A 42,885-nucleotide genomic window follows, 5' to 3' on the forward strand; every position below is an offset into this window, starting at 1 on the left:
TTATTGAGTATATTAATTATTATAATAATGACAGAATAAAACTTAATCTAAAAGCAATGAGCCCCATACAATATCGAGCTCATTATTATAAAACTTAGTTATTAATTTGTCTAAACTTTTGGGTGCACTCTAGTTTTACTTCAACCCTTTTTTAAAATCTTAGAAACTTAGTATCTCAGAACCTTGGCATCTTTAATTAATGCTATTCAACATCTCCGCAATCTCATCTAATCTTGGAGTTAAGATAATTTCGATTCTACGGTTTTTTGCTTTTCCATCTGGAGTTGCATTGCTTGCCAAAGGAGAAAACTCGCTTCTTCCTGCTGCCGTTAATTTTTGTTTATTGATTTTTGGGTTTTCGGTTAAAATCGCTACGATTGCCGTTGCTCTTTTAGTCGATAAATCCCAATTGTTTGCGATTGGCCCCGAACCTGCGTACGGATCATCATCTGTATGTCCTTCAATTAAAACAGAAAGATCTGGATTGTCGCCTAAAACTTTTCCAAGTTCGACAACCGCTTTTCTACCTTCTGTTCCAACAGCCCAACTTCCTGAATTGAAAAGTAATTTGTTTTCCATAGAAACATACACTTTTCCGTTTTTATGTTCTACTGTCAAACCTTTACCTTCAAAACCAGTTAATGCTTTAGATAAAGTTTCTTTTAATTTACGCATTGCTTCTTCTTTCGCCGCAATCATATCTTCCAATTCTTTTAGACGATTTGCTGTTTTGTCCAAACGAGCTTGTTCGTCTGCAAGAGCTTTACCTTTTGCTTCTAACTGCGCCAACAATTCGCGGTTTTTAGCCATGTTTTTCTCTAGTGCATCATTGCTGTTTTTCTCCAATGCATTATACGAATCTTGTAAAACTTTATATTTATTTTGAGCCGCAGCTAAATCTGCTTTTTGTTTTGCCAAATCATCATTAGCAGTTGCTAAATCTTTAACCAGTTTATCACGATCGGTTTCCAATTGATTCTTTGCTTTCTTCAAATTTTCATTTTCATCAGCAATAGAACGATTTTCTTTTTTCAAATCTGAATATTTTGTTTCTAGATCATTGTAAATTTTCTTAGAAACACACGACGTTGTGGACAAAGCTAATGCTAGTAATCCGATGGAGGCTTTTTTAATCATCTTTAATCAGTTTTTATTTTAGGCATTTAATAATTTAATTTCAAAATTCAATTCCAATTGCAATATCAATTTTAAAATTTAAATCTTTTTCAGCAAGAACAATACCAAAAATTAATCAATCTCAACTAAAATCGGACAATGGTCTGAATGCATAGCGTCTGGAAGTATAACCGCTCTTTTTAATCTGTTTTCCAGCGCATTGCTCACCAAATTATAATCGATACGCCAGCCTTTGTTATTCCCTCTTGCTCCTGCACGATAACTCCACCAAGAATAATGATGTGGTTCTTTATTGAAATGACGGAAACTATCTATAAATCCAGATTTCATAAAAGTATCTAACCAGGCACGTTCTGCTGGAAGAAATCCAGAAACTGTTTTGTTACGAACTGGATCGTGAATATCAATTGCTTCGTGACAAATATTATAATCACCACAAATAATAAGGTTCGGAACCGTAAGTTTCAATTCGTTGACATAATTCTGAAAATCATCCATAAACATAAACTTATGATCTAATCTTTCAATGTTTGTTCCAGATGGAAGATACAAGCTCATTACAGAAACATCGTCAAAATCTGCACGAAGGTTTCTGCCTTCAAAATCCATATGATGAATTCCTGTTCCATAAACAATATTATTCGGCTTTGTTTTAGAAAGAATAGCTACTCCGCTATATCCTTTTTTGGTTGCAGGATAGTAGTATTGAAACGGATAGCCAGCAGCTGTTATATCATCTACCGGAATTTGATCTTGCGTAGCTTTTATTTCCTGGAGGCATATTACATCAGGATTTGCTTGTTGCAGCCAATCGATAAACCCTTTGTTTATTGCAGCTCGAATTCCGTTTACATTATAAGAAATAATTTTCATCAGTGATTTTTTTAAGGATTTCAAATGTAATAAAAAAGTGCAAAGTTTGTCTTGGAAACAACGAAAAGTAGACTTTTTTGTTATCTTTGTTCGCTGTTCTAATAAATTAAAAGTAGTACATGGGGTTAGTTACCGCGAAAGAAGTTGCAAAGGCAATAAATGTTGAAAAGTACGGAGTTTTCGGTACCTTTTCTGGCTGGATTCTTATGAAGGTTCTTAAGATCTCGACCCTTAATAAAATTTACGATCGTAATAAACATTTGGAAGACCTTGACTTTTTGAATGGAATTTTGGATGAAATGGAAATTAAATTCGAAATCCCAGAAGAAGATTTGAAGCGTCTACCAAAAGACGGTGCGTATATTACCATTTCAAATCATCCGCTTGGAGGAATTGACGGAATTTTACTTTTGAAATTAATGCTTGAAAGAGAGCCGAATTTCAAAATCATTGCCAATTTCTTATTACACAGAATTGTTCCGATGAAAAAATACATTATGCCGGTTAATCCTTTTGAAAACCATAAGGATGCAAAATCGAGTGTAATTGGTATTAAAGAAACTTTACGCCATTTAAGCGACGGAAAACCTTTGGGTATTTTTCCTGCCGGTGAAGTTTCTACCTATAAAGATGGCAAATTAGTAGTGGATAAACCTTGGGAAGAAGGCGCTCTTAAACTAATTAGAAAAGCAAAAGTTCCTGTAGTTCCGATTTATTTTCATGCCAAAAACAGTAAATTATTCTACTGGCTTTCTAAAATTGACGATACTTTACGTACTGCAAAATTACCTTCTGAATTGCTTACGCAAAAAGATCGTGTAATTAAAGTTCGTATCGGGAAACCAATTTCTGTAAGTGAACAAAACGAAATTGAATCTTTTGAAGAATACTCAGAATTCTTGAGAAAGAAAACCTATATGCTGGCTAATCCGTTTGAGAAAGACACCAAACTGATTGATACAGCAAGTCTTAAAATACCAAAAGCACCTAAAAAAATTGTAACAGCCGCAAGCGAATCAAAATTGATTGATGAAGTTCAGTCTTTAAGAGATAGCGACAGCCGATTTTTACAAAGTAAAAACTACGAAGTTTTCTTTGCAAGCGCCAAAGAAATCCCGAACATTTTACATGAAATAGGGCGTCTTCGTGAAATTACTTTCCGTGAAGTTGGAGAAGGAACAAATGAATCTATTGACTTAGACGAATACGACCAATATTATCACCATATGTTTTTATGGGATGATGAAACCAAGAAAATCGCTGGAGCATATCGTATGGGATTAGGTTCTGAAATTTATCCAAAATACGGAATTGAAGGTTTCTACTTAACGGATCTTTTCAGATTCGAGCCGGAACTTCATGATATGATGCACAAATCGATCGAAATGGGTCGTGCATTTATCGTAAAAGATTATCAGCAAAAACCAATGCCTTTGTTCTTATTGTGGAAAGGTATTATTCATACCACTTTGCGCCATCCAGAACACAAATATTTAGTTGGTGGGGTAAGTATCAGTAATCAGTTTTCAGATTTCTCTAAATCGTTAATGATTGAGTTTATGAAATCTAACTATTACGATCCGTATATTGCGCAATACATTCACCCGAAAAAAGCGTATAAGGTAAAACTAAAAGACGCCGATAAAGATTTTATCTTCGACGAAGCAGAATCTGATTTGAATAAGTTTGATAAGATTATTGACGAACTAGAACCAGGAAACTTACGTTTGCCCGTTTTAATTAAGAAATACATCAAGCAAAACGCAAGAGTTGTAGCTTTTAACGTTGACCCATTATTTAATAACGCTATTGACGGTTTAATGTACATTAGAATCGCAGATATTCCAGAAAGCACCATGAAACCTGTTATCGAAGAGTTTCAGATTGAATTGGAAAAGAAATTGTCTGAGAAGGAAGATTAATCTTTTTTTGATATTTAAAAATCCCATTTGCAATGCAAATGGGATTTTTTAGTTACAACTTTTATTTAAAACTATACTGACGATTATTCTTTTCCAATCTCATCAAGTTCTTCTAATTGATTTTTTGGATCAGCACCATATTGATTTGGTCCTTTTTCGCCTTCTGTGCAAACCAATACTAAGTTGTAAAATGGAATAAGAATAAACCAACCACTTTTACCAACATCATGCATTCTTCTAACAGCAACTGCAATTGAAGGGACAAGAATAGCCAAATTATAAATATTTGCAACAATCAACAGTTTTTCTGAGATCAATGCTGCTAAAATACCAATTACAACTCCAGTTATGATGTTTATCAAAAAAAACATCCAATATTCTTTTCTTCTTGCTCTTCCATCAAAATTTGCGTAGTTCTGCATAACTACTTTTTTGTACACTTCTAACATAATATAAATCTTTTAAATTCCCTACTCTTAAGGATTTTCAGTTACTCCATTACCCGTTTCTATCAGAGTGCAATACTACTCACTTTGAAAATCGTCAACAGCCACTAAAAGTTTTTATTATATCAGAAAAAGACGTTTTAAACATAAAAAACATCCACTATCGAAATAAAAAAAATCCCATTTGCAATGCAAATGGGATTTTTTAGTTACAACTTTTATTTAAAACTATATTGAAGATTATTCTTTTCCAATCTCATCAAGTTCTTCTAATTGATTTTTAGGATCTGCTCCATATTGATTCATTCCAGCTGTTCCTTCTTTGCAAAATAAATAAAGGTTATAAAATGGTATTAGAATATGCCAGCCACTCTTATCCACATCATGCATTCGTCTAATAGCAACACCTATTGTAGGCAAAAGTATCAACAAGTTAAAAATTAACTCTGATATTCCCGCCTCTGCTCCATAAGTCCAATTAAAACTTTTATCAACAATCTTAAATGGAATTGAAATAATAACATTTGCCAGGACAAACATCCAATATTCTTTTCTTCTAGCTCTCCCATTAAAATTTGCGTAGTTATTTAAAACTATGTTTTTGTACATTTCTAACATAATAAAATCTTTTAAATTCCTTACTCTTCTGGATTTTCAGTTACTCCATTATTCATTTCTATCAGAGTGCAATATTACTCACTTTAAAAATCGTCGAGAGCCTTTAAAAGTTTTTAAAATATCAGGAAAAGACATTTTTAGACATAAAAAATCCCATTCATTTCTGAATGGGATTTTAGATAATATCTTTTTCCTCTTAGAACCAGCCTTTTTTACCAACTTGGTACGTTTGGTAAAACTCTTCATCTGATTTTGTCAAGTAGATAATTCCTTCAATAAATCCAATTATACTACCTATACCGCAAGTAACTACGCTAATTACGATTTGGATAATTCCCTCTTGAGTATAACCTAAGACAAATTTATGAATCCCTAAAGATCCAAAAAGAATACCCATAAGTCCTGCTAATACTTTTTTATTCTCTTGTCTAGGTTGAGATGGTGTATTCCAGCTTTCTGGTTTTGTAGTTTCCATTTTTATAGTATTTAGTTAATTATTAATTCCGATTTCATCAATTTCTTCCATGGTACTTTTAGGATCTGGACCATAATAGTTTTCTCCGTGTTCTCCTTCTGTTGCTAACAAGACAAGAAACCAGATAGGACCAACCAACGGAATGAAAGAAATTAAAACATTCCAACCGCTTTTACCCAAATCATGCATTCTTCTAACTGTTACAGCCAAAGATGGGATTAAAGCAATAAGAGAATACAAAGCGATTAATCCTATTGCAACTGGAAAACCTAAAAATCCTCCGCCAATTATGGATACTATTATAGCTAAAGCAATAAACACGAAAAAGATTACAGCGGTTGCTAAACGAAAATACCAATATTCACTTCTTCTAGCTCTTCCGCTAAAATTCGAATAGTTCTGGAACATGGCAATTTTATACCATTCAATCATACTTAGGATAATTTGTTTTTGGGCCTACTCTTGGGATTTTCGGTTTTCTCCGAACTTCAAAAAACGAATCTATTTAGACTCATTCTTTTAAATTCGGAAACAATATTATTAAAAATTAACAAATAAAACTAATCTTGCCAAATAAAATTTACAGGAAAAAACTCGTTATTAAAACCTAAAGGCTGTGGGCTATTATTTACCGTAAACAGCTTTAATTTTATCTACAATTACCTGAGCCAAACGTTCGTGACTTTCAAAAGTCCAACCTGCAATATGAGGCGTTAGCAATACATTTTTTGCCTCCATAAGATATTGAAGTGCTTCTGGCGTATTATTTTCTTGGAATAAAGTTTCAAACGAAAGCTTTTCGTATTCCAAAACATCCAAACCAGCACCTAGAACTTTTTTAGACTTCATGGCTTCAACCAAATCAGCTGTAACAATATTTTTACCGCGCGAAGTATTAATGATCCAAAAAGGCTTTTTAAACGCATTTATAAAGTCGCTATTCACCATTTTATCTGTTTCTGGTGTCCAAGGAAGGTGAAGGCTTAAAACGTCTATTTTTTCACGTAATTCTTCCAACGAAACTTGTTTGGCATTTTCATCGCCAACATTGTCCAAAATATCATAACAGAGAACTTCTGTATCAAAACCTCTCAGCTTTTTAGCAAAAGCTTTTCCCATATTTCCGTAACCAATAATTCCGACCGTTTTTAAATTCAGTTCATGGCCGCGATTGCTTTCACGATTCCAATGTCCGGCTTTTACTTCTGCATCAGCTTGGTTGAGATTATTAAATAAAGATAAAATTACGCCAAGCGAATGTTCTGCAACAGCGTTGCGGTTTCCTTCTGGAGCGGCAATAAGATGAATTCCTTTTGAAGAAGCATACTCACAGTCAATACTTTCCAGACCTGCGCCTACTCTCGCAATAAATTGCAACTTTGTTGCAGCGTCTAAAAAAGTCTGATCAATCTTGAAACGGCTGCGAATTACGATTCCGTTATAGTCTTGAATTTTCGCTTCAATTTCTTCTTTTGAAGATTTGAAATCGGCGTGATTTTCGAAACCTGCTTTTTCCAATTGATTCCACAGAATTGGATTATTGCTGTCGATATGAAGAATTTTTATACTCATTTTTTCTGAATTTTATAAAAAACAAAAATACGGTTAATTTGATCTCGTCAAGTCACAAAGCCCCAAAGTTTTTCCTATTACAATAAACTTTGAACCTCTGAATCTTTGCGCCTTTGCTCCTAAACTTTTTATTAGCCAGATTTTTTTTTAACTTTGAAAGAATAAGGATTTTGCAATCTATCATATCAATCTTCAGAAAATCTTCCCAATGAAATTAACCAAGACTTTTAAAGCCTTTTTTGAAAACGAAAAATCGGGAGGAATTATCTTGCTCGTGGTCACGATTTTATCTCTTTTTCTCGCTAACTCTTCGATTCAAATTCCGTACGTTTCTTTTTGGGAAAAAGAAATTGCAGGACATTCTGTAACCGATTGGATCAATGACGGATTGATGACCATCTTCTTTCTTTTGATCGGTTTGGAACTGGAACGCGAGATTTATCATGGTGAATTATCCAATATTAAGAATGCTTCATTGCCCATAATGGCTGCTTTTGGCGGAATGCTGGTTCCTGCCGCAATATTTCTGGTTTTAAATTACGGAACAACAACTCAAAACGGAGCCGGAATTCCAATGGCGACTGATATTGCTTTTGCAATCGGGATTTTATCGCTTCTAGGAAACAAAGTTCCTGCTTCTCTAAAAGTATTTTTAACAGCTTTGGCTGTAATAGATGATTTGGGTGCCATTATCGTGATTGCGATTTTTTACACCACTTCCATTTCATTTTTAAACCTCGGAATTGCACTTGGAATTTGGTGCCTTCTTTTCGTTTTAAACCGAATGAAAATTCACAATCTCATTCCGTATCTCATTGGCGGAGTCATAATGTGGTATTTTATGCTTAATTCTGGAGTTCATGCCACAATAACGGGTGTAATTTTAGCATTTGTTATTCCGTTTGGAGATGGTGGCGAAAAAACGTCTTCCTACAGGTTACAGCATTTTTTACACCAGCCTGTTGCTTTTTTCATTTTACCTTTGTTTGCAATTGCCAATACTGCTTTACCAATTACCGAAAACTGGCACGAAGGCTTAAATCACGCCAACACTTACGGAATCATTCTCGGACTAGTAGTCGGAAAACCACTTGGAATTTTACTTTTCTCTTCTGTTGGTGTAACGGCAGGTTTATGCACTTTGCCGAAAAATTTAAAATGGGCGCATATCTTAGGTGCAGGAATGCTCGGCGGAATTGGTTTTACAATGTCGATTTTCATTACCGTTCTTGCTTTTAAAAATCCTGAAATTATTGTTTTTTCTAAAATAGCTATTTTGATTGCCTCTGTATTGTCAGGAATTTTAGGGTTTGTATATTTGCGAAATATTCTTACAAAAAAATAAAAAGCATCAATTATGGACTTAGCAAATAAAATTACAACTGCGATTTTAGTTATCGCTATAATTTCGTCCTGCAATAAAAAACTTGAACCTGCCGCAGAGATTACCACTATCAATGATACTATTGCTCTTTCTAAAAATAGTAAAGATGTAATTGAAGGAATCTACGAAACAAAACATGAAGAAGATGGTTCAAATGATTGCAAAATCACTCTGGAAATAACCAAAAACAAAACTGGTTATTCATACTTTTAAAAACAAAAACAAGACAATTGAAAGGCATAGCTAATTTTACCGCAGAAGATTCCGGAGATCAATATTTAATTTTGGAAGGAATTAAATGGGATGAATATGAGGGAGATATTAGCAATGATGAAGAAACTGATTCAATTTCTGATTCAAAAAAACAAAAAAAGAAATTGGAAATTCCTGTTGGGATCGACGCCTCTTACGTTAAAGACACTTTGACCATTGAAAATTATGGAAATGCGATGAATTCTTATACGAAGCTTTCTGAATGCGGGGAAAAATATATTCAGCTGATAAAATCAAATTCCAAAAAATAAAAATCCCAGGTTACTTATCATATTGTCATTCTGAGGAACGAAGAATCACACTAGAAACTCCGCAATCAAAATCGGCAATCTTTGTCGAGTTACTCGTGTGATTCTTCGTTCCTCAGAATGACAAAACTGGGAGTTTACTTCGTAAAACTAAAAATCCCAAACCCCAACAAGAATTGGAATTTGGAATTTAAAACTATTTGGAATTTCTTTAAAACCTAACCTTTGATCTGTTTCAAAGAAGTCTTAATTCCTTTAATTAATGATGAACTGAAACCATTATGCTCCATTTCATTTAAACCTACAATTGTACAGCCTTGTGGGGTCGTTACACGGTCGATTAATTGTTCTGGGTGTACTCGTTCTTCTAAAAGCATTTTTGCTGCTCCTTTTACCGTTTGCGCAGCAATTGCTAAAGCAGTATTAGAATCAAAACCAATTTCGATTCCTGCTTGCATAGACGCACGAATATAGCGCAACGCGTACGCAGTTCCACAAGCACCTAAAACGGTCGCAGCATCCATCAATTTTTCGTCGATTACTGGAGCCGTTCCTAAATCCTGAAATAAATCAACAATTGGCGAAGCATTTACTGCATATTTTTCTGGGAAAGAAATACAAGTTGCCGACTCTCCAAACTGTGCTGCAATATTTGGCATAATGCGTACAACTGGATATTCGTAGTTTGTTTTGGTTTGAAGCACATCCAAAGACAATCCGCTTACTGCTGAAGCAATTGTTTTGTTTTGAATAACGGGCAAAATTTCGGCCAAAACAGTATCTACCTGATACGGTTTTATAGTTAGAATTACAACATCGGCTTCTTGGATGTTGTGTTTATTATCGTTAGAAACAGCAATTCCATATTCAGATAAATATTGAATGCTTGCTATGTTTCTTCTTGTGACAGTAACTTGGTTGTTTTTCGAGAATTTAGCAATTCCCAAGGCAATAGAAACCCCAAGGTTTCCTCCTCCAATAATGTGTACTTTCATTCTGGTTGGCTTTAATTATTTGTAGCTGATAAACAGCGTTTTTTCCGCCTGTAAATTACGTAGATTTTGGAGATCTTAAATCACTGTAATCTACTAATTTGTGGCAAAAATCTAAAATCCAAGAATTAAGTTTGCTACTCCAAAGTAGAGCATAATTCCGAATACGTCGTTGGTCGTTGTGATAAACGGACCAGTCGCAATTGCGGGATCAATTTTATTTTTATTTAAGAAAAGAGGGACCAAAGTTCCTAAAGTCGCCGCAAACAAAATCACAACAATCATCGAAATCGAAATTGCAAATCCTACTAAATACTGTTGGTACATAATAGAATGATAGCATAACAAAAGAAACGAAATGATACTTCCCGAAATCATAGAAACGGTAATTTCTTTAGTAAAATAAGCACGGCTGAAATCTTTAAGCGTTCCGTTTGCCAAACCTTGCACCACGATTGCCGAAGCCTGAACTCCGATATTTCCAGCAGTTGCAGAAAGTAAAGGAACAAAAATGATTAATGTAGAATATTTTTGAAACGTTGCTTCATTGCCTTTTAAAACAAAAGACGCTACAATTTCGATCACCATTCCGATCAAAAGCCAAGGCAGACGCGCTTTGGTCAATTCGTAAACGCTGTCATTCGATTCAACGTCTTGGGTAATACCGGCAGCTAACTGGTAATCTTTATCGGCTTCTTCTTTGATTACGTCTACGATATCGTCAATGGTAATTCTTCCTACCAAACGGCCTAATTCGTCAACAACTGGAATTGCTTCTAAATCGTATTTCTGCATGATACGAGCGACCTCTACGTCTTCTGTATCAACATTTACAAAATTTAATTTTCGGATATAGACTTCACCAATCTGAGTTTTGGTAGAAGAAGTCAGTAAATCTTTAAGAGACAATCTTCCTTTTAAACGGTTTTCATCGTCCACTACGTAAATAGAATGTACTCGAGATACATTTTCAGCCTGAATTCTCATTTCTTTAACGCAGGTCAAAACGTTCCAGTTTTCATTCACTTTTACAAGCTCTTTACCCATCAAACCACCTGCAGTGTTTTCGTCGTAACGCAAAAGATCAACAATATCTTTGGCGTGTTCAACGTCTAATATTTCAGAGATTACTTCTGCTTTGATTTCCTGCGAAAGCTCTGCGATAATATCGGCAGCGTCATTGGTTTCAAGCTCGTCAAGCTCTTCTGCGATTTCCTTTGGTGAAAGTCGGCTTAAGATATTTTCACGCAAATCCTCTTCCAATTCCAGAAGAATCTCTGCTGTTTTATCACTATCTAAAACCTTAAAGATATAGGTTGCCTCGTCGAAATCTAATTCGTCTAAAATTTCGGCAATATCAGCGTGGTGCAGATCATTAAGTAAAACTTCTAATTCACTGTCGTTTTTCTTATTGATCAGCTCCTCTAGCTGGTGTATAAATTCTTTACTAACTTTGAACTCCATCGGTTTCTATTTTTAGAGTTAGTTCAATAAATTCATCGACGCTAAGCTGCTCCGGACGTTTATCAAAGATAGTGTCTTCTCGCAAATGGTCTGATAAATTTAATGTTTTCAAACTGTTACGTAATGTTTTTCGTCTCTGCTGAAAAGCGGTTTTTACAACTGTAAAAAATAACTTTTCGCTGCAAGGAAGACTGTAATCTTCCTTTCGGGTCATTCTCATCACACCCGATTTCACCTTGGGCGGAGGAATAAAAACGTTTTCATCAACCGTAAACAGATACTCTGTAGTATAGAAAGCCTGGGCTAAAACGGATAGTATTCCGTAGGTTTTCGAGCCTTTCTTTTCGCAGATGCGCTCGGCTACTTCTTTCTGGAACATTCCTGAAAATTCAGGAATCTGATGTTTAAGATCTAATGTCCTAAAAACAATCTGAGAAGAAATATTGTACGGAAAGTTTCCAATTATGGCAAACTGTTTGTCTTGGTAAACTTCATTTATATTATACTTCAGGAAATCCTGAGAAATAATCTTGTCTTTTAATTTTGGATAATGTGCATCCAAGTACGCTACAGATTCGGTATCGATTTCTATAACATGTGTAGTAATTGGCTTTTCAAGCAAATACTTAGTAAGCACACCCATTCCTGGTCCTATTTCTAAAACCTCATCGTACCCTTTCAGACTTAAAGTGTCTGCAATAGCTTTTGCTACGCTTTCGTCTTTAAGAAAGTGCTGTCCTAAATGTTTTTTGGCTTTTACTTTTTCCATTTCATTTCTTGTTTGCCACGAGGGCGCAAAAGTATTCTTTTTTTTGCCACAAAGGCTCAAAGACACAAAGATTTAATTTCTTTTGACTGAATACTAATTACTAAAAAGTATCCTTTCTTTTGCCACAAAGGCTCAAAGACACAAAGATTTAATTTCTTTTGACTGAATACTAATTACTAAAAAGTATTCTTTCTTTTGCCACAAAGGCTCAAAGACACAAAGATTTAATTTCTTTTGACTGAATACTAATTACTGAAAAGTATTCTTTCTTTTGCCACAAAGGCTAAAAGACACAAAGATTTAATTTCTTTTGACTGAACACTAATTACTAAAAACTGAACACTAAATATTAGTGTTCCGAAATAACTTCCAATTCTGTTCTAAAAGAAAGCATTTTATCTGCAAATAAACCTAAAGCCTCTCTATGAAACTCTGGTTCGTCTTCGATATAAAACTTCTCTAGCGTTTCCTTGCTGTCTGTTATGTATTGTACAGAATACGTAATTCCGCCCATTTCTTCTTCAACCAGAACTTTTACAATTCTTGCTGATGAAAATTTATTCGTAGCCAGAATTTCTGGTATGTGTTTTTCTTGCATCCATTTTAACCATTGGTCATGAACGCTTTCGTGTATGTTTGTTGTAACGTTGTAAATAATCATTTTTTCTAAGGTTCTGAGATGCTAAGATTCTAAGGTTCTGAGTTTTTCCTCTTGCCTCTTAAATCTTTTCAAATCATCATTTTACTAATTTTTATTCTTGGAATTTGGAATTTAAAATATTGAAATTTATAAATTCTTATCCCCTCTTAACTCGCGGTATTTTTTTCTGGCATCGACAAAGTAAATACTGTCTTGATGATTAAAAATTACCTTTTCATATAAAGGCTTTGCCTTTTCTGGATCTTTTAGTTCGTCGTTGTAAATTTCGGCTGAGAAAAACAGCGCTTCATCAACATAAATTCCGTCGCTGTGATTGTCAATGATTTGCTGGTATTGGCTTAAAGCCGAAGCAAAATCTTTCTGGCTTTCGTAAACTTTTCCTAAACGCAATAATGTTACGGCTTCTATTTCCTGTCCTTTGTAGGTTTTTAAAATATTCTGAAACTGTGCAATTGATTCTTGCTTTTTATTCTGATAAATTAAAAAATCACCTTTTGCAAATTGTTTCAGCGCCACTTGAGTTGAATCTGCCGCGGTATTATCATTAATTAAAAGAAAATATTCTAATGCATCATTGGCAATTAACTGCGTATTGGCTGCTTTTAATTCTTTAAATTGTTTATTCGCCCATTCGAAATCGCCTTTGTAATAACTCGTTTTTGCGGCTTTCAAACTCGCTTCGTGCGCCATTACATCATTCTTTAAATCCAATTGAATCTGCGAATAGTAAATAAGCGCCTGATTGTACTTTTCTTCTAAAAGCAGAATATCTGCCAGCTCCATTTTGGCATCGGCTTTTTGATATTCATTTAAATTTAATTCTAAAGCTTTTTTAACAACTGCCTTTCCTTCTTCTGTCTTTTTCAAATTAAATGCCAGAAAATGGGCTTGAATGATTTGCAAAGATAAGGTAAAAGGACTGATTTCGTAAGTTGCCAATAATTCCTGTAATTCTTGATTGATGGCTGGATAATCTTTTTCCTGTGCTTTATCGATCTTGATTTGCATTAAATAGGCATTACACTGAATCAGTAAATCACGATCTTTTGTGTTTTGGAGAATAAAATTCAGAATTTCCTCCGCCGTATCCGTGTCTCCTTCATTCATTGCAAACTGACTCAAATTGACAATACTCATCAACGATTCTGGCTCACGTTTGTAAATGGCTTTTTCCTGAATAAAGGCTTTTCCGAATTCTTTTTGCTGCACATAAAACCAGCTCAAATAATGATTCCAAAAAACATCCTGATCTTTCTGGGTTTTCAAGATTAAGGCTTTTCGCATTGCATCTTTAAAAGCCGTATTATCGGTTTCGCCATTCATAAATCGCGACAGTTGCGTCTGAATCAAATTGGTGTTTTGCGGATTTGTAAAAGATTCTGTCAATAACAAATCAATCATTAAATCGGTTTTACCTAACTGTCCGTACAACATTCCAATTTGAAAATTGAAATTGAAGTTTGGCTGAATCTGCATTGCAGTCTGATACGCTTTTAAAGCATATTCTAATAATACTTTTTTCTCAAACGAACTCGCAACTCCATAAACATCGTTTGGATTGACCTTTATTTTCTCGATCGCCTGTTCGTAGTAATTTTTAGCTTTTGAATCGTTTTTTTGCAACTGGAAATTATATCCTAATTCAACCAAAAACACTCCTTGTTTGTAACGATTGTAACGCTCTTGAATAGCTTTTTCGGCATTGGCAAACTGCTGTAATTGCTGATAGCAATCTACAGTTCGTAAAAAATACTGCGTATTGGATGGCGCGCTTCTTAAAAGCTCTTCATAACTGATTTTAGCTTTATCAAAATCACCTTTGTCATAATAATACTGAGCCAGCTGCTCGTTTTGACCAAACGCCAAACCAGAACATAATAAAACGATTCCGATCAATATGTTTCTCATACTGCCTTTTTATTTAGTTTTTCAGTCGCAGTTGCAGTTTTCAGTCATACCTCAACTGCAAACTGGAACTTTTTTAGTTTTTAGGTAACTGTAAACTGTCACTGTATACTGAGACTTTCTTAGTTTTCCAAAAAATCAATCCTAAACCAATTAAAATAAACGGGACACTTAAAATCTGTCCCATATTAATCAGCATATTGTTCTCAAAAGCTTCTTGATTTTCCTTGAAAAATTCAATTATAAAACGAGCTGTGAATAATAAAGTTAAGAAAGTTCCAAAGATTAATCCTTGTGCATTTCTAATTTTTTCTGATTTGTACATATAAAACAGAATTCCAAAAATCAACAAATAAGCAAAAGCTTCATATAATTGTGTTGGATGTCTCGGGATTAAATCGTCTCTTTCAAAAACAACTCCCCAATTTCCGCTAGTTGGTTTTCCGTAGATTTCAGAATTCATAAAATTTCCCATTCTGATAAAAGTACCCGTTACAGGAACAGCAACTGCCATTTTATCTAAAAGTCCTAAAAACTGAACTTTATATTTTCGGCAGTACAAAATCATTGCCGTTATAACCCCAATTGATCCTCCGTGACTTGCCAAACCTTGGTAACCTACAAATTGATAAACTCCTTTTATTTTCTGAATCGGTAAAAGAATTTCTATCGGATGTTTCAAGAAATACTCTGGTTCGTAAAAGAAACAATGTCCAAGTCTAGCACCTAAAACGGTTCCGACAATTACATAAATCAATAAAGTATCGAGATTATCTAGCGAAAGATTTTCTTTCTTATAAATATTTCTAACAATGTAGAAACCTAAAAGAATTCCGCAGGCAAAAAGAGCTCCGTAATATTTTAAAGGAAAACTATCTGTAATCCAGAAAATAACAGGATCTACGTTCCAGTTTAAAATTCCATTCATCATGCTCCGTTTTTTTAATTTCTATAAATTAAGAAAACCTAACAGGTTTTAAAACCTGTTAGGTTTGTATCTTAAAAACTATCTTTTTTTAGTTTATAATATCAAATCCGCAATAAGGACGTAAAACTTCTGGGATTACGATTCCTTCTGGAGTTTGGTAATTTTCTATAATTCCGGCCAAAACTCTAGGAAGCGCTAATGAACTTCCGTTAAGTGTATGCGCCAGCTGATTTTTTCCGTCTTTGTCTTTAAAACGTAATTTCAAGCGATTTGCCTGAAAAGTTTCAAAGTTAGAAACAGAACTGATTTCTAACCAGCGGTCTTGTGCTGTAGAAAACACTTCAAAATCGTAAGTCAAAGCAGATGTGAATCCCATATCTCCTCCGCAAAGACGTAAAACTCTGTAAGGCAATTTTAATTCTTTTAAAATGTCTTTTACATGTTCTACCATTCCATCTAAAGCCGCGTAAGAATTATCAGGATGTTCAACGCGTACGATTTCAACTTTATCAAATTGGTGCAAACGATTTAATCCGCGAACGTGTGCTCCGTAAGAACCTGCTTCACGACGGAAACATGGCGTATACGCTGTATGTAAAACTGGCAATTCGCTTTCGTTTAAAATAACATCGCGAAATAAATTCGTAACGGGAACCTCAGCCGTTGGAATCAAATATAAATCATCGATTGTAGAATGATACATTTGCCCTTCTTTGTCTGGCAATTGTCCCGTTCCAAAACCTGAAGCTTCGTTTACCAAATGCGGCACCTGAACTTCATTGTATCCTGCAGCTGTATTTTTGTCTAAAAAGTAATTGATTAAAGCACGCTGTAAACGAGCTCCTTTTCCTTTATAAACAGGAAATCCTGCTCCAGTAATTTTTACACCCAATTCAAAATCGATGATATCGTATTTCTTTACCAATTCCCAGTGAGGCTGCGCGCCTTCATGCAAAACTGGAATATCTCCTTCTTGAAAAACATTCAAATTGTCATCTGGAGTTTTTCCTTCAGGAACAATATCTGCCGGAAGGTTGGGCAATGTGTATAATTTATTGGTTAACTCAACAGCCAAAGCTTCTGCTTTTTCGCTCAGTTCTTTACTTTTTTCTTTTAGTGAAACTGTTTTTTCTTTTAAGATTGCGGCTTTCGCTTTCTCTCCAGCTTTCATCAATTCACCAATATCTTTGGACAATTTATTAGATTCTGATAAAGTATTGTCTAATTCCACCTGTGCAGCACGACGATTTTCGTCTAATTGAACCACTTCTTCAACAACGCTTTTAGCATCGATATTTCGTTTTGCTAAAGCCTTGATTACTTTCTCTTGATTTTCTCTAATAAATGCAATTTGTAACATAGCTTGATTTTTATAACTATTGTATTTTTTATAACGGAAGCAAATTTAAGGAAATGTTTGTTAACAATAGGTCAAAGTTTTGCAGTAAAACCGAAATCTCCTATAAACAGCAAAAGCACTATAAAAGTGCCCTTGATGTTATTTCGCTTTTTTTGAATTTTACTCCAGAAAACGATGCCTGTCGTCTCTATGAAAAGCGTATTCTCTTCCGTTATACTTAATCTTCTCTAATTCTTTTTTAATTTTCAGATCACTTTTTTCTTCAATTCCGTTTTCAGCATCACTTTCGAACGCTTCTTCATAAGAAAAGTTTTTGGTTATAATCAAATCAAAATAACCATTCGTTTTATGATCCGAAAAGCTCATGCCGGTTTCTAGAGTTTCTACTTGAAAAGTCCCGCTCCCGTTAGAATCGCCATTCGTTAATCGAATTGGATATTCGTATAAGACCTTTTTAATTTCATTGTCAGCCAAAGTAACCAATGTGAATTTTTTCTCCGAATACAAAACAATTCTACTGCTTGCACTCGCTTCTGTATAAAAGGCAATTGCTGGAGTATTTTCGTTTAAAAAAACAAGTTCTTTCAAAATATGCGATTTTGAAAACTGAATGGCTTCATTATCATAATAACCTAGATTCTCATCAAATTCTTCGGCAATTATGCTTCCGTCTTCCCGATTCACAAATAAGTATTTACGCTGAAAATAATTCCCCATTTCTTTTTCATCTGGAGATTTCAATACTTTTTTATCGTGCGCAACAGTTGTCAGGACAAAAAAAGTGGTTTGATTATCAAAATTGATGGAACTCGATTCGGCAATTTTAATATCTGAATATTTGATTTTTAAGTTTGATGCCACTACGGAGAGCAGCTTCAGATTCATTTCTTTAGAATCTTCGATCTCATCCAGATTTTTAAAAATGAGTTTTTTTATTGGTTTTTTATTAAGACCAAGATGTGCTTGTGTTTCCGAAAGCAGTTCCTGATACTCAACCTCGGCATCGTTTGGAACCTTTTCATTTTTCCCGCAAGAAAACAAAAACATCAAAACGGTGCTTAAAAGAATCGTTTTTTTCATAGGCTTAGGTTTGTTAGAAATTTTAGGGCATTTCAAATATATAATTTTCTTACAAACCACCGCAAAAAAAATAAAAACTTAATCTCTCTTAATTTCGTGTCCTATAAACTCTTCTAGTGTTGCAAACATTTCTTCTACCGAAAGCACTTCTGTATCGGGATGCGATTTTAAGAATGCAGCATTCAATTCGGCCAAATTTTCATCCAATTCAAAATAAGCATTATTGTTTAGCAAATCTTTGAAAGCATTTGGAGTATCGTATTTCTCTTTTAGAAATTTCCCTAATTTGATAGTGCTCTGCAAACGCAGCTTACGGCATTGCTCTTTAAACAATTCCAAATGTTTTTCAGCTCCAATTAAAGCTAAACCTTCTTCAATTAATTCGTTCAATTCTTTATTCCATCCAGAATCATACACGAACTTCGAGAAATTTCCCTCTGTATATTTTGAAGCATAAAAATCTAAATAATAACTCATTAAAGCATCTTCGTGAATTAAATCGTCGTCTATTTTTTCTTCGCGCATTAAATTGATTACTGAAATATTTGAATTGACAACGTCTTGCGGATTTTCACTATTCGCTGCAGTTTCTGAAATTATGATTTTACCGAATTCCATTTGAGTTTTTGTTTAAAAGATTGTGATGCAAAGTTGAGAGAAATAATAATATAAATTACATTTTTTTGCATGTTTCCTAGCTCATTGAGCTTTAATTTCGTCATTCCTAAAAAGAAAAACTGTATTTTAGCATTATCTGAAACTCTTCTGCCAATTAAAAACTTCCAAATAAATACATCTCAAAAATGTATCATTTAGACCACTCCATAGATTTGAAATGAAAAAGATAATACCGACTCTTATTAGTTCTTTTGAAAATAATGACAGCACTAATTTTGAAAAAACATTTACTTATATGGAAGAAGTTGAAAAAATACTGCCTCAGTCCAAAATTTGTTTCGATCTTTTAAAAAAATTGAATTTTCAAACTACAGATTCAGAATCAGACTCTTTAATAACAGCCTTACATAAAATACAATATCCATCAAACCCCACCGATCATTTTTATTTCTTTTTTCCAATAGTAAGCCATATTCTTTACTATAAACCTTTATATGAAAAAGAAATTTTAAAATATTTAATAGGTTCAAACTTTGCAAACGGCACATCTGAAGTCGAAGAAATGATAGGCATTATTAATGGCGCCATGAAGTATAAACTAAACGAAAATCAAAACTACCTCAGCAAAGAAAGCCAAGATTGGATTACCAACGAATTGCCAAAATTGAAAAATGAAGTACAACGCGAAATAGATATTTGCTGGAAAGAACTTGACGAATAAAATTTATGGCGATAAACTACAATTTAGAAAAAGAATTCCTCAAAAAGGTCGAAAACAACAATAGCAGAACAGTCTTAACTGCAAATCAAATTGAAGATCTTCTTTCAGAATTTCCAAAACTACCCGAAGATTATATTGCTTATTTAAAAGAAATTGGTTCTGGAAGTTTTAGAGATTGTCAATTTAACATCACCTCTTCATTATTTAATTTAGAAGATTTAGGTTTGGAGGATCACTACGAATTGAAATCAAACATTTGGTTTTTCGGAGATAATTTTTCTGGCGATTTTGCTGGTTTTGACTTGGATCGAAATGATGGCAAAGTCGTTGAATTTTGGCATGAAAGCGGAGAACTTTATTATACAAATAAGTCGTTTCAAACTTATATAAGAGAACAAATGCTAATTGATGAAAATAATGTTAAATAAAATAAAACTTTTTGCATCACATTTATTTGTTATTGAGCACAATCTTTCTTCAAAATTAGCGTTATCTTTATCTAATAAAAGATGCAGATAAAACTAAACACCTTTTACGCAACTATTTGAACAAAAATGCATCTGTTTATATAGAGAAGGCTTAATACAAAAAGTCTTTGCAACCAAAACCAAAACCATGAAAAGGATTATCCTAATATTTAGCATATTGCTAGCTTTAACGAGTTGCGAGAACGATGATTTACCAAATTCTGACGTGCAATATTCGTTAATTGCTAAAGGAGATTCTTTTCCAAATGATGAAAGTCTTGCACCAATACATTTGATTATTAAAGACCAAAAAGCTTGGGATAAATTAATTGCAGAAATGAATGTTTCTACCAATTTGTCTAAAGATTTTAAAGAAATTAATATTGATTTTAGCAAATATCAAGTTATTGCTGTTATAGATAAAACTCAAAACACAGAAGGACATTCGATCGATATTGTTGAAATTACCGAAAATCGAAATACCATAATTGTAAAAGTAGAAAGGCTAAAAAGCGGCAATAGCACTTTAAAACTATCAAGACCTTACGACATTATCAAAACAGATAAAACAGACAAAAAGGTTATTTTTGAGCAATAATCTTTAATTCTCAGAACTTTTAAAGTCTTTTATGGATACTCCAAAAATAAAAGAAAATCAATTTGCTGTTGGACAAGCAGAATATACTACTGGAATAATATTAAAGAAAAACAATCAATATTATAACTCAGGAGAAGACATTCTTGAAGTTTACTCCATATTTGAAAATTTAGAATTAGCGAAAGCATTTACAGAAGAAGGTATTTCTAAAAATTCAAACATCGAATTTTTTATTCGCAATCATAAATCTGAGACAGTATACGTTGTCGATCAAAAAGGAGAAAGAAAATAAACGCTTCAAATTCAGACTAAATTCCCTTATTCTCTACCAGTAAATCTTTCAATTCATTGGTTTTTAAATAAGCTGCAAAACGTCCAGATAGCAATAACATTTCTTTTTCTTTTGGAGTTGTTTTTAGTTTGGTTTCAACATGCGAAGCATATTCATAAAGCATTAAAAGTTTACCTGCATCAAAATCTTTAAATTTTTCCTTTTCCAAGCTAGAAAGAATAGGTTCGCCGTATTTATCTTTCTTAAAACTATCTAAACCAAATTTTGCAATCAATTCTGCTTTAAAACTATCATGAAGTTTCAGCCAATTTCCGGCGTCATCGTCGGTTTCTTTCAATTGTGCAACTAAATCTTCGTAAGCTTGATCTTTTTTTAAGGTTAGTAAATAATCACGTAAAGTCGTAAAACCAATAACTTGATAATTTGAAGTTGGAATTTTATATTTTTCCAGCACATTTTCGACATCTTTCTCAAAAGTCATGTATCTGGTTTGAACCGTATATAAAGAAGCTGTTTCCAACAAAGAAAGCAATCCTATTTTACCATCGTTTATAAAAGGCGCTTTCTTTCCTTGCCCTAAACAATCGATAAAAAGTGCTTTTTTGTTTTTATCTTTTACTTTAGAATCATTATGAAGCAGTTCTATCAAAGTTTCGTAACCCATATTATCTGAAGCGCCGCCATCAATCACACATAAAATTTTATCTTGATTTTTGATTCCGAATTTCGTTTTAGGAAGAACTCCTGGAAAAGCCGAACTAGCCGTAATCGCATAAGTCAGCGGAAAATCGTATCCATTATTAATATGATTTTCGTCAAGCGAAAGCGAAGCTTTATTTGGAGCCAAAGACAAATTGATTTTTAAGGCTCGAATAATATGTGGCATAAACGGAAACCGTTCTCCATTGTTGTAAGCCGTTCCGTTAGCCACCATAATAGGCAACTGCGGATTGAGTTTGCTGTCTTTCGGAATAAAGAAATCCGACAAAAGCATTTGAGTCTTGAACTTATTCTGATTTTCTGGATTGGCACTATCGTATTGCAAAACCTCCAGATCAAGACGCTGCGCCATCGAGACTTTTTCTCCTTTTTCGTTTCTGCCATTATTTAAAAGAGAAAAAATACTAGCCGATTTATTGACATCCGATTTGAAAGCATCGGCTTTTGAAAAATAAAATTCGTTGAAGGAGCAATTATCATATTGCAATCTATTTTTCAGAATTGTCAAGTAATATCCCGCCGAATAACATCCGCCAGAAACAGTTGAGAAATAATCGATTTCATTTAGAAAATTACGACTCGAATTGTCTTCTTGAATTTCTTCGAGACCCAAAAGAATACCCATGCTAAAAAACTGTGCTCTCGATCCGCCGCCAGAAATAGCAACTCCCAAAGCAATATTTGGATTTTGGATTCGGTTGTCGCGATCTTGAACCGATTTGTATTCGTTTAAATTGACTGCAGGAATAGAATTATAGTTAATCTCAGAAAAAAGATTAATCTTATTTTGAGCCATCCCTTCATTTATTAGAAAAAGAAAAAAGAATCCTATCGAAAGCTTTTTAAACATTATAAAACGACAACATTGTTTTGAAGGTTTAAAATTAACTGAATTAATTCAAAATGAAATCTTTGCCTAGTATTTTTTAACTTTTCTGTCTTTATTTTTTTGCTTTCAAAAGCCAACTTTTAACCAAAAAATAATGCTAAAATAACCATGAAAAACAAAACGTGTCTATGAAATACGAGAATAAACCGTAATTTTATTCCATTAAGAATCGTTTTAGATTCAAAATAGGAAAGTATGAGCGGAAGAAAAGCATTAGAATATTACGTTTTAGACGTATTCTCAAACGAAAGCTACAAGGGAAATCCACTTTCGGTTGTTTTTACAGATGGAAATTTAAAATTAGAAACTTATCAAGATATTTCTAGAGAATTTCGCTATTCTGAAACCTCATTTGTCTATTATTCTACAAGAGAAAAAGCACTTGTAGTTCGTTCGTTTACACCAACCGGAATTGAAATCGACGGCGCAGGTCACAATTTATTGGGCGCAGTCTGCGGAGCTCTTCTAAAAGGAATACCCATTTTTGAGGAGCAAAATGAAAGTGAACCGTTTGTAATTATGAACCATTCGGTAATTCCAGTATCAGTAAGTTTTGATTTGGATAATTTTTCACCAGTTGTTCAAATGCATCAAAAATCGGCAGTTATAAAAAGCGAAATTCCAACTTATAGAATTGCGGTGGCACTGGGCTTAAAGATTGAAGATTTGGATGTAAATTCTTTTGTTCCAACAATAGTTAAAACAGAAGTTGCGCATACAATGGTTCCTATAAAAAACAGCCAGATATTGAACAGTTTTGTTCCAGACAACCAGCTTTTAATTCAGATCTCAAAAGAATATAATTTTGAAGGTTTTTATTGTTTCGCTCCTGCAGAGGAAGGTCAGGAACATATAGTCGAAACAAGGTTTTTTAATCCGATAATCGGAATAAATGAAGACCCAGCAACAGGAACAGCTGCTGGCCCTTTAATTGGTTTTTTAACGCAAAAAAAATTTACTAAACCAGATAAAGAGTATAAAATTCTTCAAGGGGTTAAATTAAAGCAGCCCTCAATGATTGAAGTCATGAATCGTGACGAAGATATTTTGGTGGGCGGTTCTTCGATTATTACTATGAAAGGGGAATTATATGTTTAATAAACAAACAGTAATGAAAAAAACTGCATTCTTACTCTTTCTAATTCTGTTAGGTTGTAATAACTCTAACTATGAGTCATTAAGCCCAGAAAAAGTAGATACAGAAAGCCTTCTAAAAAAAATTAATCCAAATAAAGCTTATGATTATTGGGAAGTAAACTTTTGCTTATCTATTACACCTAAAACTATTTTTCATAAAGGAGATAAAAAATTAAAAAATCGATATAATTACACCCCAGTTTATGGTGGTTTTTTTCAAGGCTGCCAACCAGTTTCTTGTTCCTATACTGTGGCTTATTTAGAAAATGCCAAATGGAATTATGTTTATAATGAAAGAGAATTGGCTTCTTTTATAAATAAAATTGATAATCCAGAAGAAGCTTTTCTAATTGCTAAAATCCATGATTTTAATATTGATCCATATAACCCAAAAGGAAATGGTTACCTCAAAACAAAAAATGGTTATGATTTAAAAGTCATGAAATATATCAACTGTCCCGAATCTAAAGAATCATTTATCGTTTCTGTTGATTCAATGGGACAATTAAAGAGAATAGAAAGTCAAGGTTTTTATTTAAAAACTAAAAACTGCATCGTTTATTAAATCAAACAAAAAAACCGCATCTGGCAGAATGCGGTTTAACTATTTAAAACTAGATAATTCTTCTTAGTTCGTTTTCATTGGTGGCAAATCAAACGCAACAGAATCGTGTTCGAAATTGTTTCTGTGTCCTCCATCGCAGAATGGTTTGTTTGCAGATAATCCGCAACGGCAAAGACCTAGTGCAGATCTTCCTTGTAAACCGTAAAGTGCTCCTTCTGGATCCATGATTTCAAAATCACCTTCGATTTTGATTGATCCGTTTTTATTGATGATTAATTTAGTCTTGCTCATAAGTTTGTTTTTTTCGAGTGCAAAGATTGCGAAATATATTCTCATTTATAAGCGGGAAACGTAGTTTAAACTGGTTCTATTTTATTGGGGGAATTTGCCACGAAGACACTAAGGCACAAAGTTTTTTTTAAAGAATCGAAGTTTCTTAACTAAGTATCTGTGCTAATCTGCCAAAATCTGCGTGAAGCAATAAAACTTAGCGCCTTAGTGTCTTAGTGGCAAAAAACTAAAACGTATTGTTGCACGCAGATTTTAATAGATTCTTAATAAAAATCTTAGCGTCTTTGTGCCTTAGCGGCAAAAAAACCTACAGCGTCTTGTAAACAAAATTCTTAAACTTCACACTTCCTTTTCCAATAGAACAAAGACCGATTCTTAATCCCAAAAATCCGCTTAATACATTATGATTGTATCCTGAAACCTCAACTGAATTCTCGATTTTCTTCCAGTCTTTTCCGTCCAAACTGTAAAACATATCGACTGTATTTTTGATATTCTTTAAACGAAGAAAGACTTTTCTGTTGTGTGTATTTTTTTCTGTTGGAAACTGCCAACCTCTCAAGTTTGCCAAAATATTGTTCTGATCGGCTAATATTCCAGAGTAATATTTATTATCGTAAAAAAGCGTTAATCCGCCTGTTGCATTGCCTTCAATTTCCATTTCAACTTCAGCCGTATACGAATGTCCACCTGGAACCACTACTAGAGGAGAACTGTTTCCTACTCCGTCGCCTTTTCCTTCAATAGTCAAAGTATTATTGGCAACTTTAAATCTTGAAGCTTCTACTCCACTATAAAATTTCCATTGTGGTTTAAGAGCCGAACCTCCAAAATTGTCACTCAGAGAAAATTCAGGAAGCGTTTTTCCTTCTGGTTTTGCAATTGGTTTATCGGTCTGAATGTTATCTGGAATTTTATACCAGCCGTCTTTTGTCCATTCAACAGGTTGCAATAAAGTCTGACGCCCTAAGTTGTAATAATCCTTTTCGTAACCATGAAAAATCATCCACCATTTTCCGTTTGCATCTTCAAAAACGGTGCTGTGTCCTTTTGACCACCAAGTTTCAGAACTGCTATTGGTTCTCACAATCGGATTATGAGGCGAGTTTTCCCAAGGTCCAAGTGGCGATTTTGATCTTGCCGAAATAACCATATGACTTGTCGCTGGGCCAGCTGTTCCGCCCTCGGCAACCGTTAAATAATAATATTCTCCACGCTTGAATAATTTTGGCCCTTCCATACAAAAACATTCAATACTCCATTCGCGCGGAATTTTCCATCCGTCGTAAACATGTTTTAACTCGCTTGTTACCGAAAGTCCGTCTTTGGATAAAGCCACATAACCTCCGTTACTGAAATATAAATATCTATTCCCTTTATCATCTGTTACGTGTCCCGGATCAATATTTCCGATTTTCAAATCGACAGGTTCGCTCCAAGGTCCATTTATAGAATCGGCTGAAACTACGAAGTTGGTATTATTCGCAGGAAAATAGATATAATATTTATTGTTGTACTTGATTAAGTCTGGTGCCCAAACTGCGCCAACATATTTGTGAAGCGCATTTGTAACCGGTTCCCAATTCATTAAATCGGTAGAATGCCAAATTAAAAGTCCTGGATAATAATCGAATGAAGAATGAACGACATAATAATCTTTTCCGTCGCGCAACAAACTCGGATCGGGATAATCACCCGCAAAAATTGGATTAGAATATTGGTTTTGTTTTAGATTTTTTTCTGGTTGTGATTGAGAATAGCCGTAAAAGGAAAACAGCACTAAAAAGGTTAGATATATTTTATTCATGTTTTGATATTTTTTTCAAATATAGTCAAAAAGACTATAAGATAGAATTAGCCACAGATTGAAAGGATTAAAAAGATTTTCTCTCAGCATTCTGTCAGACTGAGCGAAGTCGAAGTCCTTGTAAAGTACTTTATTTATTGGAGTCAAATAATCTAGCAAAGTCGCAAGGTCGCAAAGTTTTTTACTCTAGTTTGTCATTTCGAGGAACGAGAAATCTCCACAAGAAGCTCGACAAAGATTGGTTCTTCTAGGAACGGAGTTACTCGCGGAGATTTCTCGTTCCTCGAAATGACAAACTGCATGGTTAATACTTAACTTAAAAAGAAAAACTTTGCGCCTCTGCGACTTTGCGAGAACTAAATTCAAAAAAATCTTAGCGAATCTCTGTGCTTTTTCTTTGCGAATCTCCGTGTAATATTAAAATCTCAAATCTATTGCTTATTTTTGCACTCAATAAAATTGAATTATGATACAAGATCCAAAGAGATATACGATCACAGCAGCATTACCTTATACTAATGGACCAATCCACATTGGTCACTTGGCGGGAGTTTATGTGCCTGCAGATATATATTCGAGATATTTAAGATTGCAAGGAAAAGATGTAGCATTTATTTGCGGAAGCGATGAACATGGAGTTGCAATCTCTATGAAAGCCAAAAAAGAAGGAATTACACCACAGCAGGTTATTGATAAATATGATGGAATCATCCGTAAATCATTTGAAGATTTCGGCATTTCATTCAACAATTATTCAAGAACTTCGGCAAAAATTCATCACGATACAGCTTCGGAATTCTTTAGAACATTGTATGATAAAGGCGATTTTATTGAAGAAGTTACAGAACAATTGTACGATGCAAAAGCAAATCAGTTTTTAGCAGATCGTTTTGTTGTGGGAACTTGTCCAAAATGTGGTAATGATGGAGCTTACGGAGATCAGTGCGAAAATTGCGGATCTACTTTAAACGCTACGGATTTAATTAATCCAAAATCGACTATTACTGGAGAAACTCCTATTCTTAAAGAAACAAAACACTGGTTTTTACCTTTAGACAGATATTCTGATTTCTTAACAGAATGGATTTTAGTCGGACATAAAAACGATTGGAAAACGAATGTTTACGGACAAGTAAAATCTTGGATCGACGCAGGATTAGAACCTCGTGCAGTAACGCGTGACTTAGACTGGGGAATTGATGTTCCTGTTGAAGGTGCCGAAGGCAAAAAACTATATGTTTGGTTTGACGCGCCAATTGGTTACATTTCTTCTACAAAAGAATGGGCAGCGCGCGAAGGAAAAGATTGGGAACCGTATTGGAAAGATGAAGAAACGAAATTGGTTCACTTTATCGGAAAAGACAATATTGTTTTTCACTGTATCATTTTCCCAGCGATGTTAAAAGCTGAAGGAAGCTATATTTTACCAGACAACGTTCCAGCAAATGAGTTCTTGAATTTGGAAGGAAACAAACTTTCGACTTCTAAAAACTGGGCTGTTTGGTTGCACGAATACTTAGAAGAGTTTCCAGATAAGCAAGATGTTTTACGTTACGCTTTAACATCAAACGCTCCTGAAACAAAAGATAACGACTTTACTTGGAAAGATTTCCAAGCTAGAAATAACAATGAATTAGTTGCCGTTTTCGGAAACTTCGTGAATCGTGTTGTAGTTTTAACTAATAAATATTACGATGGTTTTATTCCAACTCCAAACGAATTCTCAGAAGTTGACGAACAAACTTTAAACGAATTAAAAGCGTATCCAGCTGTAATTGCAAGTTCGGTGGAACGTTACAGATTCCGTGAAGCTTTAGGCGAATTGATGAATGTGGCGCGTTTAGGAAATAAATACCTAGCAGACGAAGAGCCTTGGAAAGTAATGAAAGACAATCCAGAGCGTGTGAAAACTCAAATGTATGTGGCATTGCAAATTGCTGCTGCTTTAAGCGTTTTAGCTGAACCGTTTTTACCTTTTACGGCTGCGAAACTTTCTAAAATCTTGAATTTGGCTGACCTTAAAGAGCATTTTGCAGGTTTCAGTAAATTCTTGAAAGAGAAAGATCGCGATGCAAAAGACATTTTTATTGATAAAACTTTAGGTTGGAATGATATTTCTGAAAACTCAGATTTAATTCCGGCAGGCCATAAAATTGGCGAGGCAGAATTGCTTTTCGCTAAAATTGAAGACGAAGAAATACAAAAACAAGTAGATAAATTGGAAGCGACAAAAACCGCAAATATTGCTGAAAACAAACAAGCAGAACCACAAAAAGATTTAATTCAGTTTGATGATTTTGCGAAAATGGATATCCGTATCGGAACTATTTTAGAGGCTGAAAAAATGCCAAAAGCAAACAAACTTCTAGTTCTAAAAGTAGATACAGGAATTGATGTTCGTACGATTGTTTCAGGAATTGCTGAAAGTTTTTCCCCAGAAGAAATCATCGGAAAACGTGTTTCTGTATTAGCAAATCTTGCTCCAAGAGCTTTACGCGGTGTTGAAAGTCAAGGAATGATCTTGATGACAACAAACGCTGAAGGAAAATTGGTTTTTGTAAATCCAGATGCTGATGCACCGAATGGAGCGACAGTAAATTAAAAAAGTTTATTTCGAATAACAATAAAAGGAAAGTTATCCGCCTAAAATATCTGGCAGATAACTTTCTTTGTTATGGCTATCAACTAAACGGATTGATGACGCGGATTAAACGGATTTACTTCGTAAAAACACGGATTAAAACGGATTTTTAATGATTAAAATTTTAGACCGATTAATGAAAAATCCGTCGTAATCCGTGTCTTCGCGTTAGCGAATCAGTATCATCCGTGTACTTTTTTTTAAAAGTAGCGCAACTAATGGGTAGTTATATTCTTTATTTACAATTGCATTCGATAAATAATTATAAATTTGAATACATAATAAAGTAATATCATGGATTTGAATTTTATAGATACATCTCAAAATCTCTCTGATTTATCTGAAAAAGACCTTTATAAAATTTCTGATGATCAAGAAATAGCAATTGAAAAAAGTCGAAAAGAGATCGAAGATGGAGATTTTCATATTAGTGAAAAAGTAATTTCTGAAATGAGAAATTCATTAAAAAAGAAATAATTTTCTTACTTATTTGCTTTTTAGTTATATATGACTAAATACTGAAGACTTTCAATAAAACTTATTAAAAGTTAACAATAAGCGAACCCTTGCCATGGTGAAGGAACAGGAAACTGCCCTAAATCTATCTTCGGATATTTAGTCACACCTAAAGCGGGGGTTCGTGCGTTTAATATTTTCGAGATGACTAAAGAAAATCAAAAACCGACACATCAAGATGTAATGCCATCGATGGCAAAATTCCTTTCAGACTTATGGTTTGAAGGAGATTTTAGAGAACAGCCCCATTATTTGTCTGAAATTTTCAAGCGAATTCTTGAAACAGAATTGGGAGATGACAAAGAGCTAAGATCAAAAATGATGGAATGCATCAAAACCAGTGAAATGCTTGCCGAAACTCTTGAACCGTTTTCGGATAAACAAATTCAGAAAGCCTGCAGTAAATTTTTAGCTGCTTAAAACAACAAAAAAGCGTGAATCAATTATTAATTTTAATCGATTCGCGCTTTTTCCTTTCAAAATAGTCGCTTTCTAAGTTATCTTTGAAAAATAATACAAGAATAAAATACATCTAATGAAACTCACAAAACCAAGATTAGCCCTAATCTGCGGTATACTCTGCATATCTATTTTCCCGATATTGGTAAAATTGCGTTTAACACCAGGATTAATTTCGGCTTTTTACCGAATGTTCTTTGCTGTTGTTCTGTTACTGCCTTATGTACTTTTTAGCGGAAACTTTAAACTTCCAAAACTAAAATTCGCACTTTTGGCAATACTTTGCGGTGTTTTATTTTCGTCTGATGTTGCCGTTTGGAATATCGCTATTCAGGAATCAAGCGCGACTCAGGCTTCGCTTCTTACGAATTTATCTCCTGTTTGGGTTGGAATTGGTTCTTTCTTTTTTCTGAAAGCAAAACCTGCAACAAATTTCTGGATTGGAACATTGGTCGCTTTATTCGGAATGGTCACTTTGGTCGGTTTTGAGTTTTTTATCGATTTAAACTTCGATAAAGCATTTCTATTTGCCGTTTTATCTGGCATTCTATATTCCATTTATCTTTTGGTTAGCAAAAATGTCCTTTCAGAGGTCGATGTTCTTTCGTTTATGACGATTAGTTTAATAGCTTCAAGTATTTATTTGGGAATTTTATGTTATTCATTAAACGAACCTTTTACAGGATTTACAGATATGGGCTGGTTTGTTTTGGTGCTTAAAGCTGTAATTTGCCAATTGTGTGCTTGGCTTTCGATTAGTTATGCCACGCAACACATGCGCGCGACAAGAGTTTCGTTAAGTTTATTGAGTCAAGCTGTAATTACCTCAATTTTAGCTTGGTTGTTTTTGGAAGAACAAATAACTTTACAAATGGTTTTGGGCGGAATCATTCTGCTTTTCGGAATCCGAATTACGTTTTACGATAAAACGATTTCTTTGAAAGGGCTTTTTTCTAAAAATTGATATTATAGTTTCACGCAGATTCGGCAGATTGAGCAGATTTTAAAAATCATTTTAACCTCAATGATCTGTGGCGAAAAACCTGAAACCTGAAACAAACAGAACTTGAAACAAAAAACTCTATGTTACATAAAACTAAAATACCAAACTTAAAAGTAATCGCTTTTGATGCCGATGATACTTTGTTTGTAAACGAACCTTATTTCGAGGAAACCGAACATAAATTTTGCGCTTTAATGGAAGATTATCTTTCACATCAAGGCATTTCGCAGGAATTATTCAAAATAGAAATTGCCAATCTGCCTTTGTACGGATATGGAATTAAAGGATACATTCTTTCGATGATTGAAGCTGCGATGAATATTTCGAACAATACCATTCCCGTTGAAGTCATTGAAAAAATCATTCAATACGGAAAAGAATTACTGGAAAAACCAATCGAATTGCTGGACGGAATTGAAGAAACTCTTGAAACTTTAAAAGGAAAATACAAATTGGTCGTTGCTACAAAAGGCGATCTAAAAGATCAGCACAGCAAATTGCATCGTTCTGGTTTGGGGCATTATTTTCATCATATCGAAGTAATGTCAGACAAACAAGAAATTGATTATCAGAAACTTTTAGGCCGTTTAGATATTGAACCACACGAATTTTTGATGATTGGTAATTCATTAAAATCAGATGTTCTTCCTGTTTTAGGAATTGGCGGTTATGCTGTTCATATTCCGTTTCACACTACTTGGGAACACGAAAAAATTAATCATACTATAGAACACGAGCATTTTAGTTCATTTGAAACTATTGCAGAAGTGGTTCCGAATTTATTATAATGAAAACACTTTTAGATCTAGAAAATTGGAATAGAAAAGAGCATTTTGCCCATTTTAAACAAATGGAAGAACCCTTTTTTGGAGTCACTGTAGAAATTGACTGCACCAAAGCGTATCAAACCGCAAAAAGTATAAACGCTTCTTTCTTTATTTTCTATTTGCATAAAACTTTGGCTGCAGTAAACGCCATTGAGAATTTTAGATATCGAATTTCAGAAGACAAAATATACATAAACGACCAAATTGATGCATCGGCAACAATTGGTCGCGAAGATGGTACTTTCGGATTTTCTTTAATTGAATATCACCCAGATTTTAAAACATTCGAACAAATTGCATTAACTGAAATCGAACGCATTCAAAACACCACTGGACTTTTCACAAGATCTTTTGATGATGACAACTTGATTCATTTTTCGGCAATTCCGTGGTTGAATTTTAGTTCCATAACCCATGCACGCAGTTTTACGTATCCAGACAGCTGTCCAAAAATTTCTTTTGGCAAAATGATGGTTTCCGAAACTGGAAAAAGAACCATGTCAATGGCCGTTTATGTGCATCATGGTTTAATGGACGGAATGCACGTTGGTCAGTTTGTAGATCTTTTTCAAGAGCTTATGAATCAGTAAAATAATCGGAATGATTTTTGCGCCCAAAAACATATGAAACGAATTTTCCTTTTTTTGTTTTTAATCTCTAGTTCTGTTTTGTTAAGTCAAACAGTGCTGACTTCTTATGCAATAGATTTAAAAAACAAAATCCGAGAATCTGATATCATGACTGGCGAGAATACTGTTACTCATGATGTCTTCCTTTTTGCTGCCAGTGCAGATAGCCTTTCGATATTAAAATACAATAGTGCTTTATTTCTTAGAGATAAATTTGTTACAAATCGTCAGTATACTCAAAACAGATCTTTAATGGGTTACAGTTTTAGCGAAGATGGAAATCCTACTTTATATTGGTTTTCGAAAGAAGACAAATCAATTATTTTAATTAAATATTATCTGGAAAACAAAACCTCTAGAGCATTAAAATTTCAGATTCCGCTTGAAGAGAATTCGCTAATAACAAATTATCAGAGAGACAACAACTTCTATTTGTTGATGAAAGATCGAACAAAAGAGGCTTTGATTGCTTTTATTTTTAAAAACGGAATGGCCGAACAAAAGTTTTTAGATTTTAGCGCTTTCAAATTTATAGATCAGAAAAACCAGCCTAAAACATTTCATCAAATTTTGTTTGAAAATCCAATAGAACTGATGGGATCTGGCGAATACAATCCGTTGTATAAGGTTACTGCCAAAAGTAAAATTTATACCCTTCCTAATCGCTTGATTCTAACTTTAGATCAAAACTTTAGAAAAACGCAATTGTTTGATATTGATTTAGAAAATCTAGAAATAAAAGAAAAGACATTTTTAAAACCTGTTGGAGATAAAAATCCAAAAACGTCTAATTCTTATTATCACGAGAATAAATTATATCAAATTAATCTTAATGCCGACGAGCTTTTGCTTGACATCAAAGATTATGGATCTGGTGAATCGATAAAGTCTTTTGCGGTTTCAAAAAAAGACACCATTCGTTTTAGTAATTCCCCATTACTAATGCAAATTGAAGATCGTGAGCCCAGAAAATTAAAGAATACAGCAAAATTTTTAAAAGCTTTATCTTCTCTTGACGCCGGAGTTTCGGTTTATAAAAACGACAAAAATCTGTTTATCACACTAGGAGGAAGCGGAAGAGATTTCAATACAGTATCTATTAATGGCTTTAATTTTAGTGATCCTTTTGGAGATTTTCCATCAAACAATTATTACAATGTTGAGACCAATTATTCTGTTTTTTTTGAAAGTATATGGACCAAAAAACTAGAACCAACACAAGAAACACACGAACCTTTTGCTACAGATAAAATCTTCTACTTTTTAGATTCCCATAGAGAAGCAGTTCTTCCTAATTCTGTTAAACTAAGTAATTACACCATTTTAACTTATTATGATATTGTTGCGAAACAGCTTGTTCTTCGCAAATTTACTGACGGATTTAATTAAACCCATTCGCTGATAAAACCTATTTGCTTTTATTTTCCTTATTTTTTATCGCTTAGATTTTTGCCAATTACCCTATTTTAATACTTTTTTGGCTTTTAGGGAAAGTTTTTACTTACAATTTGTTGTTGTTTTGGACAATATTTAAAATTAAGAAACAATGAAAAAAATTGTAATGACTCTTGCATTTGCCCTGGCTTTAACAGGAGTACATGCGCAAACAGAAAACAATAGCAGCTATAATAAGTGGTCTGTAGAACTAGCTGGCGGACTAACTAAACCTCAACGCTCATTTTCAGCAGGTTACTCAACAAGTACTCCAAGTCCTTGGGTTGGTGAATTAGGGGTTCGTTATATGTTCAACAACAAATTTGGTTTAAAGGCCGATTTTGGATACAACAGTTTTACTTCAAAAAGCAACTCTATCGATTTTGATTCAAAAAACTACAGAGTAGATTTACAGGCTGTTGCTAACTTAGGCCGTATCATGAATTTTGAAACATGGACAAACACTGTTGGTTTATTAGGACATGCTGGTTTCGGTTATGGTCAGTTAAGAAGTGATAACTTTAAAGGAGCAGATGAAGTAGGTAACTTTATTGCCGGTGTAACTGGACAAATAAAATTATCAAACAGAGTTGCTTTAACGGGTGATTTCTCTACTATTTTGAATGCATCACAAGATCATACCTTTGACGGAGCTTATGTAGCTCAAAACAGAGGTTTCTCAGGATTGATTTTTAATGGTACAATTGGTTTAAATGTGTACTTAGGGAAAAATGCAAAACATGCAGACTGGACTGTAACTTCAAGTGAAGGTAACAATGTGGATATTTCTGGTTTAGAAAGCAAAGTAGCAGATCTTGAAGCACAAATCAAAAAAATACCTGCTCAAAAAGAAGTAGTTGTTGAAAAACAAATAAACACTCCTCAGGCAACTGATAATGAATTAATCAGAAGAATGATTAATGACAAATATTACAGTGTTTACTTTGATTTCAATAAAACAACTCCAATCGAGAACTCAACAGCTGCGATTGACGTTGTGTTAAATTACTTAAGAAAAAACCCTTCTGCATCTCTAGACCTTGTTGGTTATGCTGACCAAGTTGGAAAAGCTGAGTATAATGAAAAATTATCTTACACTAGAGCTACTAACGTAAAAACAATTTTCGAAAAAGCTGGAATCGCTTCTTCTCGTTTAAATGTTGTTGCAAATGGTGCAGATACATCAATTCAAAAAGATTCTGACGAAGCTAGAAGATTAGCTAGACGAGTTACTTTTATTGTAAAATAATTTCTTTTTAATACTTGATTCGAAAGTCCTTAAGATTTTTCTTAGGGGCTTTTTTTATGCTACATAATGAAAGCCTAACTAGTAACTACTATTTTGCTGAAATTAACCTAAGAGTCTAATGTTTTGGAGCTTTAGAAAAATGCAATGGAAAATTTTGCTTAATTTTACAAAAAAGACACTTATTATGTTAGCAAAAAATATTGAATCGGCTTTAAACAAGCAAATCCGCATAGAAGCAGAATCTTCGCAAACTTATCTTTCTATGGCTTGTTGGGCTGAAGTGCAAGGATTAGAGGGAATCGCTCAATTTATGTACACACAGTCAGATGAAGAGCGCGCACATATGCTTAAACTAGTTAAGTATGTAAACGAACGCGGAGGACACGCTCAGGTAACAGATCTTAAAGCACCAAAAACAACTTATACTACTTTCAAAGAAATGTTTGAGGAGCTTTACAATCACGAACTTTTTGTTTCGCAATCTATCAACGAATTAGTGCACATTACTTTTGAAGAAAGAGATTATGCTACGCACAATTTCTTGCAATGGTACGTTTCTGAACAAATTGAAGAAGAAGCTACAGCTAAATCTATCTTAGATAAAATCAACTTAATTGGTGATGATAAAGGTGGACTTTATTTGTTTGATCGTGATATTCAGCAATTAACAGTTACGAGTTCAATCGCTATCAATCCTAAATAAAAAAGTTAAAGTTTATTTAGAACATTTAAAAATAACTTTTTTGGTTTATATTTGTCTCTGTTTTTAAAATTCAGAGGAAAAAGTGAGCAAGAAAGAAAAAGACAAGGACAAAAAAAAGGATAAAAAGAAAAAGAAAAACAAAGATATCCTTGATAAAATTAAGAAGATTGAAAACTGTAAATCTTCTTGCTGTGAGAAATATAAAAAGAGCGAAAAGAAACGCTGCTCACGCTGTCCTATGTTTGACTTATTCAAAAAAACTGCTTAATACAATATAGAAAAACCCATCAGATTTCTCTGGTGGGTTTTTTAGTTTTAAATTGCAGTCACTTTCGATTTTTAAATTCAATTATGGAAAACACTGTTACAATTCCCAAATCTAGTCTTGACTTTTTAGTTGAACTGAAAAAGAACAACAATAAACCTTGGTTTGAAGAGCATAAACCACAATATTTAATAGAGCTCAATCATATTGAAAATTTTGCAGACGCTTTACTGAAGGAACTTTCCAAAACTGATGTTTTAGAAAATGCTTCGGGCAAGAAAAGTGTTTACAGAATTTATCGAGACATTCGTTTTTCTAAAGATAAAACTCCTTTTAAACATTATTGGGGAGGAAGTTACACACGAGCAACTGCAGCCAGACGTGGCGGTTATTATTTTCATCTGGAAAAAGGAAACAGCTTTTTTGCTGGTGGTTTCTGGGGACCAAATGCTGCAGATTTAAAACGAATAAGAACTGAATTTGCTCATGATCCCGAAACCTTTCAAGAAATATTGAATTCAGATTCTTTCAAAAGCAATTTCGGCACTTTGCAAGGGGAACAGCTCAAAACAAAGCCAAAAGGTTTTGATGTTGATCATCCGGCTATTGATTTGCTTCGTTTCAAACAATTTTTGGTCATTAAGTGTTTTACCGATGAAGAAGTATTGAGTCCACAGTTTTTAGAACTGGCCTTGGATGCTTTCAAAAACATGAGATCTTTTTTTGATTATATGAGCGAAGTTCTTACAACTGATGCTAATGGTGTATCAATTTTATAAAAACAATTTCCAGTAAAATATTAAACCCGACAGGTTTTAAAACCTGTCGGGTTTAACGAATCATTTTCTGCGCATAAAAAATCATTCCGTAGGAATGTCTCATCGGTAGAATTCGATTTGAATTGCCGTGTTACGTTCCGTAGGAACGTTTGATTGATTACATGGATATATTATTTCGCAAAACAGGTGTCCCTACAGGACACTACACAAACAAAATCATTTTTTTTCTACCGACGAGATATTCCTAACGGAATATTTTAAATTTATAGCGAACCCAAGAGGTTTCAAAACCTGTCGGGTTTAACAATTTCGCAAAAGCGTTATTTACTTAGAAGTAAAATTTCATTTACTACAACCTCGGTTATATAACGTTTCTCTCCGTTTTTGTCATCATAACTTCTGTGTGTCAATTTTCCTTCAACAGCGATTTCTTTACCTTTTACGACATACTTTTCTATAAGTTCTGCAGTTTTTCCCCAAGCAGTTATGCGATGCCACTCTGTTTGTTCTACTTTCTCGCCTTTATCATTTCTATAAATCTCATTTGTTGCGATCGTAAGGTGTGCTAGTTTTCTACCGCTTTCTAATGTTTTAATTTCTGGATCGTTCCCTACATTCCCAATTAACTGTACTTTGTTTCTAATTGCACTCATGGCGTATAAATATTTTAATGTTACTATTAAATTGAATCGTTTATCAAATTCAACATGGCAAAGATGCGAAAGCCAAGACGAGACAGTCGGTTATTAACTATTTACTATCGACTGTAACTATTTGTAAGCGTTTGTAAATGGAAATTGTTTTTTGTATATTTGAGATAAATCTTACGATATGCAGGCAAAAATTAAAAAAGTAGAGTTACGAAATCTTGAAATAGAAGACTATAAACAATTAAAGAAATCGATGATCGAATCGTATCCAGAAATGGCCGATTCTTATTGGAGATCTGAGGATATAGAAAGACTTCTTTCAATATTTCCAGAAGGACAACTGGTGATTTTGGTTGACGGAAAAGTTGTTGGCTCTGCCCTATCTCTTATTGTTGACGAAAAATTAGTAGAAAAAAGACATAATTATCAGCAGATTAGTGGGGATTATACCTTTTCGACCCACAATCCGAATGCTGAAATTTTATACGGAATAGATGTTTTTATTCATCCAAATTATAGAGGCTTGCGTTTAGGACGTCGTTTGTATGATGCAAGAAAGGAACTTTGCGAACAATTGAATCTTAAGGCGATTGTTTTTGCAGGAAGAATTCCGAACTATAGAGAACATGCCAAAAAGATGTCTCCAAAAGCTTATATCGAAAAAGTACGCACCAAAGAATTGTACGACCCGGTTCTTTCGTTTCAGTTAAGCAACGATTTTCACGTTTTGAGAGTCATCAAAAATTACCTTGAAGGAGATGAAGAATCGAAAGAATTTGCGGTTCTATTGGAATGGAATAATATTTACTATGATGATAGTCCGAAACTGATTAATCTGAAGAAGAATATTATTCGTTTAGGATTAATTCAGTGGCAGATGCGTCCGCTTAATAATGTTGAAGCGCTTTTTGAACAAGCCGAATTTTTTATTGACGCCGTTTCGGGCTATGGTTCTGATTTTGCTTTATTTCCAGAATTATTTATTGCCCCTTTAATGGCCGACTACAATCATTTGTCAGAGGCAGAGGCCATTCGTGAATTGGCTCGTCACTCTGATCCCATTAGAAAAAAGTTTCAGGAATTTGCCATTTCATACAATATCAATATCATTACTGGAAGTATGCCTTATTTGGAAGGTGGAAATCTCTATAATGTTGGTTTCTTATGCAAAAGAGATGGAACATCAGAAATGTATACCAAAATTCATATCACACCAAACGAAGTTATCCATTGGGGAATGAAAGGCGGATCTCAGTTTAAAACCTTTGATACCGATTGCGGTAAAATCGGAATTTTAATCTGTTATGATGTTGAGTTTCCAGAACTTTCTAGACTTTTAGCAGATGAGGGAATGAATATTTTGTTTGTACCATTTTTAACAGATACTCAAAACGGGTACACTCGCGTAAAACATTGTTCGCAGGCACGCGCCATCGAAAATGAGTGTTATGTAGCCATAGCAGGTTGCGTTGGAAATCTTCCGAAAGTAAATAATATGGATATTCAATATGCGCAGTCTTCTGTATTTACACCATCCGATTTTGCTTTTCCAAGTAACGGAATCAAAGCAGAAGCGACGCCAAACACCGAAATGACCCTAATTGTTGATGTTGATTTAAACTTACTGAAAGAACTTCATGAACATGGAAGCGTAAAAACATTAAAAGACAGAAGATCCGATCTTTATGAAATTAAAAAATTGAATTCATGAAAACATGCCTCGAATGCTCAGCCAAAATTGTTGGCAGAGAAGACAAGAAATTCTGCTCAGACAGTTGTCGAAATGCCTACAATAACAAAATAAATAAAGATAGTACGAATTTCATGCGAAATATAAACAACAAGTTACGCAAAAATTACCGTATTTTGGCAGAGTTAAATGTAGACGGAAAATCGAAAGCTTCGAGAGATAAATTACTAACAAAAGGTTTTGATTTTGAGTTCTTTACAAACATTTTACAGACCAAGACAGGAAATACATATTATTTCTTGTACGATCAAGGCTATCGTTCCTTGGACAATGATTATTTTATGCTTGTTAAAAAAGAAATATAGTTAGTATTTATTACCATGAGAAAAAACCCCACCTCAATTCTAGCCATAGTCTGCGTTTTAGCCTTACTTGGCATTATATACGCCACGATGATGCCGCAAGGAATCTCTAAAGATGACGAAGCTCTTGCTGAATTTTCGACCGAAAGAGCCTTAAATCAGGTCGAGATTATTGCACAGAAACCGCACTATGTAGGATCAACCAATCACGAACTTGTTGCCAATTATTTAAAGCTAGAATTAAACCGAATTGGCTTAGAAACGAGTGTCCAGGAAGGTTTTACTCTAAACGATAAAGGTCTTTTGGTAAAGTCAAAAAATATTTTGGCTCGAATTAAAGGAACTAACAATACCAAAGCACTTTTACTTCTTTCTCATTATGATAGTGCGCCGCACTCATTCTCAAAAGGCGCAAGCGACGATGCTTCTGGAGTCGCTACCATTTTAGAAGGTGTTCGTGCCTTTTTGTACTCAAAACATCCTCAAAAAAACGATATTATCATATTATTCTCAGATGCTGAGGAATTAGGATTAAATGGCGCTGCTTTATTCGTAAACAAACATCCTTGGGCAAAAGACGTTGGTTTGGTTTTAAACTTTGAAGCAAGAGGAACTTCTGGACCAAGCTACATGTTGATGGAAACCAATAAAGGAAACCAAGCTCTGATTAAGGAATTTACCAAAGCAAAACCTTCTCATCCCGTTTCAAATTCGTTAATGTATAGTATTTACAAAATGCTTCCTAACGATACCGATTTAACCGTTTTTAGAGAACAAGGAAATATTCAAGGTTTTAATTTTGCATTTATAGATGGGCATTTTAACTATCATACGCAACAAGATGATGTTCAGCATCTAAACAAAAACACATTGGCGCATCAAGGCACTTACATCATGCCTTTGATAAAATACTTCTCTAATATTGATTTAAACCAAACCGAGTCTACAGAAGACGATGTTTATTTCAACGCTCCTTTTACTTTCATCAGTTATCCGTTTACTTGGGTAATGCCAATGACACTTATTGCTTTTGGCTTATTGGTTATTTTCATTTTCGTTGGAAAAGTAAAACGAATCATTACTTTCACAGAAATTTTTAAAGGTTTTGTTCCACTTCTTGGATCACTTATAATTGCAGGATTGGTAACGTTTTTAGGATGGAAACTTGTTCTTGAAATCTACCCGCAGTATTCTGATCTTCTAAACGGATTTACTTATAACGGTCATGCCTACATTGGCGCTTTTGTTACGTTAAGTATTGCAATCTGTTTTGCTTTTTACCATCATTTTTCTGAGGCAAAAACTACGATGAACCATTTTGTGGCGCCGTTACTGACTTGGATCATCATCAATGCCTTTTTAGCAAATAGCTTAACAGGTGCAGGTTTCTTAATTATTCCGGTTTATTTCGGAATATTATTATTCGGAATCTTTGTTTTTACACAACATTACAGTTTAGGAATGAATTTACTATTTTCTATTCCTGCCCTAGCAATTGTTGCGCCTTTCATAGTAATGTTTCCAGTTGGCTTAGGCCTTAAAATATTGTACGGAAGTGCTGTTCTAACCGTTCTCTTGTTCGGATTGTTACTTCCAATATTTGGAGCATTTGCAAAAAAAGGAGCTTGGATCGTTGTTTTCTTCCTTTCTTCTATCGCATTCTTCATTTACGCAGGATACAATTCTGGTTACGAATATGGCAAAGCAAAATCGAATAGTTTATTATATGTTTACAATGCAGACAAAAATTCGGCTGTTTGGACCACATACGATACTAATTTGGACGAATGGACTAAATCTTACCTAGGCGAAAACAATCAAAAAGCAGTTGGATTAAATACCCTTCCTCTCGCAAGCAAATACAACACAACGTTTACCTATAGCGCTATTGCTCCTGTTGTTGAAGTTCCGAAACCAACAATTCAGTTTTTAAGAGACAGTGTCATTGGAAATAATAGATATTTAAAAATCAAAATTACTCCAAACAGAAAAGTAAACCGTTATGACATTTATGCTAATCCGAAAATGACGTTCTTTAACTTTAAAGCAAATGGAGTGGCAACTTCTGGCGAAAAAGGAAATCGTCTGCAAAGAGAAGATAGCAAAATTTTATGCTATTATGTTGTAGGGAATGAACCGCTTGAAATGGAATTCTACATCAATAAATCGTCTATTTTTGATATGGATTTAATCGAAAGTTCATTCGATTTAATGAGCAATCCGCTATTGAATGTTAAACCAAGAAATGATTGGATGATGCCAACACCATTTGTTTTAAATGATGCCATTTTAATACAGCAGAAAATCAAAAGATATGTACCGTCAGTAAAACCTCTTGAGCCTGTTATTCCAGTAGATAGTTTGGCGGTAAGTAAAGATACTTTGAAACCGGCAGTTGTTAAACCAGAATAAGAAAATCACTCTAACCTTAATCATTTAAAATGAAAAAAAACTTCTCGTTAATTTTAACTTTTAGCGGCTTTCTGGCACTGAATGCGCAAACCGTTGAAGAAAAAATTGCCACAAAAGCATGTGAGTGTTTAGAAAAAAGTTCGAAAATTACCGAAGATGTTTATAGAGATTGTCTAACTAAACCAATGAGCGAACTAATCTTGACAGATAAAGATCCTAAAGTTAGAGAATCAATAAATACAGTTGAAGGCATTCAGGGTATGATTTTGAAAGTTCAAGGTGTCATTTCAAAAAAATGTCCAAATCTGGTTCCAGAATTAACGGAAAACAAAGACGATGTTTTTTATAGCAAATCAAAAAATCAAAACGCGCAGAACTCTTATGTAATTGCAAAAGATTTTATGCGCCAGAGCAACTATAAAATGGCTATTGAAAGTTTTCAGATGGCTTTAAAAGAAGATCCAAATTTTGTTCTTGCTCTTGATGATATGGCGGTTTCTTACAGACAGTTAGACGATTATGATAATGCCATTAAATATTACAAAAAATCGCTCGAAATTTATCCCGAAGGAAATTTTGCCTTGATGAATATTGGTGTTGCTTATACTTTTAAATCTGATTATCAAACTGCGATAAGTTATTATGAAAAGCTAATCCAATATCATCCAAACAATGCTGAAGGCTATTTTGGTGCTGGAAAAAACTATTTCATGCTGAAAGATGATGAAAAAGCATTGGATAATCTTTTTTTGGCCCATATCATTTATACCAATGAAAACTCAGAATATGCAAAAGATTCTGAACAGCTTATTGGTGCTCTTTACCAGAAAATGAAATCGGAAAACAAAGAAGATTTATTCAAAAAAATCGCTGAGAAAAACAACATTAAAATAGAATAAAACTTAAATAAAAAAGGCAGACTTATAATTTGCACTGCCCCCAAAAAGTTAGACGCTATTTGGGGGCATTTTTATGGAAAGAAAAGTCAAGCACAGCTATGAATTCAAACTTGAGTGTGTAGAATTAGTAGTTGTTAAACATTATTCATTTGCAT

46 protein-coding genes are annotated in these 42,885 nt (G+C 34.0%); 26 read left to right on the forward strand and 20 right to left on the reverse strand.

Annotated elements, in window-relative coordinates; translation table 11 throughout:
* Positions 1-11: 11 nt before the first annotated feature.
* The gene (locus ACFO3N_RS24465; RefSeq protein WP_379796460.1) at positions 12-98 is read left to right on the forward strand and encodes an IS3 family transposase; all 87 of its coding nucleotides are present in this window, start codon (positions 12-14) and stop codon (positions 96-98) included.
* 94 nt (positions 99-192) lie between these two features.
* Here the strand turns inward: ACFO3N_RS24465 and ACFO3N_RS24470 are convergent, their stop codons facing one another.
* Complete coding sequence (locus tag ACFO3N_RS24470) at positions 193-1,137, reverse strand: OmpA/MotB family protein (protein ID WP_379801450.1); 945 nt, start codon at positions 1,135-1,137, stop codon at positions 193-195.
* Between the two features lie 111 nt (positions 1,138-1,248).
* On the reverse strand, positions 1,249-2,010 hold the full coding sequence (locus ACFO3N_RS24475) for an exodeoxyribonuclease III (protein WP_379801451.1): 762 nt from the start codon (positions 2,008-2,010) through the stop codon (positions 1,249-1,251).
* A 119-nt stretch (positions 2,011-2,129) separates the two neighbouring features.
* Here ACFO3N_RS24475 and ACFO3N_RS24480 point away from each other — a divergent pair, with 119 nt between their 5' ends.
* Entirely contained in the window at positions 2,130-3,932 is a 1,803-nt protein-coding gene (locus ACFO3N_RS24480; protein ID WP_379801452.1) for a GNAT family N-acyltransferase, read from the forward strand.
* An 83-nt stretch (positions 3,933-4,015) separates the two neighbouring features.
* Here ACFO3N_RS24480 and ACFO3N_RS24485 read toward each other — a convergent pair whose 3' ends face one another.
* The 5 genes from ACFO3N_RS24485 to ACFO3N_RS24505 form a co-directional block, all read right to left on the reverse strand.
* The gene (locus ACFO3N_RS24485; protein ID WP_379801453.1) at positions 4,016-4,381 is read right to left on the reverse strand and encodes a DUF805 domain-containing protein; all 366 of its coding nucleotides are present in this window, start codon (positions 4,379-4,381) and stop codon (positions 4,016-4,018) included.
* A 237-nt stretch (positions 4,382-4,618) separates the two neighbouring features.
* Positions 4,619-4,996 carry a DUF805 domain-containing protein gene (locus ACFO3N_RS24490; protein WP_379801454.1) on the reverse strand — a complete coding sequence of 126 codons (378 nt, stop codon included), beginning with the start codon at positions 4,994-4,996 and terminating at the stop codon, positions 4,619-4,621.
* 196 nt (positions 4,997-5,192) lie between these two features.
* Entirely contained in the window at positions 5,193-5,471 is a 279-nt protein-coding gene (locus ACFO3N_RS24495) for a TM2 domain-containing protein (protein ID WP_111284944.1), read from the reverse strand.
* Between the two features lie 15 nt (positions 5,472-5,486).
* Positions 5,487-5,903: a DUF805 domain-containing protein gene (locus tag ACFO3N_RS24500; protein WP_379801455.1), complete on the reverse strand. Its 417-nt coding sequence runs from the start codon at positions 5,901-5,903 to the stop codon at positions 5,487-5,489.
* Positions 5,904-6,095: 192 nt separating this feature from the next.
* The gene (locus ACFO3N_RS24505) at positions 6,096-7,043 is read right to left on the reverse strand and encodes a 2-hydroxyacid dehydrogenase (RefSeq protein WP_379801456.1); all 948 of its coding nucleotides are present in this window, start codon (positions 7,041-7,043) and stop codon (positions 6,096-6,098) included.
* Positions 7,044-7,251: 208 nt separating this feature from the next.
* Between ACFO3N_RS24505 and nhaA the strand changes: the two genes are divergently transcribed.
* Genes nhaA through ACFO3N_RS24520 form a run of 3 tightly spaced genes read left to right on the forward strand, consistent with a single transcriptional unit; the run spans position 7,252 to position 8,951 of the window.
* Positions 7,252-8,388, forward strand: coding sequence for a Na+/H+ antiporter NhaA (gene nhaA / locus ACFO3N_RS24510; RefSeq protein WP_379801457.1), 1,137 nt, complete (start codon positions 7,252-7,254; stop codon positions 8,386-8,388).
* 12 nt (positions 8,389-8,400) lie between these two features.
* Positions 8,401-8,640: a hypothetical protein gene (locus ACFO3N_RS24515; RefSeq protein WP_379801458.1), complete on the forward strand. Its 240-nt coding sequence runs from the start codon at positions 8,401-8,403 to the stop codon at positions 8,638-8,640.
* A gap of 17 nt (positions 8,641-8,657) precedes the next feature.
* A complete protein-coding gene (locus ACFO3N_RS24520; RefSeq protein WP_379801459.1) occupies positions 8,658-8,951 on the forward strand; it encodes a hypothetical protein in 294 nt (97 codons plus the stop codon).
* Between the two features lie 215 nt (positions 8,952-9,166).
* Here ACFO3N_RS24520 and proC read toward each other — a convergent pair whose 3' ends face one another.
* From proC to ACFO3N_RS24565, 9 genes are all read right to left on the reverse strand, one after another.
* Positions 9,167-9,943, reverse strand: a complete 777-nt coding sequence (proC, locus tag ACFO3N_RS24525; protein ID WP_379801460.1) for a pyrroline-5-carboxylate reductase — start codon at positions 9,941-9,943, stop codon at positions 9,167-9,169.
* 111 nt (positions 9,944-10,054) lie between these two features.
* A complete protein-coding gene (gene mgtE / locus ACFO3N_RS24530; RefSeq protein WP_095930296.1) occupies positions 10,055-11,404 on the reverse strand; it encodes a magnesium transporter in 1,350 nt (449 codons plus the stop codon).
* Positions 11,388-12,173: a 16S rRNA (adenine(1518)-N(6)/adenine(1519)-N(6))-dimethyltransferase RsmA gene (rsmA, locus tag ACFO3N_RS24535; protein WP_095930325.1), complete on the reverse strand. Its 786-nt coding sequence runs from the start codon at positions 12,171-12,173 to the stop codon at positions 11,388-11,390. The genes mgtE and rsmA overlap by 17 nt, the downstream gene beginning before the upstream one ends.
* Before the next feature lie 349 nt (positions 12,174-12,522).
* Positions 12,523-12,834, reverse strand: a complete 312-nt coding sequence (locus ACFO3N_RS24540; RefSeq protein ID WP_008465514.1) for a DUF4286 family protein — start codon at positions 12,832-12,834, stop codon at positions 12,523-12,525.
* A 126-nt stretch (positions 12,835-12,960) separates the two neighbouring features.
* Entirely contained in the window at positions 12,961-14,742 is a 1,782-nt protein-coding gene (locus ACFO3N_RS24545; protein ID WP_379801461.1) for a tetratricopeptide repeat protein, read from the reverse strand.
* 73 nt (positions 14,743-14,815) lie between these two features.
* Positions 14,816-15,670, reverse strand: a complete 855-nt coding sequence (gene lgt / locus ACFO3N_RS24550; RefSeq protein WP_379801462.1) for a prolipoprotein diacylglyceryl transferase — start codon at positions 15,668-15,670, stop codon at positions 14,816-14,818.
* Positions 15,671-15,755: 85 nt separating this feature from the next.
* On the reverse strand, positions 15,756-17,027 hold the full coding sequence (gene serS, locus ACFO3N_RS24555; RefSeq protein ID WP_250834782.1) for a serine--tRNA ligase: 1,272 nt from the start codon (positions 17,025-17,027) through the stop codon (positions 15,756-15,758).
* Positions 17,028-17,186: 159 nt separating this feature from the next.
* Positions 17,187-18,107 carry a hypothetical protein gene (locus tag ACFO3N_RS24560; RefSeq protein ID WP_379801463.1) on the reverse strand — a complete coding sequence of 307 codons (921 nt, stop codon included), beginning with the start codon at positions 18,105-18,107 and terminating at the stop codon, positions 17,187-17,189.
* Positions 18,108-18,185: 78 nt separating this feature from the next.
* On the reverse strand, positions 18,186-18,725 hold the full coding sequence (locus ACFO3N_RS24565; RefSeq protein ID WP_379801464.1) for a DMP19 family protein: 540 nt from the start codon (positions 18,723-18,725) through the stop codon (positions 18,186-18,188).
* Between the two features lie 217 nt (positions 18,726-18,942).
* On the opposite strand from ACFO3N_RS24565, the gene ACFO3N_RS24570 reads away from it, so the two are divergent.
* The 4 genes from ACFO3N_RS24570 (at position 18,943) to ACFO3N_RS24585 (ending at position 20,803) form a co-directional block, all read left to right on the forward strand.
* A complete protein-coding gene (locus ACFO3N_RS24570; protein WP_379801465.1) occupies positions 18,943-19,446 on the forward strand; it encodes a hypothetical protein in 504 nt (167 codons plus the stop codon).
* Between the two features lie 5 nt (positions 19,447-19,451).
* Positions 19,452-19,874, forward strand: coding sequence for an SMI1/KNR4 family protein (locus ACFO3N_RS24575; RefSeq protein WP_379801466.1), 423 nt, complete (start codon positions 19,452-19,454; stop codon positions 19,872-19,874).
* Between the two features lie 187 nt (positions 19,875-20,061).
* Complete coding sequence (locus tag ACFO3N_RS24580; protein WP_095930289.1) at positions 20,062-20,511, forward strand: protease complex subunit PrcB family protein; 450 nt, start codon at positions 20,062-20,064, stop codon at positions 20,509-20,511.
* 31 nt (positions 20,512-20,542) lie between these two features.
* Positions 20,543-20,803: a hypothetical protein gene (locus ACFO3N_RS24585; RefSeq protein WP_250834777.1), complete on the forward strand. Its 261-nt coding sequence runs from the start codon at positions 20,543-20,545 to the stop codon at positions 20,801-20,803.
* Between the two features lie 16 nt (positions 20,804-20,819).
* Here the strand turns inward: ACFO3N_RS24585 and ACFO3N_RS24590 are convergent, their stop codons facing one another.
* Positions 20,820-22,319, reverse strand: a complete 1,500-nt coding sequence (locus tag ACFO3N_RS24590) for a patatin-like phospholipase family protein (RefSeq protein ID WP_379801467.1) — start codon at positions 22,317-22,319, stop codon at positions 20,820-20,822.
* A 288-nt stretch (positions 22,320-22,607) separates the two neighbouring features.
* Between ACFO3N_RS24590 and ACFO3N_RS24595 the strand changes: the two genes are divergently transcribed.
* Together ACFO3N_RS24595 and ACFO3N_RS24600 are read left to right on the forward strand one after the other, a co-directional pair.
* Positions 22,608-23,510, forward strand: a complete 903-nt coding sequence (locus tag ACFO3N_RS24595; protein ID WP_379801468.1) for a PhzF family phenazine biosynthesis protein — start codon at positions 22,608-22,610, stop codon at positions 23,508-23,510.
* Between the two features lie 13 nt (positions 23,511-23,523).
* Positions 23,524-24,114 carry a hypothetical protein gene (locus ACFO3N_RS24600; RefSeq protein ID WP_379801469.1) on the forward strand — a complete coding sequence of 197 codons (591 nt, stop codon included), beginning with the start codon at positions 23,524-23,526 and terminating at the stop codon, positions 24,112-24,114.
* A 63-nt stretch (positions 24,115-24,177) separates the two neighbouring features.
* On the opposite strand, the gene ACFO3N_RS24605 is transcribed toward ACFO3N_RS24600, so the two are convergent.
* Positions 24,178-24,405, reverse strand: coding sequence for a CDGSH iron-sulfur domain-containing protein (locus tag ACFO3N_RS24605; RefSeq protein ID WP_012022943.1), 228 nt, complete (start codon positions 24,403-24,405; stop codon positions 24,178-24,180).
* Positions 24,406-24,712: 307 nt separating this feature from the next.
* On the reverse strand, positions 24,713-26,212 hold the full coding sequence (locus ACFO3N_RS24610; protein ID WP_379801470.1) for a family 43 glycosylhydrolase: 1,500 nt from the start codon (positions 26,210-26,212) through the stop codon (positions 24,713-24,715).
* Between the two features lie 466 nt (positions 26,213-26,678).
* Here ACFO3N_RS24610 and metG point away from each other — a divergent pair, with 466 nt between their 5' ends.
* The 11 genes from metG to ACFO3N_RS24665 all read left to right on the forward strand — a co-directional run bounded on the left by metG (position 26,679) and on the right by ACFO3N_RS24665 (position 36,717).
* On the forward strand, positions 26,679-28,814 hold the full coding sequence (metG, locus tag ACFO3N_RS24615) for a methionine--tRNA ligase (protein ID WP_379801471.1): 2,136 nt from the start codon (positions 26,679-26,681) through the stop codon (positions 28,812-28,814).
* Between the two features lie 333 nt (positions 28,815-29,147).
* Positions 29,148-29,330, forward strand: coding sequence for a hypothetical protein (locus tag ACFO3N_RS24620; RefSeq protein WP_379801472.1), 183 nt, complete (start codon positions 29,148-29,150; stop codon positions 29,328-29,330).
* 183 nt (positions 29,331-29,513) lie between these two features.
* On the forward strand, positions 29,514-29,789 hold the full coding sequence (locus ACFO3N_RS24625) for a hypothetical protein (protein ID WP_379801473.1): 276 nt from the start codon (positions 29,514-29,516) through the stop codon (positions 29,787-29,789).
* 115 nt (positions 29,790-29,904) lie between these two features.
* A complete protein-coding gene (locus ACFO3N_RS24630) occupies positions 29,905-30,792 on the forward strand; it encodes a DMT family transporter (RefSeq protein ID WP_379801474.1) in 888 nt (295 codons plus the stop codon).
* Positions 30,793-30,911: 119 nt separating this feature from the next.
* On the forward strand, positions 30,912-31,619 hold the full coding sequence (locus tag ACFO3N_RS24635; RefSeq protein ID WP_379801475.1) for an HAD family hydrolase: 708 nt from the start codon (positions 30,912-30,914) through the stop codon (positions 31,617-31,619).
* A complete protein-coding gene (locus ACFO3N_RS24640; protein ID WP_379801476.1) occupies positions 31,619-32,248 on the forward strand; it encodes a CatA-like O-acetyltransferase in 630 nt (209 codons plus the stop codon). The genes ACFO3N_RS24635 and ACFO3N_RS24640 overlap by 1 nt, the downstream gene beginning before the upstream one ends.
* A gap of 33 nt (positions 32,249-32,281) precedes the next feature.
* Positions 32,282-33,676: a hypothetical protein gene (locus ACFO3N_RS24645; protein ID WP_379801477.1), complete on the forward strand. Its 1,395-nt coding sequence runs from the start codon at positions 32,282-32,284 to the stop codon at positions 33,674-33,676.
* A 157-nt stretch (positions 33,677-33,833) separates the two neighbouring features.
* Positions 33,834-34,970: an OmpA family protein gene (locus ACFO3N_RS24650; protein ID WP_379801478.1), complete on the forward strand. Its 1,137-nt coding sequence runs from the start codon at positions 33,834-33,836 to the stop codon at positions 34,968-34,970.
* A 184-nt stretch (positions 34,971-35,154) separates the two neighbouring features.
* Positions 35,155-35,673 (forward strand): ferritin, encoded by a 519-nt coding sequence (locus ACFO3N_RS24655; RefSeq protein WP_095930276.1) that lies wholly within the window; start codon positions 35,155-35,157, stop codon positions 35,671-35,673.
* Positions 35,674-35,755: 82 nt separating this feature from the next.
* A complete protein-coding gene (locus tag ACFO3N_RS24660; protein ID WP_029271150.1) occupies positions 35,756-35,941 on the forward strand; it encodes a hypothetical protein in 186 nt (61 codons plus the stop codon).
* A gap of 83 nt (positions 35,942-36,024) precedes the next feature.
* On the forward strand, positions 36,025-36,717 hold the full coding sequence (locus ACFO3N_RS24665; RefSeq protein ID WP_379801479.1) for a DUF2461 domain-containing protein: 693 nt from the start codon (positions 36,025-36,027) through the stop codon (positions 36,715-36,717).
* A 320-nt stretch (positions 36,718-37,037) separates the two neighbouring features.
* On the opposite strand, the gene ACFO3N_RS24670 is transcribed toward ACFO3N_RS24665, so the two are convergent.
* A complete protein-coding gene (locus ACFO3N_RS24670; protein ID WP_248728707.1) occupies positions 37,038-37,370 on the reverse strand; it encodes a single-stranded DNA-binding protein in 333 nt (110 codons plus the stop codon).
* A 178-nt stretch (positions 37,371-37,548) separates the two neighbouring features.
* Here ACFO3N_RS24670 and ACFO3N_RS24675 point away from each other — a divergent pair, with 178 nt between their 5' ends.
* Genes ACFO3N_RS24675 through ACFO3N_RS24690 form a run of 4 tightly spaced genes read left to right on the forward strand, consistent with a single transcriptional unit; the run spans position 37,549 to position 42,730 of the window.
* Positions 37,549-39,078: a bifunctional GNAT family N-acetyltransferase/carbon-nitrogen hydrolase family protein gene (locus ACFO3N_RS24675; RefSeq protein ID WP_320493502.1), complete on the forward strand. Its 1,530-nt coding sequence runs from the start codon at positions 37,549-37,551 to the stop codon at positions 39,076-39,078.
* Complete coding sequence (locus ACFO3N_RS24680; RefSeq protein ID WP_057115356.1) at positions 39,075-39,422, forward strand: hypothetical protein; 348 nt, start codon at positions 39,075-39,077, stop codon at positions 39,420-39,422. The genes ACFO3N_RS24675 and ACFO3N_RS24680 overlap by 4 nt, the downstream gene beginning before the upstream one ends.
* 15 nt (positions 39,423-39,437) lie before the next feature.
* Positions 39,438-41,831, forward strand: coding sequence for a M28 family peptidase (locus tag ACFO3N_RS24685; protein ID WP_379801480.1), 2,394 nt, complete (start codon positions 39,438-39,440; stop codon positions 41,829-41,831).
* Between the two features lie 29 nt (positions 41,832-41,860).
* A complete protein-coding gene (locus ACFO3N_RS24690; protein ID WP_379801481.1) occupies positions 41,861-42,730 on the forward strand; it encodes a tetratricopeptide repeat protein in 870 nt (289 codons plus the stop codon).
* The last annotated feature ends 155 nt before the right edge of the window (positions 42,731-42,885 follow it).

Source organism: Flavobacterium chungangensis (assembly GCF_042654045.1).
Lineage (GTDB): Bacteria > Bacteroidota > Bacteroidia > Flavobacteriales > Flavobacteriaceae > Flavobacterium > Flavobacterium chungangensis.

Bases quoted from the DNA above. Each gene is read 5' to 3' on its own strand.
- ACFO3N_RS24500 (WP_379801455.1), bottom strand. From the start codon at position 5,903: ATGATTGAATGGTATAAAATTGCCATGTTCCAGAACTATTCGAATTTT.
- ACFO3N_RS24540 (WP_008465514.1), bottom strand. From the start codon at position 12,834: ATGATTATTTACAACGTTACAACAAACATACACGAAAGCGTTCATGAC.
- ACFO3N_RS24570 (WP_379801465.1), top strand. From the start codon at position 18,943: ATGAAAAAGATAATACCGACTCTTATTAGTTCTTTTGAAAATAATGAC.
- ACFO3N_RS24625 (WP_379801473.1), top strand. From the start codon at position 29,514: ATGACTAAAGAAAATCAAAAACCGACACATCAAGATGTAATGCCATCG.
- ACFO3N_RS24495 (WP_111284944.1), bottom strand. From the start codon at position 5,471: ATGGAAACTACAAAACCAGAAAGCTGGAATACACCATCTCAACCTAGA.
- ACFO3N_RS24575 (WP_379801466.1), top strand. From the start codon at position 19,452: ATGGCGATAAACTACAATTTAGAAAAAGAATTCCTCAAAAAGGTCGAA.
- ACFO3N_RS24630 (WP_379801474.1), top strand. From the start codon at position 29,905: ATGAAACTCACAAAACCAAGATTAGCCCTAATCTGCGGTATACTCTGC.
- ACFO3N_RS24620 (WP_379801472.1), top strand. From the start codon at position 29,148: ATGGATTTGAATTTTATAGATACATCTCAAAATCTCTCTGATTTATCT.
- ACFO3N_RS24490 (WP_379801454.1), bottom strand. From the start codon at position 4,996: ATGTTAGAAATGTACAAAAACATAGTTTTAAATAACTACGCAAATTTT.
- metG (WP_379801471.1), top strand. From the start codon at position 26,679: ATGATACAAGATCCAAAGAGATATACGATCACAGCAGCATTACCTTAT.
- ACFO3N_RS24475 (WP_379801451.1), bottom strand. From the start codon at position 2,010: ATGAAAATTATTTCTTATAATGTAAACGGAATTCGAGCTGCAATAAAC.
- ACFO3N_RS24585 (WP_250834777.1), top strand. From the start codon at position 20,543: ATGGATACTCCAAAAATAAAAGAAAATCAATTTGCTGTTGGACAAGCA.
- ACFO3N_RS24505 (WP_379801456.1), bottom strand. From the start codon at position 7,043: ATGAGTATAAAAATTCTTCATATCGACAGCAATAATCCAATTCTGTGG.
- ACFO3N_RS24485 (WP_379801453.1), bottom strand. From the start codon at position 4,381: ATGTTAGAAGTGTACAAAAAAGTAGTTATGCAGAACTACGCAAATTTT.
- mgtE (WP_095930296.1), bottom strand. From the start codon at position 11,404: ATGGAGTTCAAAGTTAGTAAAGAATTTATACACCAGCTAGAGGAGCTG.
- ACFO3N_RS24690 (WP_379801481.1), top strand. From the start codon at position 41,861: ATGAAAAAAAACTTCTCGTTAATTTTAACTTTTAGCGGCTTTCTGGCA.
- ACFO3N_RS24670 (WP_248728707.1), bottom strand. From the start codon at position 37,370: ATGAGTGCAATTAGAAACAAAGTACAGTTAATTGGGAATGTAGGGAAC.
- proC (WP_379801460.1), bottom strand. From the start codon at position 9,943: ATGAAAGTACACATTATTGGAGGAGGAAACCTTGGGGTTTCTATTGCC.
- ACFO3N_RS24635 (WP_379801475.1), top strand. From the start codon at position 30,912: ATGTTACATAAAACTAAAATACCAAACTTAAAAGTAATCGCTTTTGAT.
- ACFO3N_RS24595 (WP_379801468.1), top strand. From the start codon at position 22,608: ATGAGCGGAAGAAAAGCATTAGAATATTACGTTTTAGACGTATTCTCA.
- ACFO3N_RS24610 (WP_379801470.1), bottom strand. From the start codon at position 26,212: ATGAATAAAATATATCTAACCTTTTTAGTGCTGTTTTCCTTTTACGGC.
- ACFO3N_RS24565 (WP_379801464.1), bottom strand. From the start codon at position 18,725: ATGGAATTCGGTAAAATCATAATTTCAGAAACTGCAGCGAATAGTGAA.
- ACFO3N_RS24685 (WP_379801480.1), top strand. From the start codon at position 39,438: ATGAGAAAAAACCCCACCTCAATTCTAGCCATAGTCTGCGTTTTAGCC.
- ACFO3N_RS24480 (WP_379801452.1), top strand. From the start codon at position 2,130: ATGGGGTTAGTTACCGCGAAAGAAGTTGCAAAGGCAATAAATGTTGAA.
- ACFO3N_RS24600 (WP_379801469.1), top strand. From the start codon at position 23,524: ATGAAAAAAACTGCATTCTTACTCTTTCTAATTCTGTTAGGTTGTAAT.
- rsmA (WP_095930325.1), bottom strand. From the start codon at position 12,173: ATGGAAAAAGTAAAAGCCAAAAAACATTTAGGACAGCACTTTCTTAAA.
- ACFO3N_RS24665 (WP_379801479.1), top strand. From the start codon at position 36,025: ATGGAAAACACTGTTACAATTCCCAAATCTAGTCTTGACTTTTTAGTT.
- ACFO3N_RS24645 (WP_379801477.1), top strand. From the start codon at position 32,282: ATGAAACGAATTTTCCTTTTTTTGTTTTTAATCTCTAGTTCTGTTTTG.
- ACFO3N_RS24470 (WP_379801450.1), bottom strand. From the start codon at position 1,137: ATGATTAAAAAAGCCTCCATCGGATTACTAGCATTAGCTTTGTCCACA.
- serS (WP_250834782.1), bottom strand. From the start codon at position 17,027: ATGTTACAAATTGCATTTATTAGAGAAAATCAAGAGAAAGTAATCAAG.
- ACFO3N_RS24675 (WP_320493502.1), top strand. From the start codon at position 37,549: ATGCAGGCAAAAATTAAAAAAGTAGAGTTACGAAATCTTGAAATAGAA.
- lgt (WP_379801462.1), bottom strand. From the start codon at position 15,670: ATGATGAATGGAATTTTAAACTGGAACGTAGATCCTGTTATTTTCTGG.
- ACFO3N_RS24580 (WP_095930289.1), top strand. From the start codon at position 20,062: ATGAAAAGGATTATCCTAATATTTAGCATATTGCTAGCTTTAACGAGT.
- ACFO3N_RS24515 (WP_379801458.1), top strand. From the start codon at position 8,401: ATGGACTTAGCAAATAAAATTACAACTGCGATTTTAGTTATCGCTATA.
- ACFO3N_RS24590 (WP_379801467.1), bottom strand. From the start codon at position 22,319: ATGGCTCAAAATAAGATTAATCTTTTTTCTGAGATTAACTATAATTCT.
- nhaA (WP_379801457.1), top strand. From the start codon at position 7,252: ATGAAATTAACCAAGACTTTTAAAGCCTTTTTTGAAAACGAAAAATCG.
- ACFO3N_RS24560 (WP_379801463.1), bottom strand. From the start codon at position 18,107: ATGAAAAAAACGATTCTTTTAAGCACCGTTTTGATGTTTTTGTTTTCT.
- ACFO3N_RS24680 (WP_057115356.1), top strand. From the start codon at position 39,075: ATGAAAACATGCCTCGAATGCTCAGCCAAAATTGTTGGCAGAGAAGAC.
- ACFO3N_RS24605 (WP_012022943.1), bottom strand. From the start codon at position 24,405: ATGAGCAAGACTAAATTAATCATCAATAAAAACGGATCAATCAAAATC.
- ACFO3N_RS24545 (WP_379801461.1), bottom strand. From the start codon at position 14,742: ATGAGAAACATATTGATCGGAATCGTTTTATTATGTTCTGGTTTGGCG.
- ACFO3N_RS24640 (WP_379801476.1), top strand. From the start codon at position 31,619: ATGAAAACACTTTTAGATCTAGAAAATTGGAATAGAAAAGAGCATTTT.
- ACFO3N_RS24650 (WP_379801478.1), top strand. From the start codon at position 33,834: ATGAAAAAAATTGTAATGACTCTTGCATTTGCCCTGGCTTTAACAGGA.
- ACFO3N_RS24655 (WP_095930276.1), top strand. From the start codon at position 35,155: ATGTTAGCAAAAAATATTGAATCGGCTTTAAACAAGCAAATCCGCATA.